56 protein-coding genes and 1 pseudogene (2 of these 57 running past the window's edge) are annotated in these 55,496 nt (G+C 63.5%); 35 read left to right on the top strand and 22 right to left on the bottom strand.

The annotated features are described in order from the left end of the window. The 3 genes and pseudogenes from LB568_RS06420 to LB568_RS06410 form a co-directional block, all read left to right on the top strand. Positions 1 to 411 carry the 3' portion of a PadR family transcriptional regulator gene (locus LB568_RS06420; RefSeq protein ID WP_013893999.1) on the top strand. Its footprint begins 162 nt before the window's first position, so 411 of the gene's 573 nt are visible here — the last part of the coding sequence; its start codon lies off the left edge, out of view; the stop codon is at positions 409 to 411. A 546-nt stretch (positions 412 to 957) separates the two neighbouring features. Next, positions 958 to 1,686, top strand: coding sequence for a class I SAM-dependent methyltransferase (locus LB568_RS06415; protein ID WP_140572082.1), 729 nt, complete (start codon positions 958 to 960; stop codon positions 1,684 to 1,686). A gap of 42 nt (positions 1,687 to 1,728) precedes the next feature. After that, a pseudogene (locus tag LB568_RS06410) lies at positions 1,729 to 1,851 on the top strand (SDR family oxidoreductase); the annotation flags it as partial. 284 nt (positions 1,852 to 2,135) lie between these two features. On the opposite strand, the gene LB568_RS06405 reads toward LB568_RS06410, so the two are convergent. Together LB568_RS06405 and LB568_RS06400 are read right to left on the bottom strand one after the other, a co-directional pair. Continuing rightward, complete coding sequence (locus tag LB568_RS06405; RefSeq protein ID WP_224729625.1) at positions 2,136 to 3,497, bottom strand: sensor histidine kinase; 1,362 nt, start codon at positions 3,495 to 3,497, stop codon at positions 2,136 to 2,138. After that, a complete protein-coding gene (locus LB568_RS06400) occupies positions 3,494 to 4,162 on the bottom strand; it encodes a response regulator transcription factor (RefSeq protein ID WP_140572084.1) in 669 nt (222 codons plus the stop codon). Before LB568_RS06400 ends, LB568_RS06405 begins: the two co-directional genes overlap by 4 nt. A gap of 285 nt (positions 4,163 to 4,447) precedes the next feature. Here LB568_RS06400 and LB568_RS06395 point away from each other — a divergent pair, with 285 nt between their 5' ends. Together LB568_RS06395 and LB568_RS06390 are read left to right on the top strand one after the other, a co-directional pair. Beyond that, a complete protein-coding gene (locus LB568_RS06395) occupies positions 4,448 to 5,047 on the top strand; it encodes a class I SAM-dependent methyltransferase (RefSeq protein ID WP_041164125.1) in 600 nt (199 codons plus the stop codon). Beyond that, complete coding sequence (locus tag LB568_RS06390; protein WP_013894003.1) at positions 5,044 to 5,661, top strand: DedA family protein; 618 nt, start codon at positions 5,044 to 5,046, stop codon at positions 5,659 to 5,661. Before LB568_RS06395 ends, LB568_RS06390 begins: the two co-directional genes overlap by 4 nt. Before the next feature lie 404 nt (positions 5,662 to 6,065). On the opposite strand, the gene LB568_RS06385 is transcribed toward LB568_RS06390, so the two are convergent. Then, positions 6,066 to 6,965 carry an SMP-30/gluconolactonase/LRE family protein gene (locus LB568_RS06385; RefSeq protein ID WP_224729624.1) on the bottom strand — a complete coding sequence of 300 codons (900 nt, stop codon included), beginning with the start codon at positions 6,963 to 6,965 and terminating at the stop codon, positions 6,066 to 6,068. Positions 6,966 to 7,072: 107 nt separating this feature from the next. Between LB568_RS06385 and LB568_RS06380 the strand changes: the two genes are divergently transcribed. The 7 genes from LB568_RS06380 (at position 7,073) to LB568_RS06350 (ending at position 13,432) form a co-directional block, all read left to right on the top strand. Beyond that, entirely contained in the window at positions 7,073 to 7,792 is a 720-nt protein-coding gene (locus LB568_RS06380; protein ID WP_224729623.1) for a FadR/GntR family transcriptional regulator, read from the top strand. Between the two features lies 1 nt (position 7,793). After that, positions 7,794 to 8,996 carry a mandelate racemase/muconate lactonizing enzyme family protein gene (locus LB568_RS06375; RefSeq protein ID WP_224729622.1) on the top strand — a complete coding sequence of 401 codons (1,203 nt, stop codon included), beginning with the start codon at positions 7,794 to 7,796 and terminating at the stop codon, positions 8,994 to 8,996. A gap of 23 nt (positions 8,997 to 9,019) precedes the next feature. After that, a complete protein-coding gene (locus LB568_RS06370) occupies positions 9,020 to 9,997 on the top strand; it encodes a sugar ABC transporter substrate-binding protein (protein WP_140572089.1) in 978 nt (325 codons plus the stop codon). Between the two features lie 87 nt (positions 9,998 to 10,084). Further along, positions 10,085 to 11,062: an ABC transporter permease gene (locus LB568_RS06365; protein WP_140572090.1), complete on the top strand. Its 978-nt coding sequence runs from the start codon at positions 10,085 to 10,087 to the stop codon at positions 11,060 to 11,062. 3 nt (positions 11,063 to 11,065) lie between these two features. Beyond that, positions 11,066 to 11,797, top strand: coding sequence for an ATP-binding cassette domain-containing protein (locus LB568_RS06360; protein WP_140572091.1), 732 nt, complete (start codon positions 11,066 to 11,068; stop codon positions 11,795 to 11,797). 12 nt (positions 11,798 to 11,809) lie between these two features. After that, positions 11,810 to 12,565, top strand: a complete 756-nt coding sequence (locus LB568_RS06355) for an SDR family oxidoreductase (RefSeq protein ID WP_140572092.1) — start codon at positions 11,810 to 11,812, stop codon at positions 12,563 to 12,565. A gap of 3 nt (positions 12,566 to 12,568) precedes the next feature. After that, positions 12,569 to 13,432, top strand: coding sequence for an aldose 1-epimerase (locus tag LB568_RS06350; protein ID WP_013894011.1), 864 nt, complete (start codon positions 12,569 to 12,571; stop codon positions 13,430 to 13,432). Positions 13,433 to 13,606: 174 nt separating this feature from the next. Here the strand turns inward: LB568_RS06350 and LB568_RS06345 are convergent, their stop codons facing one another. Continuing rightward, entirely contained in the window at positions 13,607 to 14,605 is a 999-nt protein-coding gene (locus LB568_RS06345) for a LacI family DNA-binding transcriptional regulator (protein ID WP_013894012.1), read from the bottom strand. Positions 14,606 to 14,801: 196 nt separating this feature from the next. Between LB568_RS06345 and LB568_RS06340 the strand changes: the two genes are divergently transcribed. From LB568_RS06340 to LB568_RS06320, 5 genes are all read left to right on the top strand, one after another. Next, entirely contained in the window at positions 14,802 to 15,842 is a 1,041-nt protein-coding gene (locus LB568_RS06340) for an ABC transporter substrate-binding protein (protein WP_140780254.1), read from the top strand. A 37-nt stretch (positions 15,843 to 15,879) separates the two neighbouring features. Beyond that, entirely contained in the window at positions 15,880 to 16,917 is a 1,038-nt protein-coding gene (locus tag LB568_RS06335) for an ABC transporter ATP-binding protein (protein ID WP_224729621.1), read from the top strand. Beyond that, complete coding sequence (locus LB568_RS06330) at positions 16,914 to 17,801, top strand: ABC transporter permease (protein ID WP_224729620.1); 888 nt, start codon at positions 16,914 to 16,916, stop codon at positions 17,799 to 17,801. Before LB568_RS06335 ends, LB568_RS06330 begins: the two co-directional genes overlap by 4 nt. Further along, positions 17,794 to 18,585 (top strand): ABC transporter permease, encoded by a 792-nt coding sequence (locus tag LB568_RS06325; protein ID WP_013894016.1) that lies wholly within the window; start codon positions 17,794 to 17,796, stop codon positions 18,583 to 18,585. The genes LB568_RS06330 and LB568_RS06325 overlap by 8 nt, the downstream gene beginning before the upstream one ends. 74 nt (positions 18,586 to 18,659) lie before the next feature. Beyond that, complete coding sequence (locus LB568_RS06320; RefSeq protein ID WP_224729718.1) at positions 18,660 to 19,520, top strand: 5'-methylthioadenosine phosphorylase; 861 nt, start codon at positions 18,660 to 18,662, stop codon at positions 19,518 to 19,520. Between the two features lie 298 nt (positions 19,521 to 19,818). Here LB568_RS06320 and LB568_RS06315 read toward each other — a convergent pair whose 3' ends face one another. The 7 genes from LB568_RS06315 to LB568_RS06285 all read right to left on the bottom strand — a co-directional run bounded on the left by LB568_RS06315 (position 19,819) and on the right by LB568_RS06285 (position 24,187). Further along, on the bottom strand, positions 19,819 to 20,571 hold the full coding sequence (locus LB568_RS06315) for an ATP-binding cassette domain-containing protein (protein ID WP_224729619.1): 753 nt from the start codon (positions 20,569 to 20,571) through the stop codon (positions 19,819 to 19,821). After that, complete coding sequence (locus LB568_RS06310) at positions 20,564 to 21,724, bottom strand: hypothetical protein (protein WP_224729618.1); 1,161 nt, start codon at positions 21,722 to 21,724, stop codon at positions 20,564 to 20,566. Before LB568_RS06310 ends, LB568_RS06315 begins: the two co-directional genes overlap by 8 nt. 80 nt (positions 21,725 to 21,804) lie before the next feature. After that, positions 21,805 to 22,206 carry a periplasmic heavy metal sensor gene (locus LB568_RS06305; protein ID WP_140780250.1) on the bottom strand — a complete coding sequence of 134 codons (402 nt, stop codon included), beginning with the start codon at positions 22,204 to 22,206 and terminating at the stop codon, positions 21,805 to 21,807. Further along, positions 22,203 to 22,637 (bottom strand): hypothetical protein, encoded by a 435-nt coding sequence (locus LB568_RS06300; protein ID WP_224729617.1) that lies wholly within the window; start codon positions 22,635 to 22,637, stop codon positions 22,203 to 22,205. Before LB568_RS06300 ends, LB568_RS06305 begins: the two co-directional genes overlap by 4 nt. Then, on the bottom strand, positions 22,634 to 23,230 hold the full coding sequence (locus LB568_RS06295) for an RNA polymerase sigma factor (RefSeq protein WP_224729616.1): 597 nt from the start codon (positions 23,228 to 23,230) through the stop codon (positions 22,634 to 22,636). Before LB568_RS06295 ends, LB568_RS06300 begins: the two co-directional genes overlap by 4 nt. Before the next feature lie 96 nt (positions 23,231 to 23,326). Further along, on the bottom strand, positions 23,327 to 23,710 hold the full coding sequence (locus tag LB568_RS06290) for a hypothetical protein (RefSeq protein ID WP_224729615.1): 384 nt from the start codon (positions 23,708 to 23,710) through the stop codon (positions 23,327 to 23,329). Positions 23,711 to 23,752: 42 nt separating this feature from the next. Beyond that, positions 23,753 to 24,187 carry an EF-hand domain-containing protein gene (locus tag LB568_RS06285; protein WP_013894024.1) on the bottom strand — a complete coding sequence of 145 codons (435 nt, stop codon included), beginning with the start codon at positions 24,185 to 24,187 and terminating at the stop codon, positions 23,753 to 23,755. A 250-nt stretch (positions 24,188 to 24,437) separates the two neighbouring features. Between LB568_RS06285 and LB568_RS06280 the strand changes: the two genes are divergently transcribed. Genes LB568_RS06280 through LB568_RS06270 form a run of 3 tightly spaced genes read left to right on the top strand, consistent with a single transcriptional unit; the run spans position 24,438 to position 25,821 of the window. Continuing rightward, positions 24,438 to 24,860 carry an EF-hand domain-containing protein gene (locus tag LB568_RS06280; RefSeq protein ID WP_013894025.1) on the top strand — a complete coding sequence of 141 codons (423 nt, stop codon included), beginning with the start codon at positions 24,438 to 24,440 and terminating at the stop codon, positions 24,858 to 24,860. Positions 24,861 to 24,899: 39 nt separating this feature from the next. Next, complete coding sequence (locus LB568_RS06275; RefSeq protein ID WP_224729614.1) at positions 24,900 to 25,325, top strand: BA14K family protein; 426 nt, start codon at positions 24,900 to 24,902, stop codon at positions 25,323 to 25,325. 52 nt (positions 25,326 to 25,377) lie between these two features. Further along, positions 25,378 to 25,821, top strand: a complete 444-nt coding sequence (locus LB568_RS06270) for a VOC family protein (RefSeq protein WP_224729613.1) — start codon at positions 25,378 to 25,380, stop codon at positions 25,819 to 25,821. Between the two features lie 640 nt (positions 25,822 to 26,461). Here LB568_RS06270 and LB568_RS06265 read toward each other — a convergent pair. Next, positions 26,462 to 27,385: an SMP-30/gluconolactonase/LRE family protein gene (locus LB568_RS06265; RefSeq protein ID WP_224729612.1), complete on the bottom strand. Its 924-nt coding sequence runs from the start codon at positions 27,383 to 27,385 to the stop codon at positions 26,462 to 26,464. Between the two features lie 130 nt (positions 27,386 to 27,515). On the opposite strand from LB568_RS06265, the gene LB568_RS06260 reads away from it, so the two are divergent. The 3 genes from LB568_RS06260 to LB568_RS06250 are packed head-to-tail and all read left to right on the top strand — an operon-like array spanning position 27,516 to position 31,197. Then, positions 27,516 to 29,009 carry a sugar ABC transporter ATP-binding protein gene (locus tag LB568_RS06260; protein WP_224729611.1) on the top strand — a complete coding sequence of 498 codons (1,494 nt, stop codon included), beginning with the start codon at positions 27,516 to 27,518 and terminating at the stop codon, positions 29,007 to 29,009. Between the two features lie 9 nt (positions 29,010 to 29,018). Beyond that, positions 29,019 to 30,086: an ABC transporter permease gene (locus LB568_RS06255; RefSeq protein ID WP_140572095.1), complete on the top strand. Its 1,068-nt coding sequence runs from the start codon at positions 29,019 to 29,021 to the stop codon at positions 30,084 to 30,086. A gap of 13 nt (positions 30,087 to 30,099) precedes the next feature. After that, on the top strand, positions 30,100 to 31,197 hold the full coding sequence (locus tag LB568_RS06250; RefSeq protein ID WP_013894031.1) for a substrate-binding domain-containing protein: 1,098 nt from the start codon (positions 30,100 to 30,102) through the stop codon (positions 31,195 to 31,197). Between the two features lie 81 nt (positions 31,198 to 31,278). On the opposite strand, the gene LB568_RS06245 is transcribed toward LB568_RS06250, so the two are convergent. From LB568_RS06245 to LB568_RS06235, 3 genes are all read right to left on the bottom strand, one after another. Then, positions 31,279 to 32,298: a LacI family DNA-binding transcriptional regulator gene (locus LB568_RS06245; protein WP_224729610.1), complete on the bottom strand. Its 1,020-nt coding sequence runs from the start codon at positions 32,296 to 32,298 to the stop codon at positions 31,279 to 31,281. 48 nt (positions 32,299 to 32,346) lie between these two features. Further along, a complete protein-coding gene (locus LB568_RS06240) occupies positions 32,347 to 33,381 on the bottom strand; it encodes an L-idonate 5-dehydrogenase (protein WP_023769175.1) in 1,035 nt (344 codons plus the stop codon). Between the two features lie 73 nt (positions 33,382 to 33,454). Next, positions 33,455 to 34,402, bottom strand: coding sequence for a 2-hydroxyacid dehydrogenase (locus tag LB568_RS06235; protein WP_140572096.1), 948 nt, complete (start codon positions 34,400 to 34,402; stop codon positions 33,455 to 33,457). A gap of 78 nt (positions 34,403 to 34,480) precedes the next feature. On the opposite strand from LB568_RS06235, the gene LB568_RS06230 reads away from it, so the two are divergent. Genes LB568_RS06230 through LB568_RS06215 form a run of 4 tightly spaced genes read left to right on the top strand, consistent with a single transcriptional unit; the run spans position 34,481 to position 36,960 of the window. Further along, entirely contained in the window at positions 34,481 to 35,236 is a 756-nt protein-coding gene (locus LB568_RS06230; RefSeq protein ID WP_140780239.1) for an SDR family oxidoreductase, read from the top strand. A 13-nt stretch (positions 35,237 to 35,249) separates the two neighbouring features. Beyond that, the gene (locus LB568_RS06225; protein ID WP_041164127.1) at positions 35,250 to 35,741 is read left to right on the top strand and encodes a gluconokinase; all 492 of its coding nucleotides are present in this window, start codon (positions 35,250 to 35,252) and stop codon (positions 35,739 to 35,741) included. Beyond that, positions 35,738 to 36,622: an NAD(P)-dependent oxidoreductase gene (locus tag LB568_RS06220; protein WP_224729609.1), complete on the top strand. Its 885-nt coding sequence runs from the start codon at positions 35,738 to 35,740 to the stop codon at positions 36,620 to 36,622. The genes LB568_RS06225 and LB568_RS06220 overlap by 4 nt, the downstream gene beginning before the upstream one ends. Beyond that, positions 36,619 to 36,960 (top strand): hypothetical protein, encoded by a 342-nt coding sequence (locus LB568_RS06215; protein WP_224729608.1) that lies wholly within the window; start codon positions 36,619 to 36,621, stop codon positions 36,958 to 36,960. The genes LB568_RS06220 and LB568_RS06215 overlap by 4 nt, the downstream gene beginning before the upstream one ends. A gap of 89 nt (positions 36,961 to 37,049) precedes the next feature. On the opposite strand, the gene LB568_RS06210 is transcribed toward LB568_RS06215, so the two are convergent. Continuing rightward, positions 37,050 to 38,168 (bottom strand): NAD(P)/FAD-dependent oxidoreductase, encoded by a 1,119-nt coding sequence (locus LB568_RS06210; RefSeq protein WP_224729607.1) that lies wholly within the window; start codon positions 38,166 to 38,168, stop codon positions 37,050 to 37,052. A gap of 114 nt (positions 38,169 to 38,282) precedes the next feature. Between LB568_RS06210 and LB568_RS06205 the strand changes: the two genes are divergently transcribed. From LB568_RS06205 to LB568_RS06185, 5 genes are all read left to right on the top strand, one after another. Beyond that, a complete protein-coding gene (locus LB568_RS06205; RefSeq protein WP_224729606.1) occupies positions 38,283 to 39,188 on the top strand; it encodes a LysR family transcriptional regulator in 906 nt (301 codons plus the stop codon). 89 nt (positions 39,189 to 39,277) lie between these two features. Beyond that, positions 39,278 to 41,368: a hydantoinase/oxoprolinase family protein gene (locus tag LB568_RS06200; protein WP_224729605.1), complete on the top strand. Its 2,091-nt coding sequence runs from the start codon at positions 39,278 to 39,280 to the stop codon at positions 41,366 to 41,368. Further along, complete coding sequence (locus LB568_RS06195) at positions 41,361 to 43,346, top strand: hydantoinase B/oxoprolinase family protein (protein ID WP_224729604.1); 1,986 nt, start codon at positions 41,361 to 41,363, stop codon at positions 43,344 to 43,346. The genes LB568_RS06200 and LB568_RS06195 overlap by 8 nt, the downstream gene beginning before the upstream one ends. Further along, entirely contained in the window at positions 43,343 to 43,645 is a 303-nt protein-coding gene (locus LB568_RS06190) for a (2Fe-2S)-binding protein (protein ID WP_013894043.1), read from the top strand. Before LB568_RS06195 ends, LB568_RS06190 begins: the two co-directional genes overlap by 4 nt. After that, positions 43,642 to 45,033, top strand: a complete 1,392-nt coding sequence (locus tag LB568_RS06185; protein ID WP_224729603.1) for an NAD(P)/FAD-dependent oxidoreductase — start codon at positions 43,642 to 43,644, stop codon at positions 45,031 to 45,033. Before LB568_RS06190 ends, LB568_RS06185 begins: the two co-directional genes overlap by 4 nt. Before the next feature lie 20 nt (positions 45,034 to 45,053). Here LB568_RS06185 and LB568_RS06180 read toward each other — a convergent pair whose 3' ends face one another. Then, complete coding sequence (locus LB568_RS06180) at positions 45,054 to 46,379, bottom strand: NAD(P)/FAD-dependent oxidoreductase (RefSeq protein WP_224729602.1); 1,326 nt, start codon at positions 46,377 to 46,379, stop codon at positions 45,054 to 45,056. 222 nt (positions 46,380 to 46,601) lie between these two features. On the opposite strand from LB568_RS06180, the gene LB568_RS06175 reads away from it, so the two are divergent. Beyond that, the gene (locus LB568_RS06175; RefSeq protein WP_031250456.1) at positions 46,602 to 47,078 is read left to right on the top strand and encodes an Lrp/AsnC family transcriptional regulator; all 477 of its coding nucleotides are present in this window, start codon (positions 46,602 to 46,604) and stop codon (positions 47,076 to 47,078) included. 44 nt (positions 47,079 to 47,122) lie between these two features. Here LB568_RS06175 and LB568_RS06170 read toward each other — a convergent pair whose 3' ends face one another. Beyond that, entirely contained in the window at positions 47,123 to 48,064 is a 942-nt protein-coding gene (locus LB568_RS06170) for a LysR substrate-binding domain-containing protein (RefSeq protein WP_013894047.1), read from the bottom strand. A 53-nt stretch (positions 48,065 to 48,117) separates the two neighbouring features. Here LB568_RS06170 and LB568_RS06165 point away from each other — a divergent pair, with 53 nt between their 5' ends. Continuing rightward, positions 48,118 to 50,211, top strand: coding sequence for an NADH:flavin oxidoreductase (locus LB568_RS06165; protein ID WP_224729601.1), 2,094 nt, complete (start codon positions 48,118 to 48,120; stop codon positions 50,209 to 50,211). Between the two features lie 7 nt (positions 50,212 to 50,218). Beyond that, positions 50,219 to 50,695, top strand: a complete 477-nt coding sequence (locus LB568_RS06160; RefSeq protein ID WP_224729600.1) for an Lrp/AsnC family transcriptional regulator — start codon at positions 50,219 to 50,221, stop codon at positions 50,693 to 50,695. 39 nt (positions 50,696 to 50,734) lie between these two features. Here the strand turns inward: LB568_RS06160 and LB568_RS06155 are convergent, their stop codons facing one another. The 4 genes from LB568_RS06155 to LB568_RS06140 form a co-directional block, all read right to left on the bottom strand. After that, a complete protein-coding gene (locus LB568_RS06155; RefSeq protein WP_224729599.1) occupies positions 50,735 to 52,390 on the bottom strand; it encodes an ABC transporter ATP-binding protein in 1,656 nt (551 codons plus the stop codon). Next, entirely contained in the window at positions 52,387 to 53,232 is an 846-nt protein-coding gene (locus LB568_RS06150) for an ABC transporter permease (protein ID WP_013894051.1), read from the bottom strand. The genes LB568_RS06155 and LB568_RS06150 overlap by 4 nt, the downstream gene beginning before the upstream one ends. A gap of 2 nt (positions 53,233 to 53,234) precedes the next feature. Further along, positions 53,235 to 54,185, bottom strand: coding sequence for an ABC transporter permease (locus LB568_RS06145; protein ID WP_224729598.1), 951 nt, complete (start codon positions 54,183 to 54,185; stop codon positions 53,235 to 53,237). Between the two features lie 87 nt (positions 54,186 to 54,272). Further along, positions 54,273 to 55,496: the 3' portion of an ABC transporter substrate-binding protein gene (locus LB568_RS06140; protein ID WP_013894053.1), read on the bottom strand. The gene runs 387 nt beyond the window's last position; only the last 1,224 of its 1,611 coding nucleotides appear in the window; its start codon lies beyond the right edge, outside the window; it ends in the stop codon at positions 54,273 to 54,275.

Below are 55,496 nucleotides of genomic sequence, written 5' to 3'. Positions count from 1 at the left end.
AAGCTTGTCGAGCGCGGGCGGGAGGACGGCGAGCGCGGCGCGGACCGGACTGCCTTCGCGTTGACGCACGATGGCGAGGCGGAGTTTTTTGGCCTCCTCGAGGAAGCCTTGGGCAGCTTTGAGTTGACCCACTTGAGCGCCGGGATTGCGTTTCTGGACCTGCTGGCACCTGAAAGGGCCCGCATGCTGCTGGTGGCTCTTCATGATAGGCTGACGGCCAATCGCGACCACCTGACGCGTCTCGCGGCAGCAACAACGCGACAAAAAACGGCGCCTCGCACCTCCGACCTGCTCGAACTTTGGATCGGCTACCTGGAAGTCACGGCGCGCGCGGTGGATCAACTCAGTGCGGATTTCGCATCAGACGGGACAGCCGAAACCAAGGCTCATGCCGGAGGGCAGGCGAAATAGACGTTCAGGAAACCGTAGAGTTCCTGGATGCTCAGGACCGGCTTCGCGCGCTCCTTCTCCTCGTCGAAATCGTCACGGTGCTCGTGCGTGGATTCAGTCGATCCCGGAAGCCGATGAATCTTTCGACCAAGAATGGCGAAGAGATGTTCCTCAGCGCCTTTTTCCCATGGCCGTCCCTGTAGGCCTTCAGCCCAAAACCGAGTTCGCGCGCCGCTCCCTGTGAGGTTTGCCACCGCGTTCGAGAATGCGAGTTTCCCTTGGTGGATCGCAAGCGGCTACGTGACCGACTTTTCGTCGGAAAACAACTTCGACGGCCCTAAGGGCCAAATGCGGCGTTGACGCCAACGGTACCGGATAATATCATTTCTGCATGGTCGAGAAGGATACCAATATTGTCTCCCGGTTCGCCGGCATCCCAGAAGGCGGGATGCCGGGACATCGGCCGTTTTAATATCGACAGCGGAACGATACCTAGGCCTCGCCGTTCGTGGACGAGGCTTTCCGCATGACCTGTGCCTCGTCCCATCACGTTTTGATGGAGTTATCATGGCACAAAATATCTACGACGATCCGAACTTCTTTTCTGGCTATAGCCAGCTTCCCAGGCAAGTTCAGGGCCTCTCCGGCGCTCCCGAATGGCCCGCGATACGCGCTCTACTTCCTGACTTGGCCGACAAACGGATCGTCGACCTTGGTTGTGGTTTCGGCTGGGCTTCTCGCTGGATGCGCGAACAGGGCGCGACATCCGTTCTCGGGATCGATTTGTCCGAGAACATGATCTCGCGTGCACAAGCGAACACGAGTGACAATGCGATCACTTACCGCACCGCAGATCTCGAAACGCTTGAGTTGCCCGAAGCAGCGTTTGATCTCGCTTATAGCGCCTTAACATTTCACTATATCCGCGATTTCGAGCGCCTCGCTCGCATGGTTCATCAGTCGCTCGTGCCTGGAGCGGATTTCGTCTTTATCATCGAGCATCCGATTTTCATGGCGGCCGCCCACCCGCGATGGATCAAAGATGAGAACGGTCGGAAGACCTGGCCTGTGAACCGCTACGCTGTTGAAGGCGAGCGCCGGACCGACTGGTTTGTAAAAGGAGTGGTCAAGTATCATCGGACCGTTGGTACGACACTCAACGCATTGATTCACGCCGGATTTACAATCAAAGCCGTGGAAGAGTTCGCGCCATCGCTGGAGCAAATCAGAGAAAATCCAGCTTTGGAGGAAGAATTAGAGAGGCCTATGATGCTTCTCATATCCGCAAGGCGGTAGCACATCGGAGTTCTTGTCTGATGTGCTGATCACGAGGAGGTTCCAATGGGGCGGGCCGGCGAACCGGAGGAGATTGGACCCCTCGCCGTCTATCTGGCATCGCCGGCATCGAGTTATGTGACGGGTGCGAGTTTCGTTATCGACGGCGGCTACACCGTTTGGTGATTGTTTGTAAATGAAGGTGGCAAGCTGCTCGGAGGTCAGCCGTCTGTTGGGGCCTCTCGGCCATGTGGACGAGAATGTGCAGGGTCGAGGAAAGCCGGCCGTTGCGTTTCATGTAACTTAGTCAGTTACGATTCGCGCCGATGTCAAACACGCACCTGCGCTCATGCGGACCAGCGGGAATGCCTAGAGCAATTCCAGGAAAAGCGTGAAAGGTTTTCCGTCAGGAATTGCCTCAAAACAAAGAGTTAGAGCGGTTTGCCGCTTCCGTCAAACGGTGAACGGCGCTAGGCGGGCAAAGCGCGGAAACTCATCCGAAAGCAGGCGCCGTTCGGCCTGCCGTCGAGGATCTCGATACGCCCGCCATGCACTTGCATTATCTCCTGCACCAGGTTGAGGCCGAGCCCGGCGCCGTGATCCTGCGGGCGCAGCCGGTAGAAGGGCTCGAAGACGCGTTCCCGCTCGCTCAGTGGAACGCCGCCGCCTTCGTCCCGCACCTCGATGACGGCGGGAGCTGCAATGCTGACGGTGATCTTGCCCGAGCGGCCGCCATGTTCGATGGCGTTCTGGACGAGATTAGTCACGACGCGTTCGATCGCGGTGCGGTCGCCGGAGGCGAAAACTGTTTCTCTTTCGGGTTCGAACGACATTTCGTATCCGGCCGAAAACGCCATCGGCGCGAGGTCGACAATGACGCTGCGCGCAATCGCCACAAGGTCGACCTTTTCAAAAGAAGTGACCTGTCGGTCGAGACGCTGCAGGTCGAGCAGCTGGTCGGTCAGCGTCGAAAGCCGCGCGGCGTCCTGCAGCAGCCGCGCCCGTTCCGGTGTCGCCGGCAGCGCGGCGAGGCGCGTGTTGAGGATGGCGACCGGTGTTCGCAGTTCATGCGCCGCGTCGGTCAGGAAACGCTTGTGGCGCTCATAGCCCTTGTCGAGGCGCGACAACGCCGCATTCACCGCCTTCACCAGCGGTGCCACCTCCAAGGGCACGTCCTTCAGCGGCAACTGCGCGCCGCGCTGGTCGACGTCGATGCGCCCCGCCTCGGCCGCCGCATGGCCAAGGCCCGAAAGCGCACCGCGCACCACCCAGGGTGTGGCGAACAGCGTTGCCAGTGCCATCAGCCCGGCAAGCGGCAGTATCCCCTGCAGGAAAAATTGCGGCGCCTGTTGGAGCAGCCGCATGAGCGAAAGCCCGCCCTTGGTGCCGGTGAAGATCTGGACATTGCCTGCCGCCGTATCGGTCCAGCGGATCTTTCCTCCGGGCGGCGCGGCTTGCCCGATCGCCTGGTCGATACGGGCATCGCTGATGGTGTCCAGCAGTCCGGCGAAGGGCCGGAAGATGGTCGGCACCGTTCCTTCCTGCAGCCGCTGCCCTTGCCTGTCGCGAATGATGAACCAGAGGTCCGGAACCCCAGATCGCAGCTTTGCCATATCCGGCGTCTCGTTGAGAACCAGCTTGCCGCTGGCATCGCGTGCCACCGCATCCGCCAGCACGTCCATTGTGCCGTCCTCATAGTCGTGCGGAATGAGACCCGTGGCCAGCATGGCTCCAAGAATGCCGACGATGATCAGTGTCAGCATCGCGCATTGCAGCAACGCGATGCGCAGCACCAGGCTCCATTTCAACGAACGCGGGCGCTTGATTGTCATGTCGTCTCGCGCAGGAGGTAGCCGACGCCGCGAATGCCGTTGATTGTCACGCCGCCGTCGGCGAGTTTTCGGCGCAGGCGCGAGACATGAGTGTCGAGCGCGTTGGACTGGATCTCGTCGTCGAGGCCGAACACCGCTTCCATCAGCGCCTCGCGCTGCACCATGCGGCCGGTGCGCCGCATCAGGGTTTCCAGCACCAGGAGTTCGCGGCGCGGAAGGCTGAGCGGCTCGCCACGGATCGACACCTCGCGATGCCCGACATCGAGCACCAGATGGCCGGTGCGGATGAATTGCGACTGCATCGGTACCGGACGCCTGAGCAGCGCGCGCAACCGAGCCAGCAATTCCTCGAAGGCGAAAGGCTTTGCCAGATAGTCGTCCGCGCCCATGTTCAGCCCGTCGACCTTGTCCGACGTGTCGCCCTTTGCCGTCAGCACCAGCACGGGCGTGGTGTTCTTTGCTGCGCGCAGTCTGGGCACCAGCGACAGCCCGTCGCCATCCGGCAATTGGCGGTCGAGCAGGATGGCGTCGTAGCTGTCGGCGGCAACGAAGCCCTCCGCCTCCAGCAATGTGCCGGCGTGATCGACCACCATGTCGTGACGCTCAAGCGCGGCGCGCAGCGCCGAGACCATCTCGGGTTCGTCTTCGACCATCAAGATACGCATGCACCATCCTTGATAACGACATAGCCATGGCGCTACCGCGCCAACATTGCGCAAACATGGCAAAGCCGAATGATCGAACCCGGCAAGAGTTTTCTTTGCATCCGCGATATTGCGCAATGCCCATGCAATCCAGTCGCGCCAAACAGCGCCAGTCGGCAGGAACCGCCCATGCCGGCATCAAGGCGTCGGACCCGACTGCGCAACAGGTTCGGGTCCGACGCTGAAACGAAATCAAATGGCCGCACCAAACTGATTGTCGCGCTGCTGTCCGGATTGAGGTTAGCTATGTCTGCAAATGATGCTCTGTCTTTTCTCATGGCGTGGATGGTGGCGCCGTTCAGGATAGGCTCCGTCACACCGTCCAGTTCCAGCCTGGCGGCATTGATGACGCGCGATATCGGTCCCGACACCGGCCCCGTGCTGGAGCTTGGTCCGGGAACCGGCCCGTTCACCCGGGCGCTGCTGGCGCGCGGGGTGAGGGAAGAGGATTTGACGCTGATCGAGTCCGATTCGGATTTTGCCGCATTGCTCAAGCGGCGCTTTCCCGCCGCCCGGGTCTTCGAAATGGATGCCGTCGGTCTGCGCCATCTGTCGCTATTCCAGGGGCCGGCGGTCGGCGCCGCCGTCAGCGGGTTGCCCTTCCGCCTGATCTCGCCGCGCAAGACGCTCGCCATTCTCGAAGGGGTTTTCGCAAATCTTCGCCCGGGCGGCGCGCTCTATCAGTTCACGCTCGGCCGGCGATGTCCGTTCGACCAGTCGTTGCTCGATCGGCTCGATCTAGAAGTCACGCGGGTTGGCCACACCTTCCGCAACTTCCCGCCGGCGACAGTCTATCGCATCGCCAGGATCAAGACGCTCAGCATCTATGACTGGCGCTTCGCATGACGGGGGCGCTGGCGGCAATCCTCGGCTTCGGTCTGTTGGGCGTCTTCTGCCTCGCCTTCACCGAAAAGCTCCTGCCAATCCCGCCCTCGCACGTGCTGCTGCTGTTCCTCGGCATGACCGCGGCGCCGCATGGTTCGACGCTGGCGATCCTGCTGCTGGTGACGACGCTTGCCTCCACCAGCGGCTGCCTTGTCTGGTATGCGGTCGGGCGCCGGATTGGACCTGACCGTGCCGACAGGCTGATCGAGCGCTTCGGCAGATACGTCTTCCTGCGCCATGCGACCTACCGCAAGCTCGGCCAAGCCTACCGCCGCAATCACGTCCGGGTCTCCCTGTTGGCGCAGTTCACCCCGACGGTGCGCAATTACCTGCCGATCGCAGCCGGCGCGCTCTGTCTGCCGGCCTTACCCTTTGCGGCCGCGACGCTGCTCGGCGCCACGCTCTGGAACGCCGGCTTTCTCACCACCGGCTATCTGCTGCGCGGCAGCGGCCAGGACCCGTTCACGGTGGGCCTGCGCATCATTGTCATTGTCGTGGCCCTGGAGACGGCCTTCATGCTTGCGCTGCGCTATGGCCCCGCATGCCGGCAGCGCATCAGGCAGGTGCTCGGCTGAGCGCCAGCTCTCCGGTCATGGGATAAGCTCTGCCGTCGGCTTTCCTTCGCTTCCGCGCCGGTGTTTGGTCCGGCCATGGCCTTCACCATCCGTCAGCTGCAGTTCTTCATCGCCATGACCGAGCAAGGCCATAGAGAGAATACGAAGGAAACGGCGAACCATCCGCTAACATGCTGATTTCCAAGGAAACGTTGACCCTCAGCGAATAGCATAATCGTTATTCGTCAACGGCTTACGAAGCGGTTCGCCTAAATTGATTCAAGAAGCTGACCCAGCCGCTCGTTGACCGCATGTTCTACCGAATGGCAGCAATGCGCCGCATGTCGTTTATTCCAGCTATCCGGTTCGGTCCCCACGCAGACACGGCTTGCGCCAAGGCAAATCGCGGCCGCACTGCAGAGGCTCTAACCGAAACGGTTGATCGATTGGCCTCGCTCCCCGGGCCGGAGCGCAAAGAGGCCGCCCTCATGCCGGCGCGATTCAAGATCCTCGGCGGTCATGGTAAAGCGCGCCGAGGTGATGAACAGAATATCGAGATCGGCACCGCCGAAGGCGCAGCTCGTTGGCCAAGAGCAGGGCAGTTCGACAATCCGATCCAGTCGGCCGTCCGGCGCGATGCGGGCAATGCAGCTGCCGCCCGCGACCCGGCAGTTCCAGATGTGACCTTCGGCATCCATGCAGGAGCCGTCCGGCAAACCGCGCTGGAAGTCGCCGAAAAGCAGTCGCCGATTGGTGAGCCGCGAAGAGCCGCTGTCCCAGGCATAGCTGTAGAGTTCGTTCTTCATTGTGTCGGCGGTGATGAAGCGACCGTCCGGTGTCCATGCCATGGTGTTGGTGATGCCGAACCGGTCGTCGGACAGGCGCGTTACGACGCCATCCGGAGCAACCCGAAAAAGCTGTCCGGCCTCCTGCGTGATGGCGACGGGAGCATCATCGGGTCCGATGTTGTTGGCCATCGTGCCGATCCAGAACGAGCCATCGGGCGCGACGACGCCCTCGTTCAGCCGAATGTCGGGCCTGTTCGGCTCGATGGTCGCAATCGTTCGGAACGTCCCGCCGAAATCCCACAAGGCAATCTCGTTCCTGAGGCCGACAATTGCGCCTCCATCGGCGCGCAGGCCGATCGAGGTGACCAGATCGTGCGTCTCCCAAGACTCGTGAGCCAGGGTCAGCGGATCCAGCCGGTGGATCCTGCGGCCGATAATGTCGATCCAGACCAGCCGGTTGCGGCGGTCGTCCCAGACCAGGCTCTCGCCGACGACGTCGCGCGCATCGAAGAGCAGGCCAGCATTCATGTCGTGCATGCGGTTCCTCCAGGCGAGCGCATCCAGAAACGCACTTGACACATATCTTTCCCATGAACTAACGACAATTAAATAATAACCTGTCATACAGGTTTCGAGGGGACAACATGCAGGCTCCGACGGAAACGACGGGTGAACCGAATCCCGGCCTAGTGAGCACGGCGATCCAGGCGATCACTCAGCACATCCGCACCGCGGGCCTTGCGGCGGGCGATTCGCTGCCGAGCGAAGCGGCCATGACACGCCAGCTCAATGTCTCGCGAACCGTCGTGCGCGAAGCGTTCCGATCGCTTTCGGCAATGCGCCTGATCGACATGAGCGCCGGGCGCCGCGCCACCGTGGCCAAGCTCGATACCGGCGCCATGTCGATGGTGATCGAGCACGGCATCACCACGCAGCAGATCAGCGTCCATCAGGTCTATGATGTCAGGCGCACGATCGAGATGCGCACGGTGGCGCTCGCGGCGCTCCGCCGCACCGATGCGGAAGCCGCTGCAATCGCGCAATCCGCCAGGTTGATGCGAGAGAATTTCCAGGACCCCGAGATCGTCATGGAGCACGACATCGCCTTTCACGAGGCGATCGCGGCGGCTTCGCACAACCCGGTCTTCTCGCTGATCGTCACCGCCTTCAGCGGGGTGACGCGCCGCACCTGGGTGATCGGCTGGCGAACACGCTCTTCCAGCGAAGACCAGCTCAAAATGATCAAGGGGCACGAGGACATAGCCGAGGCGATCCTCAAGGGCGATCCGCGCCTCGCCGCCGAGCACATGGCGCAACATTTCGACAAGAGCGTCAAGGCGCTCCTCGATGCGGGAATCGCCTGACATGAAGATCACCGCGATCGAGACCATTCGCATCGAGGAGCGGCCCAACCTTCTCTGGGTCGAGGTCCATACCGACGAGGGCATCACCGGGCTCGGCGAGACATTCTTCCTGTCGCGCACCGTCGAGGCGTATCTGCACGAATATGTCGCGCCCCGGGTGATCGGCCGCGATCCTCTAGAAATCGACCTTTTGTCCGCCGACCTGGTTGGTTATCTCGGGTTCCGCTCCAGCGGCGCCGAGGTGCGCGGCAATTCGGCGTTCGACATCGCGCTGTGGGACATTTTCGGCAAGGTCACCGGCCAGCCGATTGCGCAGCTTCTGGGCGGCTTCAGCCGGCGCTCCATCCGCACCTACAACACGTGTGCCGGCACCGAATACATCAAGGACGCCAAGGGCCAGACGACCGCCAATTACGGCATCGGCGCCGGGCGCGACTACGACGATCTCAACGGCTTCCTCAACCGCGCCGGCGAGCTGGCCGAGGAACTGCTCGAGGACGGCATCACGGCCATGAAGATCTGGCCGTTCGATCACGCCGCCGAAAAGACGCGTGGCAACGACATCTCGGCGGCAGATTTGAAATCCGCGCTGCAGCCATTCGAGAAGATCCGCCGCGCCGTCGGCGACAAGATGGACATCATGGTCGAGTTCCATTCCATGTGGCAGCTGCTGCCGGCCATGAAGATCGCCCGCGCGCTGAAGCCTTATGCCACCTTCTGGCACGAGGACCCGATCCGCATGGACAGCCTCGGCGACCTGAAACGCTATGAGGCGGTCAGCCAGGCGCCGATCTCGGCCTCCGAGACGCTGGGCAGCCGCTGGGCGTTCCGCGACCTGCTCGAAACCGGGGCTGCCGGCATCGTCATGCTCGACATCTCCTGGTGCGGCGGCTTGTCGGAGGCGCGCAAGATCGCCGCGATGGCGGAGGCCTGGCGACTGCCCGTCGCGCCGCATGACTGCACCGGTCCGGTTGTGCTCGCCGCCTCGACGCATCTGTCGCTCAATGCGCCCAACGCGCTGGTCCAGGAGAGCGTGCGCGCCTTCTACCGTACCTGGTACCGAGACCTCGTGACGGCGCTGCCTGAAGTGAAGAATGGCATGATCACCATACCGCCGGGACCGGGCCTGGGGCTGGCGCTCAACCCTGACCTTGGCAAGGCCTACACCGTCCAGCGCCGCGTCTCGAACAAGACCGACATCTAGAAAATCCAAAGGGAGGAATTGAAATGAAAAAACTGACTGCAACACTTCTGCTTGGCGTCGCTCTTTTCGGCGCCCAGACCGCCGCGCGTGCCGAGGGGCTGAACATCGTTTTCACGCACCATTCATCGGCATCGAACACTTTCTGGCAGGCGGTGAAGAAAGGCTTTGACGACGGCTGCGCCAAGGTCGAGGCCAATTGCAACATGGTCTTCACCCAGACCGAGGGCTCGATCGAACAGCAGGTCGCCAACATGCGCGCAGCCCTTGCCGCCAAGCCCGACGCGCTGCTGACCTCGATCGTCGACGACCATGCCTTCGATGACGTCATCAAGGAGGCGCGCGATGCCGGCGTGCTGGTGATCGCCGTCAATGTCGACGACACCGAAGGCGCCAAGGGCAACGCGCGGCAGGCTTTCGTCGGGCAGGGCTTCAAGCCGGCGGGCTATTCGCTCGCCAAGGCCATTTCGGAAAGCTTCCCGAAGGACGGCCCGGTCAAGGTGCTGGTCGGCATCTCGGCGCCCGGCCAGAACTGGTCCGAGAGCCGCGGTGCCGGCGTGATGCAGTTCCTCGAAGAATACAAGGCCGCGCACGCCGACCGTGACGTGTCGTGGGAGCGCATCGACAGCGGCACCGACCTTGCCATCACCTCCGACCGCGTCGGCGCCTATCTCAACGCCCATCCCGACACCACCGCCTATTTCGACACCGGGTTCTGGTGCGCCGGCGTCGCCCGTGTGCTGGCCGATCGCGGCGTAGCGCCAGGCAAAGTCCTGCTCGGTGGCTTCGACCTGGTGCCGGAAGTGCTGCAGCAGATGCAGAAGGGCTACGTGCAGGCACTGGTCGACCAGCAGCCCTACATGCAAGGCTTCATGCCGGTGATGGAGGCCTATCTCAACAAGAAGATCGGCCTGGCGCCTTCCGATATCGACACCGGCCAGGGCATCGTGCGGCCCAACGCGGCTGATGCGATCATGGCGCTCTCGGCCCAGGGGATGCGCTGACTGCGCGGTGCCAATGAGCGACTTTCCATCGGCGGCGGCCGCGCGCCGCCGATGCGTCAACAGAAGTTCGAATTCCTGGAGCCTGACGTGAAGCGTCTGTTCAAGACCTATCTCGAGAAGCCGGAGCTGGCCGGTCTGATCCTGCTCTTGCTGCTGATCGTCGTGTTCCAGATCCGCTCGCATGGCGTGTTCCTCAACCAGGACAACCTGCGCGGCATTCTCGGCATCCTGCCGGAGGCGGGGCTTGTTGCCATCGGCGTCACCATCCTGATGATCAGCGGCGAGTTCGACCTCTCCGTCGGCTCGGTGTTCGCGCTGATGCCGATGACGATGGCGGTGCTGATGGTGCATGGCGCCCCGTTCCCGCTGGCGCTGCTCGCCGGACTGCTTGTCGCCGCGGCCATCGGCTTCGTCAACGGCTACATCACCATCCGCTTCGCCATACCGAGCTTCATCACCACGCTCGGCATGCTGTTTATGGCGCGCTCGCTCACCGTCGTCGTCTCGGGCGGCTTTCCGCCGCTGCTCCCGGCCGATCTGCCGAACTGGCTGTTCACCTCCTTCGTCGGCCCCGGCAACATGTTCCGCATGTCCTTCCTGTGGTTTGCCGGCATTGCGGTGCTGACCTCGCTGATGCTTTCGCGCACGAATTTCGGCAACTGGATCAAGGCCACCGGGGGCTTCCCGCCGGCCGCCGCCGCGATGGGCATCCCGACCGCCAGGGTAAAGATCATCTGCTTCATGCTCTGTTCGATGCTCTCCGGCTTCGCCGGCATGCTGCAGGTGCTGCGGCTCGGCTCGCCCTTGCCTTCGATCGGCGAGGGCATGGAATTGCAGGCGGTGGCCTCCGCCGTTATCGGCGGCGCTTCGCTCGCTGGCGGAATCGGCACCGTCATGGGCGGCATCATCGGCACGACGCTTATCCGCGTCATCGACAACGGCCTCGTGCTCAGCCATGTCGACGCCAATTGGTTCAAGTTCGCCATCGGCTTCCTGACCATATTCGCCGTCGTCGCCAATGCCTGGATGCGCAAGCGCGCCAAGGCCATCAAGATGGAGGCTTGAGCGATGGCCGACGCGATCATCTCCGTCCACAACCTTCACAAATGGTATTCCGGCGTCCATGCGCTGAAGGGGGTGACACTCGACTTCACCCGCGGCGAGGCGCTTGGACTGGTCGGCGACAATGGCGCCGGCAAATCGACCCTCATCAATATCCTCTCCGGCGTCCACACGGCGGACAAGGGCGAGATCAAAGTCGAGGGCAGGACAGTCCGCATCGCCAAGCCGCGCGACGCGATGGATCTGGGCATCGAGACGATCTACCAGTACAATTCCATGGTGCCGACCATGTCGATCGCCAGGAACCTGTTCATTGGCCGCGAGCCGACCCGGTTTTCGGTCCTCGGGGTCGGCTTGCTCGATCAGAAGAAGATGGCCAGCGAAAGCATCAGAGCAATTGCCAATGTTGACCTGCACCTGCGTTCGCCAGATGCTCTTGTCGGCGAGCTTTCGGGCGGCCAGCGGCAGGGCGTCGCCATCGCCCGGGCGATGCATTTCAAGTCGAAGGTGATGATCCTCGACGAGCCGACCAACCATCTCTCGGTCAAGGAGACGAGGAAGGTGATCGGCTTCGTGCGTGGCCTGAAAGAGCAGGGCATCACCGGCGTCTTCATCAGCCACAACATGCATCACATCTTCGAATGCTGCGACCGCGTCGTGGCGATGGCGCGCGGCGAAATCGTGCTGGACAAGCGGGTCGCGGAGACGTCGATCGATGAAGTCCACAGCGTTCTGTAAAAGGTGGCGGCAATGACAGTCCTTGCCGATCGGGTCGTGCTCCTGACCGGGGGCCTTGGCTCACTCGGCCGGGCCCAGGCGGTGACGCTGGCGCGGGCCGGCGCGCGCGTGCTGGTGCTCGACCGCCCCGACAGTGAGGATGGGGCAGGAATTGCTTCGGCGCTGACAGCTGAGGCAGACGGCGACATCACTTTTGTCGGCTGCGACCTCAATCGGCTTGCGGAGGCGGAGGCAATGGTGGCGGCGCTCGCGGCGAGGCAAGGCGGCATCGACGTTTTGATCAACAACGCCGCCCTTATCATCAACCGGCCGTTCGAGGAATTCTCGCTGACCGAGTATGAGGACCAGATCCGGGTCAACTCCTCGGCCGCCTTCGCACTGGCGCGGGCCTGCGCGCCGGGGATGAAGGCGAAGGCCTATGGCAAGATCGTCAATTTCTGCTCGATCACGCTCAACGGCCGCTGGGACGGCTACGTGCCCTATGTCGCTTCCAAGGGCGCAATGCTCGGCCTCACCAAATCACTGGCGCGGGAGCTCGGGCCGCATGGCGTCAGGGTCAATGCCGTATCGCCGGGCGCCGTGGTTTCGGAGGCCGAGGCGCGGGTGTTCGGCGACCGGCTGGCGCGATACAACGACTGGATCCTGGAGAACCAGGGTCTCAAGACGCGCATCGAGCCGCATCACGTTGCCGATCTCGTACTGTTCCTCGCATCTCCCGCCTCGGACATGATCAGCGGGCAGAACATCGCCATCGACGGCGGCTGGTAAGGGATGGCCGGCCTGCTGGAGCTGCGCGACGGCCGCGCCCGTCTTGTGCTGGCGCCAGAGAAGGGTGCCGCCATTGCGCGCTTCGACGCGCTGGTCGGCGATGTGCCGGTGCCGTTGCTTAGGCCCGGTGATGGCACCGGCACCTCGGGCTGCCAGCTTCTGGTTCCCTGGTCGAACCGCATTTCAGGCGGCGGCTTCGAGTGCGACGGCCGTTTCCATGCCGTCGAGCCGAATGTGCCGGGAGAGGCCTTTCCGATCCATGGCGACGGGTTTCAGAGGGAGTGGCGGATTGCCGGCTGCAGCGCCACCGAGGCGGAATTGGTCCTCGACGCCGGTGGGATCGGCCCCTACCGATACGAGGCACAGGTTGTCTATGCGCTACATGACGGGGTGCTGGATGCCAGCCTCACCGTGCAGAATCGTGCCGGCATTCGCCTACCTTATGGCCTCGGCTTTCATCCATGGTTCCCACGCCGAGCTGGAACGACGCTTGAGGCGAAGGCGGCACGCGTCTGGCTGGAGGACGAACGTCATCTGCCGGTCGGCATAGCGCCTGTGGCCGATTACCCGGAGTGGGATTTCTCGCGACCCTCTTTGCTGCCACCAAGCTGGGTGAATAACGCATTCGGTGGCTGGGACCGTCACGCCGCGATCATGCAGCCAGAGGACGGTATCACCCTCTCGCTCACGGCTTCGTCGCTACTCGATGTTTTCATCCTCTATTCGCCTTCGACGGATGCCGGATACTTCTGCTTCGAACCGGTTTCGCATCTGGTCGACGCGCACCACAGCGGGGGCATGATGCGGCTCGAAGAGGGCGCCACCATGAGCGCCAACATTAGGATGGGCTGGAGTCATATCGGTTGATGTTGGCTGAAACACAATCATCAATCGAGCACGGACCCTATCTCTGCTGTCGTGTACAATGCCTGCTTCGGGCTGCGTGTCCGAGTTGAGCCGGATGGCGGGAAAAATCCTGTCCAAGAGCGTATTGGTTGGGTCGAAAGCGGACATCGCGGTCACCGACTTCTTCCGGTCCGACTATTCGCCAGGATCGAACTCACCTTTGAATAGTACTGTCGCGACCGGTCCAAGCGGATTGGCAATCCGGCTCTCCAGGATTTCGACGAGTTTGCGTCCGACCCCCGCTATGTCCACGAAATGAACGCCGATCTTCGCCGGCAGGAAGCGTGCCAGTCGCGTGCTGTCCCGAGTGACAATGTGGATGTCGCTGCCTGGCACAAAGCCTCTTCTGCCAACAGCGTGTAACGCCCCTAAAAGGCCCAGTTCGTTGGCGCATGCCAAGCCTCTCGGCGGATCTGACGACGCCAGCAGGCGATCGAACCAGGCTGCGCTCGATTCCACCGTGAACATGCCGTGCCCGATCAGCGACTGGTCTATCGGAATACCGGCCTCTGCCATCGCCCTTCCATAGCCGGCGAGACGCATGGTGCTCGCCTGATCCTCCGGAACGAGGAGCTGCAGCGCAATACGTTGGCAGCCCTTGTCCATGAGCCGTCGGGTTGCCTCGTAGGCAATCTGTTCATTGTCGATATCGACATAAGGATACGCGGTATCCAGGTCGGTTCTTCCAAACGCGACGAATGGGATGCGTTCATCCAGCAGCAGCTTGACGCGCGGATCACCCGACACCAGGCGTGTGATGATGAGGCCGTCCGCGCTATGCGCCTGAAGCAGGCGCTGCACGCTTTCGACCGGGTCATCGTCGGGCGTGGTGGAATAGATGGATAGACTATAACCCGCTCTCCTCGCGGCCAGCGTCATGCCCTCGACCAGAGGGAGCTTCGCCAGATCGGAAAGGTAGTCGCGCGTTTCCATCGGTAGCACTGCCGTCAAGGTCAGGGTTCGTCCGGTTTTCAGCGCGCGACCATGATGGTTCGGGACATAGCCGACCCGCTTCGCCACCTCCTTGACGCGCGCCGTGGTCGAGGGATGCACTTCCGGCCCGTCCTTGAGAGCCCGCGATACCGTGGTCACTGAAAGGGAAAGTTCCGCCGCGATCTGTTTTAGATTGGACATGGTCGCCTGAATTCATTTGCGAAAGCGCCGGCTGATTTTGCAGAGCGTCGCAACGTTACCGGATTCCAACTCACGGTCAATCCAAGCTCTTGCTAAAGCAACTTGACTCCATTGTCTTTGGATGCAATCGTAACGTTACGATTAACAAAATAGCTCATTTGAGCGACGTTTCGATGAGTCCTAGGGAGGAGAACCTATGTCTTGGCTGCGCATTTCCTTGGCCGCAATCGCGGTCACCGTTGCCTTGCCCGTTTCGGCCCAGACGGTCACCATCACGACCGCAGGCGGTGATTATGGCAACGCTATAAAGGAGGCCATGTGGGCCCCCGCTGCAAAAGAGCTTGGCTATGATGTCCGCGAGGAGACGCAGAGCGACGGCCTGGCAGCTCTCAAGATGCAGGTCACCTCGGGCGCGGTCTCGACAGACATCATCCACCTGGGCTCGCCGGAAGGCGCGCAGGCGGCCGCACAGTCGCTGCTGGAGCCGCTCGACTACAAGATCATCGATCCAAAGTCCGTGCCGGACGGCGCAAAGTCCGACTACTGCTATCCGTTCGACTCTTATGGCACCGTCATGTCGTGGAACACCAAGACCTATGGCGAGAACCCGCCGAAGACCTGGGCGGAGTTCTGGGATGTCGCCAAGTTCCCGGGCCGTCGCGCTCTCCGCGCCAATGCGCAGGATCTGATAGAGATCGCGCTGCTCTCCGACGGCGTGGCGCCGGCCGACGTCTATCCCGTGCTCAGCACGCCGGAGGGTCTGGATCGCGCCATCAAGCGGCTTGAAGCGATCAAACCGAATGTCTCGGTCTGGTGGACCTCGGGAGCGCAGTCCGCGCAGTTGCTGAAAGACGGCGAGGCGGATTTGCTGGTTACTTGGAATGGACGAGCCCAGACCGTGAAAGCCGATGGCGGCGCGGCCGACTACACGTTCAAGGGTTCCGTCATCGGCACGGACTGCCTGGCGGTGCCGAAGGGGGCGCCGAACAAGGAAGCGGCCATGAAGCTCATCGCGGCGATGACACAGCCCGCCCGCGTGGCGAAGCTGACCGACTTCATCGCCTATGGACCGGTCAATCCTGCCGGCTATGAGGGCGGCCTTATCCCCAAAGACCGTCTTAAGACCCTGGCGACCGCGCCTGAAAACGCAGGCACTTCGGTGTTCTCAAATGCCAGCTGGTGGGTCAAGAACGGCGAGGTCGCCCAAAAGGCCTTTGATGAAATGATGAACCGCTGAGTCTTGAATTCGTCAGCTTCCAAAGCTGGAGCCCGTCATGAAGTCGCTCCCGATCACCATCGACGGCGTGCGCAAGACCTATGGGTCTTATGTCGCGCTGGATGATGTTTCGCTCGACATTCAGGCTGGCGAATTCCTTACGCTGCTAGGGCCGTCCGGATCGGGCAAGACCACGTTGCTCATGGCCCTGGCCGGTTTTGTCCGGCTGGATCGCGGTAAACTCTTGTTGGGTGATCGCGACATCACCCGCCTGGCCCCCAACAAGCGAGACATCGGCATAGTCTTCCAGAACTATGCCCTGTTTCCACACATGAGCGTCCTGGCAAATGTCGAGTATCCGTTGGTGCTGCGCAAGACGCCGAAAGCTGAGGCCCGCCAGAGGGCGCTCGACACTTTGGCCCGCGTGAAGCTCGAAAGTTTGGCGGAGCGCAACATCGCCGCATTGTCCGGCGGCCAGCGCCAGCGGGTGGCGTTGGCGCGGGCGATCGTCTTCGAGCCACGCGTGATGCTGATGGATGAGCCGTTGTCGGCACTCGACAAGAATCTGCGCGAAACCATGCAGTACGAGATCCGGCGTCTGCACGATGATCTGGGGATCACCACGATCTATGTGACGCATGACCAGCGCGAAGCACTGATCATGTCAGATCGGATTGCGGTGATGAATTCCGGCCGCATCCAGCAGATCGACACCCCACAGCGGATTTATGATCGTCCATCGACACGCTTTGTCGCGGAGTTCATGGGTGAGGCCAACATCGTGGCCCCGGGATTTGTGCGCAGAATCGACGGCGCCGACGTGTCGCGCGAAGCATTGATGATCCGCGCGGAAAGCTTTCATCTTGATGCGACCCTCGTCGGGCGAGACGGAGTGGCGCTTGAGGGAATGCTGCGCGCCAAGGCGTTTCGCGGTGAGAACTGGCTTTTGACGCTGACGCTTGACGGCGGGCAAGAAGTCCTCGTCTGCATTCCGGCGGCGCTGGCCAGTGACTGCGCCGAACTTGCCGCCGGTCAGCGGGTGACCGCCTATGCACCAGCAGCGAAAGTTCACGCGATACCGGGAGCGGTGCCGTGACCTTCCTTGCCGATCCTGCTCTCGCAGCAGACGCTCGACGCGAGCGGCGGTTCTTCCTCTCGCTTTCACTGCCTGCGCTGTTCATCGTAGGACTGGCGGCGATACTGCCCATCGCCTGGATCATCCGGCAATCCTTCCTCACCACGGCGGGCGAGTACACCGTCGGCAACTACGAGAAGGTGCTTTCGAGCGGTCTGACATGGTCGGCGCTGGTCACAACCCTTGAACTGTCCCTGGGCACGCTGGCGATCTGCATTCTTCTCGGCACCCCTCTGGCGCTCGCCCTGGCCAGCACCAGACCAAGGGTGGCCAATTTGCTGATGGCCTTCGTCGTGCTGCCCTTGTGGACCTCCATTCTGGTGCGCACCTATGGCTGGCTCGTCCTGTTGCGGCGCGATGGCCTGATCAACGCGGCTTTGACGGGTTCAGGCCTGACGGCCGAGCCATTGCCGCTGGTCTACAACTTCACCGGAACGCTCATCGGCATGGTTCACTACATGCTGCCGCTCTTTCTGCTGCCCGTTTATGCCGCGATGCGCGATATCGACGCCAACCTTGTTCGCGCCTCGGCGAGCATGGGAGCCACACTTGGGCAAACCATCCGCACCGTCATCCTGCCGCTTTCGACCGGCGGCATCTTTTCGGGCTCATTGATCGTCTTCATCTACACCATAGGCTTTTTCATCACGCCGGCGGTGCTTGGCGGCGGCAAGGTAAATCCACTGTCCACCCGGATCGAGCGCACGCTATCGACGTTCCAGGATTGGGGCTCGGCGAGCGTCCTGGGCATTCTGCTGCTCATCTTGATGGCCTTGGTGGGGGTGATGTTCCTGGCTGCGGGGCGGCTGATTGCCGGGCGCAAAGTCGGTACAGCCCATGCTTGAAGCCTATCCAGACAACAGGCTGGCCCGTATCCTCCTGTGGAGCTTTTGCGCGCTCATATTGGCGTTCCTGATGCTGCCGACGCTGGTGGTCGTGCCGCTCTCTTTTTCAGCGTCCGATCTCCTTGAGTTTCCGCCGCGCGCATACTCGTTGCGCTGGTACGAGAATTTCTTCGGTTCGGCGACATGGATGGCCGGGCTGAGGACGAGCCTGATCCTTGGGACATTGACGGCGACGCTCGCAGTGCCCCTGGGGCTGCTGGCCTGCATCTCGACCAACCGGCTCGGCGGAAGGACCGCCTTGGCCATTCAGGGCGCTCTGCTCACCCCGTCCATCGTGCCGGGCATCCTGCTTGCGATCGGTCTCTTCTTTGTGCTCGCGGCGCAACGTCTGGTCGGAACGCTGTTCGGCGTGCTGGTCGGGCATGTGGTGCTGGCCATTCCTGTCGCCTGCATTGTGTTGTTGCCGGCCCTGGCCCGCTTTGACTGGAACCAGGTGCAGGCGGCGCGAAGCCTCGGCGCAAACTGGGCGAGAGCCATTGGCGGAATAATCGTCCCGCAGCTTCAGATCAGTCTCTTGTCGGCCACGTTGATGGCCTTCCTGACTTCACTGGACGAGTCCGTTATTTCGATCTTCGTCGCCAGCGGTCAAAACAGCACGTTGCCGAAGCTTATGTTCCTGTCGCTGCGCGATCAGATCGACCCGACCATTGCGGCGATCTCGACATTGTGGACCGTCATCGTCTTGGTCGCCGTCCTGATCGTGAGCCTTCGCCAAAAATCATGACCGAGACTGGAAACATGCCGACAAATCATCACGCAGCCGTTGCTCCGGCGTATCATTCAACGGACATACCCCAGGTGGGGTTGGCGATCATCACCGGCTCGGCCAACTGGGGGCTTGCCTTCCCGGAAGATGTTAAATTCGAGAGTGTGCGCACCTTGCGGCGCGACATGAGTTTTGAAACGCCTTTCGGTCGCAGCGACAACTGGAAGCTGCTCGAGTTCGATGCGTCGATTACCGTCGAGGGCAAAATGAAACGTGCGTTGTGCATGTATTCGCACGGCAATCCCCGCGACCATATAGACCATTCCTGTCATCGCCGCGCGTTCTGGGTCTTGATGGAAGCGGGTGTGAGGCAAGTGCTGTCCTGCTCGACCATCGGCGCCGTCAACAAGGCGATCAAGCCCGGCGACATGGTCGTGAACGCCGATATCATCGAACTGACCCAGACCCCGTTTTCACTGCTTCCCGGCCGCCAGAGCTTCGATTGCTCGGGCAAGCAGATCGTCTGCCCAAGATGTGCGGCGGTTCTGGTCGAAACCGCCCGCCGTCATTGGCCAGCCGAATGCCGCGTTCATGGCATCGAGCAGCAGTTGGTCGCTGGCCACTGTTACGGTCCGCGGCTGACCACCCCAGCCGAAGCCTTGGCGTTTCGAAACCTGGGGGCGGATGTGCTCAACCATTCGATCGCCCCTGAGGCCACCTTGTCGCGCGAGATAGGCGCGTGTTTCGTGCCTCTTGCGTTCGTGACCGCAGGTTTCAACGACTATATGGACCGCAATCGCCAGGCATTGCTGCAGGAAGACGTGTTGCCGAGCCTCTCTATGACAGCCTCGCGGGTTGCGCTGGAGACCGCGGCACGTCTTCCGGCTAATCCTGAATGCTCTTGCCACGGCTTGAAGTCGCCCCAACCGGCGGAGCGGTCTACCCGGTTCTGAAAAACAGCGACAGAGTCTGCATCGTTCACTCGCGACGATGCTCGCGCCGAACTGAGAGTCCGCTTTTGAAGGTCCCATGCCCGAAACGTCCGGGCTGCTTCAGCCCCATTTCTTGGCGAACCATCCGCTAGCGTATTTACTGTAGAAAACACTGACCCTCGGCGACCAACATATCTTTGTTTGTCGAGGGGTTGCGAAGCGGTTCGCCCAAATTGATTCAAGAAGCTGAGCCAGCCATTTACTTACACCCCGTTGGCAGCTTTGCGCCTCATTCCGGTAGTTCGGGATGCCTTTGCCACTACCTCCTTCGCCAGCTCATGGGTTCCGACAGCGCCTGCATAACGTGGAGCTCAAAGGCGCCGGGCGCGTGGCTGGCCTCGGCCAACTGCCATGCATTCCACTCTCGGGCAATGCTGCCCTCGGCCAGAAGCACCGCGCGGTTGCACAGGCCGGGAACTGCTTCGACTACCTGGGTGGAGATGATGACGGCTTGGTGGCCGCTCGCCGCCGACGCAAGGATGACGCGTTTGACCTCGAAGGCGGCAAGCGGATCAAGGCCGTTCAGGGACTCGTCGAGGATCAGCAGCGGTGGCGCACCGAGCAGAGCCGCGGCAATAGCGATCTTGGCCTGCGTGCCGAGCGAATATTCAGCGATTAGCCGGTCGATCCAGCGCTTGAGCCCGAGCCGTTCGGCGACATTGACGCCAGGCCAGTCGTCTTCGGCGCAGCCGCGGATCGAGGCGACGAGTTGGAGATACTGCCGCCCGGTCAACGCCACCGGCAGATCGGATGGATCGATGGCGAGGCCGAAGCCGGACTTGGCGCGCTCCGGTGCATCGCCAAGGTCGACGCCGTTGATCACTACACTTCCCGCGAGCGGCCGGATCTGCCCGCTGATCGCTCTCAGCAAGGTGGACTTGCCTGAACCATTTGCGCCAAGCAGGCCAAGGATGTCGCCCCGGCCGAGCGAGAGACCGATGCCGCTGACGACCGCGTGGCCACCGTAGCCGGCGCTGAGCCCGCGAACCGCGAGTATCTCGCTGCTACCCATGGCGGTATCTCCGTTGCGCCCGATGCCACAGGAACAGGACAAGGGCGGCAAAGCCGATCAGCACCGTGCGCCCATATTCGAGCGATTCGTAGCTGGTGTAGGCGATGGCGCTGAGGAAGCTCAGCGCGGCGACGAATGGCGCCGTCATGAAATAGGCGGCGAACACCGCATAGGCGCCGTTCAGCGCCAGCAGCCACAAGCCACTGGCGAGCGGCATCGCCCAAGCCGATGGCTCCGCCGCCAGGGCAGCACCTGCCGGCATGAGAAAGAAGGCAAGCGACAATTGCAGGGGCAGCCGCGCCAGCCGCAGCCACGCCCTGACAAAGCCGATTGGAGCCGTGCGCAGTACCGGCGAGCCGAGCGGATGGAAGCGCGCGCTCAGCATGAAGACGAGAAGGCCGCCGGTCAGGCCCGCCATGGCCGCCGGCACGGCGTCGTGATGAACGAGGCTGATTGCTGCGGAAAGGGCCGCGACGAAACCGAAGAAGACGGCCGCCCCCACCAGTCGCCAGGACGCGCGCACATGGCCAGCCGGCAGGCCCAAGGCCCAGCTGGAGAGCCAGGCTGGTGCCGAACGGTCGAAAGCACCGAGCCATGGACGGCGCCTACGCCCATCGCCCAGCGGGCTGGCCTTGTCGTCGAGGCTGATCGTGTCCCGGCCGCGCAGCCGCCAGCCGGCTGCCGCCCACAGGCCGGCGGCAAACAGGATCGCGGCGCCCAGACCCCAGACCGGCGCCAGCGGTTTTGCGATGACGGCGCAGCCAAGACCGACCGCCGCCATGACGGCCGCGACAAGCGGAACACCCATCGCAAAAATCGCCACCGTCGCCATGCGCCGGCGCTCCCGAAGAGAGAGCGGCAACGCGTCCAGGAACGGCGCGAAGGCGCGCGACAAGCAAAGCCTGGCGAGCGCGTTGCCAGCGAAGCCGCCAAGAATGAGAAGCGCGCCCGGCAAACCAAGCAGCCACAGCGCCTGCTCCTGCCGCAGCGTCGCGGATGCCGCCTGCAAAGCGAGAACGATGTCAGCGATGGCATAGGCAAGCAGAGCCGCACCGCCGGCGACGATCCAGGCAAGGTCGCGGCAGCGCATCGAGCGCAAGCCAGCCGAGAGCTCGCGCCGAAGCAGAGTCAGGACAAGCCTGTCGTGCCGCATTGTTCCATCATCGTGATCGCAGACCGTTGGATATCGACATAGGTCGGCGACGATTGTGCCGCCAGTAGGGCCGTCGCGTCTCAACCTCCCACGGCGGCCTTGGCGTTGACATTCTTTAGCGCGGCCAGGAGATAGTCCTGCATGGTCGCCTGCAGGTTGGTCGTTGCGCTGCGCACCGCCGCCATCGCGTCCTTCACCGCCGCTTCGTCAAAGGGTTTGGCTGTTTGTGCCGCTGCCAGATTGGCGCGCGCGGCACGCAGTTCGCGCAGTGCCTGGAAGGTGCGCGCGCGGTTGTCGCGCAGCACGCCACGGAACTCCTTCCTCACCTCGGGCGGATAGCTGCTGGCAATCTCCGACAACAGCACGCGCGCCGCCGCGCCCTGGCGCAGGCCGTGCATGGCATAACCGACCAGGAAGAAGTTGACGGCGAGCGAAAGGGCGAGCAGCACCAGCGTCGCCGTCCATGTCCAGGAACGCTTCAAAGCGAGCCCTCCTCTGACGGATAATCCGCGACAACACCGCCATCGGCCAATGACGATCCCGACGCCAACGCCAGAAGCTCCGTATCCGACGGATCGTCCTGCAGCCGCGCCACCTGGTAGCCGGCCAGCGTCACCGCCACGACCACAGCAGCGGCGCATGCCGCGAACCCGGCTGGACTCAGAAGCAGGCGCGGCAGGAAGGACGGGCCAGCCGAGCCGGCTTCGATGCGAGCCAGCACCTTACGAGCCAGCTCCCGGTCGTCGCCACCGGTCAGCGCCGCCTTTAGCACGAGGCGGTCGAGCGCGGCATCGGGATCGTCAATCCGCTCCACCGCCATCAAGGCCAGCGCCTGCTGGCGGAAAGGCGCCGGCCATGCTTCGACGGTATCGCCGAAGCGGCGCCTGCATCGTTCAAATTCGTCCCGTGTCATGAGGACTTCCTTTCGCGGCCCACGGCCGCCATTGCCAAATGATCCCTGAGCGCGCGCCGTCCGCGGACAAGCAATTGCTCGGCCGAGCCGACGCTGCTGCCCATCACCTCGGCGATCGCCGCGATGTCGAGGTCGCCGACGGCCCTGAGCAGCACCGCCATGCGCTGCCGTTCCGGCAGGCGCGAGAGCCCGTCGCGCACGATCGCCAGTTCCTGCCGCGCCGCGGTCGTCGCTTCGGCATCCGCCTCCGGCGAAGCGACTTCGTCCCTTACGTCGTCCAGCCCGATGAAACTGCGTAGCGCCCTGCGTCGACGCTGGTCGATGCAACGGTTGGCAGTGATCCGGTAGAGCCAGGTCGAAGCCCGCCCTCTGACCGGATCGAATCGCGCGGCCTGTTTCCAGACGGTCACGAACACCTCCTGCACCACATCCTCGGCGTCGCCGGCATTGCCGAGATAGCGCGCGGCAAATATCCGCAGCCCACGGCCATGGCGGGCGATAAGCTCGGACAGCGCGCTTTGGCTGCCAGCGGCGATGCGCGCCAGAAGCTCATCGTCGCGACGGGGCTCATCATGTCGCACGGCGGCGGGCATCCACGGACGAGACTGCTGGTTCGGCGAATCCGAAATTCGCATCGATCAGGAGGAGCACAGAAACGAATTTCGGAATCAAATCCATCACACCAGATGTCAGCGCCGCCAGCGGCGGAAGCCGTGGACCGTGTTGCCGTTCGGGCCGGTGAAGCTGCCGGCCGAACGGCCGCGGAACGGCCCGCGCGCCGACACTCGTTTTCCCGAAAAGGACTGCCCATTCGGCCCGGTGCCAGAATAGCTGCGGGCACAGCGGTCAACAACGCCTCCTATGCATTTTGAGTTGGACGTGTAGGTGCCACCATTGGGACCGGTGCGGGTGGTCGAGCCGGTATAGACGTTGCCGTCCTTGCCAACGCTGCGGCTGATCTCGCCGCCATGCTCCGTCGGGCGCTGCCACTCCTCGGCCGAAGCCGGCGAAGCTGCCGACCAGGCAAGCATCGCACCGAGACAGAACATCGGAATTTTTACCGAAGACAACATTTCGTACTCCTTGTTTTGTAGAGGAATGAGAGCTGCCGATCATCAGTTGGCGTGGTCGGCGATCAGCTTGCGGACAGACGCGATCTCGTCGCCCGAGAGCTTGCCGTCACCGTCCCGGTCCGCGAGGTCGAACAAAGGCATGCTGCTGGCGAATTCCTGTTCAGAGACCTTGCCGTCGCCATTGGCGTCCATGCGCCGCCAGCGGCTGCCGAGCCGCGCCTGCGCGGCATCTGCCCGATCCATGATGGCATCGCGGGCGCTTTCGATCTCCTTCTCGTCGATGACGCCATCGCCATTGCGGTCGAGCCGCCTGAACAGGCGCTCTCGCACGGCTGTCATCTCATCCTTGGAGATGGCGTCGTCGCCATTGGTATCGATCCGTTGCAGGATGCGCTGGCCCGGCATGTCCTGTGCCTGCGCCGCGCAGAGCGGTGCAAGCCCGACGAGCAAGGCCGCAATCAGTACTGAGCGTTTCATGTTGATGTCCTTTCAGTGTCAGGCCGCGGGGGCGACTGCTGACCGATACGCAGCGAGAGCCGTGCTCCTACGCTCGACACTCAAGATTCTTTGCCGGCCTTGAATTTTCTGTCGCGGCGGGGATAGGCGGCTGTGCTGGCCGCACCTCGAAAAAATCATCTCGCTTTGCGTAGGACCACCACAGGCGCTGCGTAGAAGGCTCTGCAAGGACGGTCCGCGGCGGACCATCCGACCCAATGCGGAGATCAATATGAACAAGATCGTCATGGCCTTTGCCGGCCTGCTTCTTGGCGCGGGTAGCGCCTGTGCGGCGGACAGCGGTGCCAGGGAACTCTTCCGGCGCATGGACACCAACGGCGACCGCAAGCTCGAATTCAGCGAAATCCAGGCCGTGCGGGCGCAGATGTTCGACCGGATGGATGCCAACCACAATGGCTTGCTCGACGCGGGCGAAGTGCGCGGGGAAGTGGAACGGGTGAAGTCGAAGCGCGACTTCCAGGCCACGCAATTCGTCGGCTTCCAGGCCCAGGCCAGCCGCATTGACCGCAATGGAGACGGTAAGATTTCGCGCGACGAGTTTGCCGCCTTCATTCCCGGCCGGTTGCTGCAGGCGGACAAGAACGGCGATGGCGCGCTTTCGATTTCCGAACTGCGTGCGCTCCGACGTCAGTAATCCCCGAACCCTTCGACCCCATCCAACAGGAGTGAAAAGATGAAACGGACAATCACGGCATTTTGCGGTTTGATGATTGGCGCCACAGTGCTCGCCTCGCCGGCCGAGGCCTTGCCGGTCACGCAGGCCTCTGCCCCGGCGTCGATCATCACAGCGCCGACGCCGGTCTGGTTTCGGCGTGGCTTCTACGTCGTTGGCGGCGGATACTACTACAATGGCTATCGCGGCTATGTCCGCGTGCGGCCAGGCTATCGCTACTACAATGGCTACTGGTTCCCGGCAGCCGCCTTTGCCGCCGGTGTCGCGGCGGCGACCGTCGCACCGGTAGCGCCAAGTCCGGCGATCCGATTGGAAGCAGCGCATGTGCGCTGGTGTTACGAGCGCTACGTCTCTTACCGCGCCTGGGACAACAGCTATCAGCCCTATAACGGCCCTCGCCAACAATGTTGGTCGCCCTACAGTTGAAGGCTCTTAGCTGAGAGCCTTCAACCCTTTCAAGGCAGCATAGGAGATGACCATGATCGACAATCGCTCGATGCCCGCGAGCACGGTCATACCGGTGCTTTCGTATCCCGAGGTTGAGACGGCCAGCCGGTGGCTTTGCGAGGCATTCGGCTTCGAAATACGGCTGATGATCGGCAATCACCGTGCCCAGCTCTGCTTCGCAGACGGCGCTGTCATTCTCATAGAATTGAAGTCTGGCGGACTGGCGCGGACAGGTGGGCCATTCGCAGTGATGGTACGCGTCGAGGATGTCGACGCGCACCACAGGCGAGCCGCGCGGCATGGCGCAGCTATTCTCAGCAGGCCAACGAGCCATCCCTATGGCGAGCGTCAATATTCCTGCCGTGACCTCGCCGGCCACAATTGGACCTTTTCGCAGTCGGTCGCTGATGTAATGCCCGACGACTGGGGTCGCATCGTCGTGGAAAGCTCAAACGATCCTGATATGGAGAGCTGACACCGATCTGCAGCAGCGACAGTCCATAAGCTTTGGATTGCGATGCCGTTACGACGTGCGCAATGGCTAAGACCAAACTCATCGTGCAAGCGACTGCAGCTGATGACCGTCTCCGAGTTCTGCCACCAGGAAAAGCATTCACGAAAGCTAGCCTTCCTACGATGGCGTCATGTCGGTGCTCGCGTATTGCGATTAATGGGTAATCAGCGACGATCTCGACCTAGAAGGCTTACGCGACTGCGGTACTAGCGCCGGAGCACCACGCCCACGCTAAGCTGGATGCCGCATCGATGTTTCCCGGTCGGAAGCTGCTGGTCTGCTTCCGGCGCCATTGCGGCCGCGCTCGTAGCGCAAAATGTAGATTGACCCTTCTATAACTGACTCAGCGCTTGCATGGAAACTGGATGATGAGCCTCCGGGCCCACCAAAACTAACCTTTAGAGCTCTGATTTTATTGCGCTTTTTGTAAATGGCTCACAACGTGGACTCGAACCTCCTGTCGGAACAGTCCGCTTGGGACAAACTGCCGTCTCATAGGCACGAGAGTTCGACCGTTCCAGCAGCTGGGAGCACCGGGTCGGCAGAGATTTCTGAGCGAGTTCCCGATTTTCTTCAGCCAGTTTATGGGCCTTCCGAGGACTCAAGATCGCGCAGCCGCATTCGCCACGATGAAGACCGAATAGAGCGACTGCCTTGCCGTGATGAACAGGCGGTTGCGCTTCGGGCCGCCGAAGGTGAGGTTCGCAACCGTCTCCGGAATGCGGATCTTGCCGATCAACGTGCCGTCGGGGTCGAAGCAATGGACGCCATCGCCAGTGCCTGCCCAGACGCGGCCAAACGTATCCACCCGGAAGCCGTCGAACAGGCCAGCCGTGCAGGTCGCGAAAACGCCGAGTTCCTTGAGCGCGGCGTCCTCGACGGCGAACTTGCGGATGTGCCGCGGCCCGTCCTTCTGATGCGTGACGCCGGTGTCACCGACATAAAGGATCGTCTCATCCGGCGAGAAGGCGAGACCGTTGGGCTTCGCCATCGTCGAGACGACGCGTGCCACCGCGCCCCTTGCAGGGTCGGCACGGTAGACGTGGGAGCCCTCGATCTCCTGCTCGGCGCGGTCGCCCTCATAATCCGTCGTGAGGCCGTAGGGTGGATCGGAAAACCACACCGTGCCGTCCGATCGTACCACCACATCGTTGGGCGAATTCAGCCGCTTGCCCTCGAAACGATCAGCGATCACCGTGATCGACCCGTCATGCTCGGTGCGGGTGACGCGCCGCGCCCGGTGCTCGCAGGTCACCAGCCGCCCTTCGGTGTCGACTGTATTGCCGTTGGCGTTGCTGGACGGCGCCCGGAACACCGAGACGGCTCCATTGGTGTCGTCGTAGCGCATCATGCGGTCATTTGGGATGTCCGAAAACACCAGATATCGCCCAGCCGCGAACCAGGCCGGACCCTCCAGCCAGCGCCCTCCGGTCCACAGCCGCTCGACCGCCACGTGGCCGACGAAGCAACTCTCGAACCGCTCGTCGAAAACCTCGAAACCAGCGCCCTCGATATCTCCGAACATGCTTGTCCTCCATGAAACCGGCCTATCGTTAGCTTTCGCTGCCAGGCATTTTCAAGACTTGACCTGCAAAAATGTTAGCGATAACATCGATGCCAATTCAGTCCGTTTGTTTGGCTTGGGAGGGCCATGGATGCGGCCCAAACTCATAGAATTCATCGACATCTCCAAGCGCTTCGGCGGCACCCTGGCGTTGAAGTCGGTCTCGCTCGATATCCACGAGGGCGAGATCGTTGCGCTGCTGGGTGAGAACGGCGCCGGCAAGTCAACGCTGATCAAGACGCTGGCCGGCATCTACAAGCGCGACCAGGGAACAATCCGGTTTCGCGGCGAAGACTACCACCACCGCCCGCCGCGCCCGAACCAGCCGCAGAAGGTCGCCTTCATCCATCAGGATCTCGGCCTCATCGAATGGATGACAGTGGCCGAGAATGTCGGCATGACGCAAGGCTTCTCGCGCCGCTCTGGCCTGATCGACTGGCGCGACACAGAGCGTCGCGCCGAGAGCGCCCTGGCCCTGGTCGGCTGCGCCTTCGATCCGGCGACGCGCGTCCAGGATCTTTCCCGCACCGAGAAATCGCTGGTGGCCATCGCCCGCGCGCTCGCTACCGAAGCCGACGTGCTGGTGCTGGACGAGCCGACGGCAAGCTTGCCCGCGGACGAGGTCGAACGCCTGTTCCAGGCACTGCGACCGTTGCGTGAGCGCGGCGTCGGCATGATCTATGTCTCGCACCGCCTGGATGAAGTGTTCCGCATCGCCGACCGGGTCGCCGTGATGCGGGACGGCCGCATGGTGGCGGTCGAGCCGGTCGCCGAGACGACGCCGCAGGAACTGGTCGATCTCATCGTCGGCCGCCCGGCGCACCAGATGTTCGCCAAGTCGCGCTGGCAGGACGGACCCGAGCGGCTGAAAGTCGAGGACCTGCGCTGCGGCAGTATCGGACCGGTCCACTTCGAGGCGCGGTCCGGCGAACTTCTGGGATTGGTTGGCCTGCGTGGTGCTGGACAGGAGGCCGTCGGCCGCGCGCTGTTCGGCGCCGAGCCTTTCGACGGCACTATATCGCTCGACGGCAAACGCCTCGACCTGTCCTCGGTCGGTGCAGCCCTTGCCGCCGGTGTCGGCTTGATTGCGCGCGACCGCACCGAGGAGTCGGTGGCGCTGTCGCTGTCCGTGCGCGAAAACATGTATCTCAACCCGTCCGCCGCCGGCCGCGGGCTTTTCTCCTTCATGACGCCGGCGCGGGAAAGCGAACTGACGCAGGAACTTGGTACCCGGCTCGGGCTGCGGCCCAACGATCCGCATCTGCCGATAGAGGCGCTGTCAGGCGGCAACCAGCAGAAGGTGGTCGTCGGCCGCTGGCTGGCGACAGGACGCAAGCTGCTGATCGCCGAGGATCCGACGGCGGGTGTCGATGTCGGCGCCAAGGCCGAAATCTATCGGCTGATCGCGGCAGCCGTCGAAGCCGGGCTGGCGGTCGTCGTCGTTTCCACCGATTTCGAGGAAGTCGCCCATATCTGCCATCGCGCGCTGGTCTTCTCGCACAACCGCATCGTGCGAGAACTGGCCGGCGATGCCTTGACGACTGCGGCGCTTATCCATGCCGCCTCCGTGTCCGAAGCCGCCTGAGGAGTATCCATGAACTCGATCAAATCGACGGCGCTGGAGCCGACCCGCTCGGAACTCTCCGGGCTCAGCTTTGGCCAGAAGGCGGCACGCTATCTGCCGGTCTACGGCCTGCCGATCCTGACGCTGCTGCTCATCCTGCTATTCTCGCTGCTCCTGCCGCGCACCTTCCCGACGCTGCTGAATTTGCGTTCCATCGTCTCCGACAAGGCGATCATCGCCTTGCTGTCGCTGGCGGCGATGATCCCCATGGCTTCGGGCCGCATCGACCTGACGGTCGGCTACGGCATCGTGCTCTGGCATATCCTGGCCATTAGCCTGCAGACCGCCTTCGGCATCCCGTGGCCGATCGCGGTGCTGATCGTCCTGCTGCTCGGCGTCGTCACCGGCTTTATCAACGGCCTGCTGGTCGAGGTGGCGCGCATCGATTCCTTCATCGCCACGCTCGGCACCGGCACCGTGCTTTATGCTTTGGCCATGTGGTACACGGGCGGGCGCCAAGTCGTCGGCGTGCTTCCCGAAGGCTTTCTCGCCCTCAACGGCACGATGCTGTTCGGCCTGCCGATCACCGGCTACTACGTCATCGTCCTGGCGCTGGTGATGTGGCTTGTGCTCGAATACATGCCAATCGGGCGCTACCTCTACGCCATCGGCGCCAATCCCAAGGCCGCCGCGCTCAACGGCATACCGGTGCAGAAATTCGTCATGGGCGCCTTCGTCGCCTCCGGCGCGATGACGGCGCTTGGCGGCGTGCTGCTCGCCTCCAAGCTTCGCATCGGCCAAGCCAGCGTCGGCCTCGAATATTTGCTGCCGGCGCTCGTCGGTGCCTTCCTCGGATCGACCACCATCAAACCCGGCCGCGTCAATGTCTGGGGCACGATCATCGGCGTCGTCATCCTCGCCGCCGGCATTTCCGGTATCCAGCAATTCGGTGGCTCGTTCTGGGTGGAGCCGCTCTTCAACGGCGTCACCTTGCTCGTCGCGATCGGCATTGCCGGCTACGCGCAGCGGCGCCGGGGCGCTGTCGTGCCGCCTCCACCAGCCGCCAGCCAACCAACAAAGACAAATGACAATGCTTAATGGGAGAAGAAACATGCATCGCAGAACAGTCCTTCAGCTCGGCGTCGCCTGCCTGGCGCTTGGCATTGGCTCCAACGCGCTGGCCGACCCGATGGCCGACGCCAAGGCGGTGGTCGACAAATATGCCAGCAAGGTCGACAAATGGGATGGCCCGACGGCCGGACCGAAAGGTGCGGCCGGCAAGACGATCGTGGTGCTTGGCGCCGATATGAAGAACGGCGGCATCCTTGGCGTCACCAAGGGCGTCGAGGAAGCAGCCGCGGCCCTTGGCTGGACCGTCAAGACACTTGACGGCGCCGGTTCCATCGGCGGTCGCACCGCGGCCTTCGGCCAGGCGCTGGCACTCAACCCCGACGGCATCATCATCAACGGCTTCGATGCCGTGGAGCAGAAGCCGGCGCTGGAGCAGGCCAGGGCAGCCAAGATTCCGATGGCGGCATGGCATGCCGCTCCGACGGTCGGCCCGATCGACGATCTCGGCATCATCGCCAACGTCTCGACCGATCCGATGGAAGTGTCGAAGGCTGCCGCCGACTGGGCTTTCGTGAACGCCAAGGGCAAGCCCGGCGTCATCATCTTCACCGACTCGACCTACCAGATCGCCATCGCCAAGGCCGACCGCATGAAGAAGGAAATCGAGGATCTCGGCGGCAAGGTGCTCGAATATGTCGACACGCCCATCGCCGAGACCTCGCAGCGCATGCCGCAGCTCACCACCTCGCTGCTGCAGAAATACGGCGACCAATGGACTCACTCACTGGCGATCAACGATCTCTATTTCGACTTCATGGGACCGTCACTGGCGGCGGCCGGAAAGTCGGGCACCGACGCGCCGATAAACGTGGCGGCGGGCGACGGTTCCGAATCGGCCTACCAGCGCATCCGCTCCGGCCAATTCCAGAAGGTGACGGTTGCCGAACCGCTGAACCTGCAGGGCTGGCAGCTCGTCGACGAGCTCAACCGCGCCATGGCCGGCGAGAAATGGTCGGGCTACATCTCGCCGCTGCATGTTGTGACGTCGGACAATGTCGAATTCGACGGCGGGCCGGATAACCGCTTCGATCCGGGCAACGGCTACCGCGACCAGTACAAGAAGATCTGGGGCAAATAGGCGCCGATGAGTACCTCTGCAAACGGGCAGGACGGTCAACGGCCGGCGGTCAACCCGCCGGCCGTTGTGTTTCGCCTGGGTTCAGGCTGTATGACGCGCGATCACCTTCGGCGTCATGCCGACGACCACCCGGTCGTCAGGCGCCCGGCGCCCGTTGAGCAGGTCGAGCACGAGATCGGCGACACGGATGCCGATCTCGTGCGCCTCGACATCGATCGTGGTGATCGACGGCACCGACTGCTCGGCGAGGTCATAGGCGCCGAAGCCGGCGATCGCGACATCCTCGGGGACGCGGATGCCGCGCCGCAGGCATTCCATAAGCGCACCGAAAGCGGAAAGATCCGAAACGCACATCACCGCCTGCGTGTCCGGCCAGCGCGAAATCATCTCGACCATGGCGGTGGCGCCCTCGCGCATCGATATCGGCGGCACGCCGGAGGCAATGATGCGCGAGCCATCGAGACCGCGTTCCAGCAGTGCCGCGACGAAGCCGCGCCGGCGATCGAGGCCACGCGTGTCGCGCGATGTGTCACCGCCGATGAAGCCGAGCCTTGAATAGCCACGTGCGACAAAGTGGTCGACCATCAGCCGTCCGGCCTCGGCGTTGGAAAAGCCGACGACATGACCGATCGGATCGGCCGGCAGGTCCCAGGTCTCCACCACCGGGACGCCGGCATTCTCGAGCATCTTGCGGCAGCGTGGCGTGTGCCGTCCGCCGGTGACGATGATCGCCTCCGGCCGCCGCCGCAGCAACTGGCCGACCAGGCGCTCTTCCTCCTCGACATTGTAGTCGGTGAAGCCGAGCAGGATCTCCAGCCCGCTGTCGCGCAGGCCCTCGGTCATGCCGCGCACCGTGTCGGCGAAATTGGCGTTGTTGATCGAAGGTATCGTCACCGCGACAAAACCGGACCGGCGCGACGACAGGTTGGCGGCGATGCTGTCGAAGACATAGCCGAGTTCGTCCGCGGCCCGTATGATACGGTCGCGCGTGTCCGCGCTGATGGAGGTATCGCTCTTGAAGGCGCGCGACACGGTCATCGTCGAGACGTTGGCGCGACGCGCGACATCGGCCATGGTCGGACGTTTTGGCGAAGGCTGCATGGCCATACGTTATCGATATCACTGCTGAATGCAACGCACCGTCGCGGGTTACGAGAAGGCGATCTGAACCTTCATCGCCTGGCTGCGGTCGTTGGCGATTTCGAAGCCTGACAGCGCCTCGGCGAATGCCACGGTGTGGGTGATCAGAGGCTTCACGTCGATGAGCCCCTTGCGCATCAATTCGACGCCCACGGCGAATTCCGGATGGAAGCGGAACGACCCGTTGATGGACAGTTCCTTGGCGGTGACCACCGACATCGGCAGTGCCATCTCCGCACCACCAAGGCCGAGCTGAACGATCGTGCCGCGCGGCCGCAGCGCCGCGATGCCCAGCGCCAAAGCAGCGGCGGCTCCTGAACATTCATAGAGAATGTCGAACGTGCCCTTGTCGGCGAAATAAGGCGCTAGCCCATCCGGATCGGTTCGTGTGTTGATCGTGCTGTCGGCGCCGGCACGCGTGGCCATGGACAGGGTAAAATCAGTGATGTCGACGGCGACGATCTCGGCGGCGCCCGCGCGGCGCGCGCTGAGGATCGACAACAGGCCGATCGGCCCACAGCCAGTCACCAGCACACGCTTGCCCAGCATCTCACCGGCCCTGCGCGTCGCGTGGAGACAGACCGCCAGCGGCTCGGCCATCGCCGCTTCGGCAGCACTCAACCCATTGGCCGGCACGCATTGCGGTGCGTCCGCCACAAGCATTTCGCGGAACGCGCCCTGGATATGCGGGAACGGCATGGCGCTGCCATAGAAGCGCATGTTGAGACACTGGTTGTGCATCCCTTCCCGGCAGTACCGGCAGCTGTAGCAGGGCCGCGACGGCGAGACCGCGACCAGCTGGCCTGGCCGCAGTCCGTCGACGCCGGGGCCGAGCTTTTCGATGACGCCGGAGACCTCATGGCCGAGAATCATCGGCTCTTTGAGACGCACCGTTCCGAAGCCGCCATGATTGTAGTAGTGCAGGTCGCTGCCGCATATGCCGCCGGCGGCGAGACGCAGCAGCACCTGTCCCTGACCCGGCGCCTCGACCGGCCGGTCCTCGATGCGCAGGTCCTTCGCGGCGTGGATGACGATCGACTTCATGGTCAGTAGACTCCTCGGGCAATTCCAGGAAAAATGTGCAGCGGTTTTCCGTCCGAATCCGCGTAAAACAAGCCTAAAGCACCGGCGTGAGCAGCGGCTGGCCGGCGAAATGGGCGGCAAGATTGTCGCGCACCAGTTTGCCCATGGCCTTGCGCGTTTCGATGGTGCCCGACGCATGGTGCGGCTGCAGCAACACATTGTCGAGCGCCAGGAAGCGCGGATTGAGCTTCGGTTCGCCCTCGAACACATCGAGCGCGGCGGATCCGAGCACCTTTGCCTCGAGCGTGTCGAGCAGCGCATCCTCGTCGATGTTGGATGCGCGCGAAATGTTGATCAGCATGCCGTCCTCGCCGAGTGCCGCAAGCACATCCTTGTTGACGACGTGGCGCGTCGCGGCCGACGCGGCAAGCGTCACGAACAGGAAGTCCGAACGCCTCGCCAGCTCGACCGGATCGGCGACGAACGTCCAATCCGGGGCGAAATCCTTCGGCGCGACGTCGCTGTAGGCGATGTCCATGCCGAAGCCCGCGAGGCGCTTGGCCACCTCGTAGCCGATGCGCCCAAGACCGAGCACGCCGGCCCGCCGGCCCCAGACGCGGCGCTTGAGCGGGTAGAGGCCCTTCGCCGCCCAGCTGCCGTCGCGCACCCAGCGTTCGGCGCCGATCACGCCGCGCGACAGGCACAGCATCATGGCGATGCCGAGATCGGCGACGTCGTTGGTCAGCACGTCCGGCGTGTTGGTGACGCGCACGCCTCGCTCCCGGCATGCCGCGAGATCGACCGCATCGAAACCGACGCCGTAGACGGAAACAACCTCAAGCGAAGGGCAGGCCTCGATCATGGCGCGGTTCGCGCCGAGCTCGCCACGCGTGGCTATGCCGCGCACCTGCGGTCCGATCTCGGCGAGGAAAGCCTGCTTGTCATCAGCCGCGAAATAGCGGTGCACTGTAAAGGCTTCATTGAGCGGCTCCTCGTCCCATGCGGGGTAGGGTCCAACCTGAAGGATGTGAGGCCGCTGCATCGGTTTTCGCTCCAACTGACTTGACAACAATGTTATCGATAACATAACAACATTCAACGACGAGAGGCAATCGGGAAAATGTCGTCCACACTGTTCGATCTCATCGGGCGCGCGGCGCTCGTTACCGGCTCCTCCCAGGGCATCGGCTTTGCGTTGGCCAGGGGACTGGCCGAAGCCGGCGCCAAAGTGGTCCTCAATGGCCGCGACGGGGCAAAGCTCGCCGAGGCTGCGGCGCGGATAAAAGGGGCGGAGACACTCGCCTTCGACGCCACCGACCATGACGCGGTCCGCTCCGCTATCGACAGTTTCGAGCTGTCCGGCGGGCCGATCGACATACTGGTGAACAATGCCGGCATGCAATTCCGCACGCCGCTTGAGGACTTTCCCGCCGACGCGTTCGAACGCCTGCTGCAGACCAATGTCGCCAGCGTCTTCCATGTCGGCCAGGCCGTCGCCCGGCACATGATCCGTCGTGGGCGCGGCAAGATCATCAACATCGCCAGCGTCCAGACGGCGCTTGCCCGCCCCGGCATCGCGCCCTACACGGCGACCAAAGGCGCGGTCGGCAATTTGACCAAGGGCATGGCGACCGACTGGGCCAGGTTCGGCCTGCAATGCAACGCCATCGCGCCCGGCTATTTCGACACGCCGCTGAATGCCGCACTGGTCGCTGATCCGGCATTCAGCGCATGGCTTGAAAAGCGCACGCCGGCCGGTCGCTGGGGCAAGGTCGAGGAGCTGGTCGGGGCCTGTGTCTTCCTCGCCTCCGACGCGTCATCCTTTGTCAACGGACATGTCCTCTATGTCGATGGCGGCATCACAGCGTCGATCTGACCAGCCCCGCCGCATGGTCATCATGGGCGTTGCGGGGTCGGGCAAGACAACGATCGGCGAGGCACTCGCCCGCGCGATCTCGGCGACCTATCTGGATGGTGACCAGCTGCATCCGGAGGCCAACATCGCTAAGATGAGCGCCGGCATTCCGCTTGCCGACAGCGACCGGTGGCCGTGGTTGGCAAAGGTCGGCGAAACCCTGAGGCCAGGCACAATGCCCGTCATCGTCGGCTGCTCGGCGTTGAAGCGCGCCTATCGCGATTTCATCACCGAACGGGCCGGCGCGCCGGTGCTGTTCATCTATCTCGACGGTTCGCGCGAACTGATTTCCCGTCGAATGCGGGAACGCACCGGCCACTTCATGCCGACCAGCTTGCTCGACAGCCAGTTCGCGACACTGGAGATACCAGGCAAGGACGAGAACGCGATCAGGGTGGCGATCGACGCGCCGCTCAAGGAGATTGTCGCGGAGATAACAACGAAATTCGAGGAGTGGCCGTCATGACCAACAAAGTCGCACTGATCGGCGCCGGTGCCATGGGCGGGGCGATCGGTGAGCGCCTGCTTGCCACCGGCAATCGCCTCGCCGTGTTCGATCTCGACAAGGTCAAGGTCCAGGCGCTGGTCGCCAGAGGCGCGACCCCCATGACAAGTGCGGCCGAGGCCGCTGGCGCGTCCGACTATGTCATCCTCAGCCTCAATTCGGCGGCGATCGTGCGCCGCGCGGTGTTCGGCGACGGCGGCGTGGCGACTGGAGCCAAGCCTGGCACGCTGATCATCGACATGTCGTCCATCGAGCCCGATGCGACGCGCCAGCTCGCCGCGGACGCATGCGAGAAGGGTTTTCGCTGGGTCGACAGCCCGCTCTCGGGCGGTGCGCCGAAGGCGCTGACCGGCGAGTTGACACTGATGGCCGGCGGCGAAGAGGATGACGTCGAGGATGCCCACAATGTGCTGCGCGATGTTGCGGCCAACTACACCCATATGGGTCCGGCGGGCGCCGGCCAGACGACCAAGCTGATCAACCAGGTGCTGTGCGCGCTGAACTTCATGGCGGTGGCGGAGGCGACGCGGCTGGCGCTGGATGCCGGCGTCGACGTGCTGAAGATCCCGCAGGCGCTGAGAGGCGGCCGCGCCGACAGCGCCATCCTGCAGGAATACCTGCCGCGCTTCGCCAGCCGCGATTACCGCCGCACCGGCCGCATCGACAATATGGTGAAGGACCTCAATGCCGCGCAGGATCTGGCGCGGCGGACACACACGGCGATGCCGCTGACGGCCGTCTGCGCCGAGGTGCACAGGCTGCTGACAGCCGCCGGACTGGGCGGCGAGGATCAGGCCGCATTGATGGAATTTTTCCAACGCAAGGACGAGGACGGCAAATGATCACGCGCTACGCACTGTTTGAAGGCAAGGTGAAGGATGGCCAGACGGAGGCGTTCCGCCGGGACGTGATCGAGACTGTCCTGCCGAAATGGAAGGCCTTCCCCGGTGCGCTAGACGTGCGCGTCAGCTTTGCCGAGAAGCGCGACGACGGCGCGCCGGAATTTCCGATGATCCTGGCCATCAACTACCCCGACATGGCGGCCGTCGACGCGGCCCTTGCCAGCCCCGTCCGCGCCGAATCCCGCGCCGCGACCGAGGCGGTGCTGGGCAGATATTTCGAGGGCCGCATCCACCACCACGTCACCATCGCCAACGAGTTTCCGCTAGCCGGAGATTAGCCCCTATCATGGGGAATTTTCGACCCGGCAAACACCCGCTGCCGTATTGCTATCGAGGCGGCAGCGGCGCGGATCACCAGCTGCTTTCTTCAGGCTGCGCGGGCGAAGCGATCGACCCTGAAATCGTCGAGCGGCGTTTCGCAACGGTCGGTCATGATGAGCTCGGCCATGGCATCGCCCACGCCCGGACCGAGCTGGAAGCCATGTCCGCTGAAGCCGAAGGCGTGGAACAGGCGTGGCGTCGTCGCCGAGCGTCCCATGATCGGCAGCATGTCTCTGACATAACCCTCGCAGCCGGACCACGTGCGGATGACCGCGACCCGCGCGATTCCCGGCAGCAACCGTGCGACGGCGCGCAACTGCGTCGGCAGGCGTATGGGATCCGCGTTTGCATGGCCAGGATCCAGGTTAACTGCCACCCTTTCGGCCGCTCCGCCGAAGACGATGTTGCCTCGCTCGACCTGACGCAGATAGGCGCCATGGTCCTTGTTGCGCGTCCAGATGCCGACCACCGGCAAGATACGATGCGGCAGCGGCTCGGTCACGCCCATCTGCGGGCCACGGGCGTCGAGCGGAACCGCTTCGCCGAACTGCGCGGCGATGCGCGCGCCCCAAGCACCAGCGGTGTTGAGCAGACACTCGGCGGCGAATGCACCTTTTGAACTGGCTACAAGGAAGCTGGAGCCTGTGTGCCGGATCGTCTCGACCTCAGTCGCCTCGGCGATTTCCGCGCCCAGTTTGCGGGCGGCCTCGGCGAATGCCGGTGCGATCAGCCTCGGATTGCCGCTGCCGTCCTGCGGCGAGAACGACGCCGCGATCGCCTCGGCACCGAGGCCGGGAAAGCGGGCACGGATCTCGGGTGGGCCGAGCTCCTCGAGGTCCAGCCCCCAGGGCCGCGCCGCCTCGGCATAGGCCCGCATGTCGGCGAGGCTATCTTCATCGAAGATCAGCCGGATATGACCGGTAGCGCGGAATTCCACGTCGCGGCCAAGCATTTTTTCGGCCTCGCCCCACAGCCTGAGCGAGCGATGGGCCAGCGGAAGCTGGGACAGATCACGCCCCGTGCGCCGAATGTTGCCGAAGGAGGCAACCGTTGCTCCTGTGCCGATCCGATTGCGCTCGATCAAGGTAACGCGCGCGCCGCGCCGGGCCAGGAAATAGGCAGAAGCCGTTCCCATCAGTCCGCCGCCCAGCACGATCACATCCATGGCGCGGCCTCTTGCAAAACAGCACTCTATCCTATGACTGATCTTGTCCGCGCCGTGGCATTGCGTCAAAGATGGGTTTGGACAGGACCCATAAGCTTTACCTATGGAGTGGCAATGCGGGCCCGGCAGCTCGAAGTGTTCATCGCCGTCATGCGCGCGGGCACCGTGACCGCCGCGGCGCGGATGCTGAACATCTCCCAGCCCGCTTTGAGCCAGATCCTGCTCCACACCGAAGACGAACTCGGCTTCACGCTGTTCGAGCGGGTTAAGGGCCGGCTGCGGCCGACCCCGGAGGCGCTCGAGATCTTCCCTGATGCCGAGAGGTTGTCGGCGGGGCTTGAAGGCTTGCGCCGCAAAACCACCGATCTGCGTCTGGGCCGGGCAGGGCTGGTGCGGGTCGCCGCCTCACCGCCGCCGGCCATGGCGATCTTGCCGCGCGCGTTCACCAAATTCCGGGCCCAGCATCCCAACATAATGTTGCGCGCTCATAGCGCGCCGATCGCCGCCATCGTCGACATGCTGCGAGCGGGCGACGCCAGCCTCGGCGTGGCCATGGACGACCGGCTCCCTCCGGATATTGAGGCGGAAGTGATCGGCAGCGTCGGTTTTGCTTGCCTGCTGCCGACCGGGCATGTGTTGGCCGGGAAAACCGAGCTGACACTCGCCGATCTCGCAGGCGAGGAATTGATATCGTATCGGGGCAACACCCGTCCTGCCGACGAACTGGCCCACGCTGCACGCGCGCAAGGTGTGACGCTTTCGCCGTCGCTCGAGATCGACGTATCCATCTCCGCGGTCGGTTTTGTCCAGGCCGGTCTGGGCATCGCCCTGGTCGACGCGCTGCTGCCTTGGCATCAGTTTACCGGGCTTGCGGTCAGGCTGCTCGCAAATGGGCCGGAATTTCCGATTGCGCTGCTCACGTCTCGCACACGGGCACTTTCGCGGGCCGATGAGCTGATGCGCGACCAGATCCGCGCGGCCTGTGCCGCCGTGCTGGGTGAGCGTCGCTCGAAAGCATAAGCAAGGCTTATATCCTTGCTCATCATACGTCTTGGACCCTGGCCATCCTGTCGTGTCAGCTTTGGTTGGCAGACAGGAAGGGACGCATCATGGATGGTGCCATCGCGGCGGACGAGGCGCGGAACGAAGCCGACTGGAAGGTCGGCGTCGATATCGGCGGCACATTCATCGATTTCTGCGCGCTGGAAGCAAATTCTGGGCGCGTGGCCTCGCTGAAAGTTCTGACGACGCCAGAAGATCCGGGCGCCGAACTGATGACGGGCCTCACCCTTCTGGCCGAACGCGAAGGCTTTGATCCCAAACGCATGACGCGCTTCGTGCATGGGACAACGGTCGGCATCAACACCATCATCCAGCGCAAGGGCGCACCGCTGGCGCTGTTCACCAATGCCGGCTTCGAGGACGTCATCGAACTGGCGCGATTGCGAATGCCGGACATGTATTCGCTGTTTTGCTCGCGGCCGGACCCGCTGATCTCGCGCGACATGGTGTTCGGCATTCCGGCCCGCATGCGCGCCGACGGAAGTGAATCCCAGGCACCGGACATGGCGGTGGTGGCCAGCGCGGTGGCCGCGGCGAAAGCGGATGGGGCGCAGGGGATCATCGTCTCCTTCCTCCATTCCTGGCGCAACGCCGCGCAGGAGGCTGCCGTCAAGGCGACGATCGCGCGTCACGCTCCCGACCTCTTCGTCTTCTCTTCGGCCGAGGTGTGGCCGGTCATCCGCGAATACGAGCGCGGCTCGACCGCCATTCTCAATGGTTATGTCCATCCGCGCGTCTCGGGCTATTTGACGGCGCTGGAAGAGCGGCTGAAGGACCGCAGCGTGCCGGCCCGCCCGATGCTGACGAAGTCGAACGGCGGGCTGATGAACGCCGCCGAAGGCAAGCGCGCCTGCGTGAACATGCTTTTGTCGGGAACGGCCTCCGGCGTCATCGGTGCCTCGTGGCTGGCGCGTCAGGCCGGCGAAGACCAGGTTCTTACCCTCGACATCGGCGGGACCTCGGCCGACTTCGCGCTCATCATCGGTGGCGAGGCGCAGTTCGGCACCGGCGAACTGATCGGCGAGTTTCCGCTCCATATCCCCTCGGTATCGGTGAGCTCGATCGGCGTTGGCGGCGGCTCGATCGCCAGCGTCGACGCGCAAGGGGTGCTGCGGGTTGGGCCTGAGTCGGCCGGTTCGACGCCGGGACCGGCATGCTACGGCCGCGGCGGCGAGCGGGCGACGGTGACCGACGCCATGGTGGTGTGCGGATGGCTCGGTCACAGCGAGATGGCCTATGGCCAGCTCCGCATCGATACCGGACTGGCGCATCGCGCGGTCGGCGAGCTTGCCGCCCGGCTCGGCCGCCCGATCGAGCAGACGGCGCAGGCGATCCTCGACATCGCCGTGTCGGAGATGTTCGTCGAGGTCGAGAAGCTTGCCTCGCGCGCCGGCGTCGACTTGCGCGATTTCACGCTGATGCCCTTCGGCGGCGGTGGCCCGATGCTCGGCGCCTTCCTTGCCCGCGAACTCGGGATGAAACGCGTCATGGCGCCCCGCCGGCCCGGCGTGGTGTCGGCGCTGGGCGGGCTGGTTGCTGATCTGCGCGGAGACTTCATTCGCACCATCTTCAGCCCGCTGTCGGACATGTCGCTTGCCGGAATTGGCGAGGCCTTCGAGGCTCTGGCGCGTGAGGGGCGCGACTGGCTTGCGGCGCAAGGTCATGACGGGGAGGCGGAGCTCAACCTCTCCTGCGACATGCGCTATGTCGGACAAAGTTATGAGATCGAGGTCGTCCTTCAGCCGCAATGGCTGACGGACGGGAATGCGGTCGCCATCGCACAGGCCTTCCACCTCACCCATGAACAGCTCTACGATTTCCACGACCCGGACGGCGAGATAGAACTTGTGAATGTCCGGCTGTCCGCCATAGGCGCGGGGCCGAAACTCTCCCTCCCGGAGGCCGAAGAAGTGGAAGTTGCGGCCATCCCGGCGCGCCGGCTCCCGGTCTATACGGGCCTGAACGTCGAGACCGTCGACCTCTACGAGCGGCAGGCCCTTGTAGCCGGCAGCAAATTCCACGGTCCTGCCGTGGTCGTGCAGGAAGACACCACTTTTGCCATTCCCGCGGGAGCGCAGGCAAGGGTCGACCGTCACCTCAACCTTTTGCTGACGTTCCCGGAGCAAAGCCATGTTTGACCGCACGAACCTTCAGGTTCTGGCCAACCACGCCCGCGCGGCCGCCGAGAACATGGCCCATACGCTGCACCGCACCGCGCACTCCGCCTTCGTCAAGGAGACGCAGGATTTTACAGTGATGCTGATGGACCGTTCAGGCGCGACCTTCGCCGTGCCGATGGAACTTGGGGCCACCTGGTATCCGGGGCTTTCATATCACCGCGCGATCGCGATGGTCGACGACTACCGGCCGGGGGACGTTGCGTTCACCAACGATCCCTATTCCGGCCACGTCGCCACGCACGCGCCCGACACGCATCTGTGGAAGCCGGTCTTCGCCGACGGCGAGATCGTCGCCTGGACCGGAGGGCATATCCACAACACCGACATGGGCGGCGCGGTGCCGGCTTCGCTCAGCAGGGCGCTGACCGAAATCCATCAGGAAGGTATCCGCTTTCCACCCATGAAGCTGGTGAACGAAGGCGTCTTCGATGAGACAATCCTGCGGATCATGAGCACCAATGTGCGCAAGCCCGACCTCAACATCGGCGACATCAAGGCGCTGGTCGGCGCGCTCAACACCGGCGAGCGCAAGATCCAGGCGATGGTGAAGAAGTTCGGCAAGGCCGGCTTCATCGAGGGCGTTTCCGCGCTTCTCGACCATGCGGAGGCGCAGGCGCGCGACGTGCTGCGCGCCATGCCGGACGGCACATGGCAGTTCGCCGATTATGCCGACGAGGATTCGGTCGAAGCCAATCCTTGCAGGCTGAAGCTGACGCTGACGATCAAAGGCGACGAGGCGGTGCTCGACTTCACCGGCTCCGATCCGCAGCTCGGCTCCTCGCTCAACGTGCCTTCAGGCGGCGACCCGCGACACACCATGCTGCTGGTGGGCGTCTATTACGTGCTTTACACGCTCAACCCGAAGATACTGCTCAATACGGGCCTCACCAGGCCGTTTACCTGCATCACGCCCGAAGGTTCGGTGCTCAATCCGGTCCATCCCGCTGCTGTGGGCATGCGCTCGCTCACCTGCGCCCGGCTGCGGTCGGTCATCTTCGGCGCCTTCTCGCAAGCGGTGCCGGAGCGCCTGCCCGCAGCACCTGCCGGCAACAACTGCATCGTCAATGTCATGACGACGGACGAGCGGACCAGCAAGACTGTCATCACGGCGGTGAATCCCGTAGTGGGCGGCGGCGGCGCGATGCCGCATCGCGACGGGACCAATGGATCGGGCGCGGATGCCGCCTATCTCAAGAACACGCCGATCGAGATCACCGAGACCGAGACCCCGGTCGAATTCGTGAAATACGGGCTCGCGAGGGACAGTGGCGGTGCAGGGCGCTGGCGCGGCGGCCTGGCGACCGAGATGGCTTTCCGTGTCTTCGCCCCCGACTCCAGGATCACGGCGCGCAACCGCGACCGCAGCTTCTTTCGTCCGTGGGGCGTGCTGGGCGGCAAGGCAGCCGGCCTATCGGACATGATCGTCAACCCAGGGACCGAGCACGAGCGGCGGCTGGGCAACATCGACACTGCGGTGCTGCAGCCTGGTGACGTGCTCGATATCCGCTCCGCCGGAGGCGGCGGGCGCGGCGATCCGCGTGAGCGCGAGCCCTGGCGCGTCGCGCAGGATGTGCGGCGTGGCTATGTCACGCGAACGGCTGCCGAGCGCGACTATGGGGTCGTCATCCGTGACGGCGAGGTCGACGTGCAGGCGACGGAAAGACTGCGTGCGCGGCAGGGACCAGCCGTCGGCCATTTTCATTTCGGTCCGGAGCGCGATGGCTACGAAGCGCAGTGGACGCCCGCGGCCTATGACCTGCTGACCGCCATACTGCGGGACTTGCCGATCCACTGGCGGTTTTTCGCCAAGACGGAGATATTCCGTCGCATGAAAGGGCGCTCGGGACAGGAAGGCGTCCAGGCTGCGTTCGATGCGGTCTGCGAACGGTTCCCCGAACTGCCCAGTCCTCGCACCGTGCGAGAGGCAGCGGAATGATCACCGCCGGCCGCATCGTCCGGCTGGCCGAGCGCGACCGCGCAGTGGTGCATTTCTTTCTCGACGGTGAGATGCGAGGCGCCCTTGCGGGTGACACCGTGCTGACCGCCATGCTTGCATCAGGACATGCATTGCGAAAATCCGAGTTCGGACCCGAGCCGCGTGCCGGCTTCTGCCTGATGGGAGCCTGCCAGGATTGCTGGGTATGGCAGGACGAGGGACCGCGCATGCGGGCGTGCTCGTCACTTGTCAGTCAAGGCATGCGGTTGCGCACGACGCCACCGGAGAGCTGGCCGTGAGCGAGACCTCGTCGCCGCGGATCGTGATCGTGGGCGCCGGTCCGGCCGGCATAAGGGCGGCCGCGACGCTGGTCGAGGCGGGACTTCATCCGGTGGTGATCGACGAAGGCAATCGCGCCGGCGGCCAGATCTATCGCCGGCCACCTGATGGGTTCGTCCGCACGCCCGAGCAGCTCTATGGGTCGGAGGCGGCGAAGGCGCGCGCGCTGCATGCGCTTTTCGATCGGTTGGTGGCAGACGGGCGGCTTACCCATTGCGCGGACAGCTCGGTCATAGCAGTGCATGAAGGTCGGCTGCAGATGCTGGGGGAGGGCGGCGTGCAGCTAGTCAGCTATGATCGTCTGATCCTTGCCACCGGCGCATCCGATCGTGTCGCTCCGGTCCCCGGCTGGCAGAGCGCCGGCGTCTACAGCCTTGGCGCGGCGCAGATCGCGCTGAAGGCGCAGGGCGTCGCGCTCGGGCGGCGCATCGTGCTCGTCGGATCGGGGCCTTTGCTGACGCTGGTCGGCACTCAGCTCATCAAGGCTGGAGCGGATGTGGCGGCGGTGCTCGACACCTCCCCCTGGCGCCAGCAGATGCGGGGGCTCTGGGACCTTGCCGCCCGGCCGTTGGTCGCGCTGCGCGGTCTGGCCCTGCGGGCGAGGCTCGGCGGCCGCTACCATGCGGGCGTGAAGCTCGAACGGATCGTCGCCGACGGAAAGGGGGTCTCAGCGATGCGCTGGCGCGACGCCGGCGGAAGGCAACACCTCACGTCATGCGACACGATAGGCATGGGCTGGCATTTGCGGGCGGAGACGCATCTCGCAGACTTGGCGGGATGCGCCTTCATTTATGACGAGCAGTGGCGGCAATGGCTGCCAAAGATCGACCGGATGGGCCGCGCCGGCGGCGGAGTCTATCTTGCGGGCGATGGAGTTCGTCTTCTGGGAGCAGATGGCGCGGAGATCGCGGGACGCCTTGCCGCGGCGGCGTGCCTTGCCGATCTCGGATTGCCGGCGCCTTCCCTCGGTGCCGATCTGCGCAAGCTCGCGCGGCTCGAACGCTTTGCCCGTGGCCTGGTTCGCGCCTTTCCCTGGCCGGCGGCGATGGCGCGGGCACTCCCGGACGACGCGGTCGTCTGCCGCTGTGAAAACGTGACCGCCGCGGCCGTGCGCCAGAGCTCCGATTTCGGCGGCAGCGAAGCCAACAGGGTCAAAGCGCTGTCGCGCGTCGGCATGGGACGATGCCAGGGGCGCTATTGTCAGTTGGCCGCCGTCGAACTCATCGCGGCGCAGACCGGCTGCACGCCTGGCGCTGTCGGCCGGTTTCGCGGGCAGGCGCCTGTCCGCCCGGCGCCTGTCGGTGCCTTTCTGCAGGACGGCTCATGGCGTCGCGGAGACCATGTCTAGATGTCGCAATGTATCGTGCCTTAGAAGTCGGCAACTTTCCCCCAGGCTGAAGCGTCGAAGCGCCTGGGATCGTAGGATTGCGGATCGACGATCGGTTTGGAACCAGTCATCAGATCGGCGACGAGATGCCCGGCGCCGGGTCCGATGCCGAAGCCATGCCCCGAGAACCCGGCAGCCAGGAAGAAACCCGGAACAGTGTTGATCTCGCCGATGGCAGGCACGCCGTCGGGCGTGCTGTCGATGTAGCCGGCCCAGCTTGCGCTGATCCTGGTCTGGCGCAGTGCCGGCAGCAGTTCGAGCGCCCGGGCGTGGGCCAGGCGGATGGTCGCCTGGTCCGGAACCGGATCGAGGATGCGCATCCGCTCCATCGGCGTCGGCTGATCGAGCCGCCAGTGTCGGAGTGTTTCGTGGCCCGAGCGCATGCCTTGCAGGCCGCCCGGCGCGAGGCTGCGCCACCGCTTCAGGAACATGGCCAGGAACTGGGAGGAGAAGCGCAACTGCTGCGGCGTCACGTCCACACGGCCGCGTCCACTTATGGCGAGCGTGTAACCGCCGTCGCCGCGACGCGTGACCGAGACCCCTGCCGTATGCAGCGCATCAGGCAGACCCTCGGCGCCTGGCGAGACGGAGAGGATGGAGGAGCGGATCGACGCCTGCGGAAAACGGAAACCGAACTGCCGGCAAAAGGAAGAGGCCCAGGCGCCGCCGGCCAGCACCGCCACCTTGGTGCGGATCGTTCCGCTTTCGGTGACCACACCACTCAGTCGTCCGCCTTCGGTCTCGATACCGCGCGCGGCGCAATTCTGGTGCACGGAGCCCCCGAGCTTGAGGATGGCCCGGGCAACCGCGGGCGCGGCCCGCGACGGATCCGCGGTGCCGTCGGTCGGCGAGAACACGCCGCCCTTCCAGGTCCGGCCCGTGGCGCGGCCCCGCTCGCTGGCCTCGGCGCTGTCGAGCATGTGCGTGGTGACGCCGGCCGTCCTGGCGAAGTCACGCCAACGCACCCAGCCAGCCAGTTCCGCATCGTCATTGCTGAGATAGAGCAAGCCGCACCGCCGAAAGCCGGTGTCTTCATCTGTCTCTGGGGCAAAGCGCTGCCACAGATCGAGGCTGCGCGTCGCCATGGGCAACTCGCGCGCGTCACGGTTCTGCTGGCGGCACCACCCCCAGTTCCTTGAGGACTGCTCGGCGCCAACGCGTCCCTTTTCGACAAGCGCGACCTTGATGCCGCGCCTGGCCAGGTAATAGGCCGCGAAGATGCCGACGATGCCGCCGCCGATCACCACCGCGTCCGCGGTCCGTGGCAGTTCGCCGGATGTCTCGATTTGCTGCAGTGGTGCGCGCATGGTCTCTCTGCCTTGACGCGCCAATCTACCGTGTTGTGCAGGCAGCCGGTGCCGCAGTTGACGCTGAAGCAGAATTTTATTCCGGCAGCCTGGGCGAAATCGGGAGCCGCTGCGTTTCAAGCGCTGTCCGCTTGGATGGACAGGCCTACGGGCTGTGGTAGTGTCAATGCCAATGAGCAAGGCAGCATTTTGTGCTACGGCCTGCGTTCTGCGGAGACGACCGTGAAACTGGATCGGATCGATATCAAGATTCTGTACGAGTTGCAGAAGAACGGCCGCATCACGAATGTGGAACTGGCTGATCTGGTGCATCTGTCGCCAAGCCCATGCCTGATGCGGGTCAAGAAGCTCCAGTCGGAAGGCTACATCGAAGGCTATTCCGCGCAGGTCAATATCGGCAAGCTCGGCCAGACGCTGACCGTGTTCACCGAAATCACCTTGAAGAACCATCGCCAGGTGGACTTTGCCCGCTTTCTCGCCGTGGTGGAGAAGATCGACCAGGTCATCGAGTGCCACCTCGTGTCGGGCGGCTACGACTATTTGATGAAATTCGTGACCGCCGGCATAGCCGAGTACCAGACCATCATGGAGCGGTTGACCGACATGGATATCGGCATCGACAAGTATTTCAGCTTCGTGGTGCTGAAGTCGCCCATCATCAAGGCGCACATGCCGCTGCCCAGCCTGTTTCCGAGGTAGTCAGCGATGGCCTTGCGCGCGCTGCATTTGTCGCCTGCAGTCCGCTACAAGATGTCCGGCCCCAATATCGGGTGCAGTGCCTTCAATTCGATTTGCATCTCGGCGATCATCCAGGCGCAGATGTCGGACACGACAGGTCGTAGCGGCCTTGAGCGCGGGGCAATCAGCCGATGGATCCGGCCCGTCTTGATCTGCCTGTCCGAGGCCGGGACAAGGGTTCCCTGAAGCAATGCCCTTGAAACGTTGCTGAGCCAGCCGAGCGCCACGCCTTCCCCGTTCATCGCGGCTTGAAGCACGACCGCGTAGTCCGAGAATTCGAGCCACTTTGCCCTGCTGGTCTTGCGGTCCGCCACACTGCCCCAGGCGTCCAGCCATTGCTCCTTGGCGTCGGTCAGGTGAAGCAGGGCATGACCTTCCCCGGTTCCGGCATGGATCAGCCGACCGTGGGCCGACAAATAGGATGGGCTGCACACCGGAACGATGATCTCAGGCGAGAATGCCCAGTGGTGATAGTGGGGGTCGTCATCGGTCAGGATTCTCGTGGCCAGGTCGACATTCTCGGCGGGTCCTCGCAGAACGCCCGCGGTCAGTTCGAACCTCAGATCGACGTCGGGAAACCTCGTGTTGAAAGCCCCTAACCTGGGAACGAACCAATAGGTTGCCAGAGAACTCGAAAGGGAAAGGGTGACCACCGGCTTTGCAGCGCTGTTCTGCTTGATCCTGCGGATCACTTCCGCGATGCCGTCAAATCCCTCCCGCACGGCCGAATAGAGCACACGTCCGTCCGGGGTCGGGGTCAATCCCGTTGGGCCTCGTGTGAAAAGAGGCACACCAAAATCGGCCTCGAGTTGGGCAATGCTGCGGCTGATCGATGGTTGCGTGACGTTGAACTCGCGCGCCGCGGCCGTGAAGCTACCCGACCGGACGGCAGCTTCGAAGACAAGCAGTCCGCGCGCGGAGGGAACGAGTTTTGCAAAACCAGCCATGCGTCCAGCGTATAGGCACCCCAACAATTTTCAAGCTTTCTATGAGCTCGGAAATGGCGGACTATAACCCTGATGAATGGCCGGAGCAGAACATGAAGACAGCGGCATCGCAAGCGGGCAGCACATCCAGCGATCCTCTGCTTCAGCCGTTTCGGCTCAAGGGTCTGACGCTGCGCAACCGTGTCGTCAGCACCAGCCATGCCTCGATGCTGGACGATGGCGGCCTGCCGCTCGAGCGCTATCAGCGCTACCATGAGGAGAAAGCGCGCGGCGGCCTTGCGATGACCATGGTGGGCGGCTCGGCCATGACGTCGCCCGATTCGAGCTGGGGCGGCGGTCAGTTGGACCTTTCCACCGACCGCATCGTGCCTCATCTCCAATCGCTATCGCAGCGGGTGCATCGCCACGGCGCCGCCGTCATGTGCCAGGTCTCACACCTTGGCCGGCGTGCCACCGCCTATGCAGGAAACTGGTTGCCGCCGGTGGCGCCGTCACGCGTTCGCGAGACGAGAAACCGGAATTTTCCGAAGGAGATGGACGCCGCGGACGTCGACAGGATCATCAAGGATTACGCCAGTGCCGCAAGGCGCTGCCTGGACGGCGGTCTGGATGGCGTCGAAACCGTCACCGGCGGCCATCTGATCGGTCAATTCCTCTCGCTCAGAACCAACAGGCGCACGGATGGATTCGGCGGTTCGCTGGAAAACCGCGCGCGCTTCGGCCTGATGGTTCACGAGGCGATCCGCCGCGCGGTGGGCGACGATTTCGCCGTCGGCATCCGGTTCGTGATCGACGAGGCGGCCAAGGACGGATCCGATTTCGACGAATGCCTTGCCTTTGCCAGGCTCTTCGAACGGGAAGGTCATCTCGACTTCTTCAATTGCATTTTTGGCCGCATGGACACCGACCTGTCGCTGGCTGAGCAGAACATGCCCGGCATGTTTAGCCCGAGCGCTCCGTTTTTGCCGCTGGTCGGGCAGTTCAAACGGGAAACCAGACTGCCCGTGATCCATGCCGCAGCGATCCGGGATATAGCGACAGCGCGGCATGCCATCCGCGAAAACCTTGTCGACCTGGTCGGCATGACCCGGGCGCATATTGCCGACCCCGATATCGTCAACAAGATGATGCGCGGCGAAGAAGAACGCATTCGCCCGTGTGTCGGGGCGTCCTACTGCCTGTACAAGAAGGTGCAGTGCATTCACAACCCGGCCAGCGGCCATGAAACGATCATCAGCCATACCATCGTGCGGGCTGAAACGCCGAAACGGGTGGTCGTGGTCGGCGGTGGTCCGGGTGGGATGGAAGCGGCAAGGGTTGCTGCCGAGCGCGGCCACCGAGTGAGCCTGCTCGAAGCCGGAGCGCGCCTTGGCGGGCAGGTGCTCGTCGCGGCCTCGGCATCCGATCGCAAGGATCTCATCGGCATAGTCGACTGGCGCGTCGACGAACTCGCGCGCCTTGGCGTGGAAGTCCGTCTCAACACCTATGCGGACGCAGAAATCGTCCTTGCCGACCAACCGGATGCGGTCATCGTCGCCACCGGCGGCGTTCCCGATATGGAAAGGCTGGAGGGCGCCGAACATTGTGACAGCGTCTGGGACGTCCTGACCGGGGTCGTGCCGGCGAAAGACGATGTGCTCATCTACGACGAGACCGGACGCCAGGCCGCAGTTTCCTGCGGCCTGCATCTTGCCCGTCCGGGGCGCGTGATCAGCCTGGCCATAGCGGACGACACGTTGGCGATCGAGACGCCCTATCCGGACAGGGTGAGTTTTCGCAAACGCGCCGCGGAAAGCGGCATCCGCGTCGTCAGCGATGTGCGCCTGGTCAAGGCAGCGCGCCAAGGCAACGGCATCGCCGCCACGTTCCGGCACGAGCTCACCGGTGCGGAAACGGAAATGACCGCAGCCCAACTCATTGTCGAGCGCGGTACGGTGCCCATGGAGGATACCTATCAGGACTTGCGGGCGCGCTCAGCCAACAACGGCGTCACCGACATAGCCCTGATGACGGGCACGGAAACCAGGCGGGACAATGGTCCGCAAGCTGCCGGATCATTCGTCTTGCACCGCATTGGAGACGCGGTTGCCAGCCGGGACATCTACTCGTCGATCTATGAGGCCTACCGGCTCTGCTCGCAATTGTAGATGGGCCATGAAACTCGATCGAATCGACATCAAGATTCTCTACGAGCTGCAGAAGAACGGCCGCATCACAAATGTGGAGCTGGCGGAACGGGTCAATCTCTCCCCCAGCCCATGCCTGATGCGGGTGAAGAAGCTGCATGCTGAAGGCTATATCGTACGCTATTCGGCGCAGATCGACATCGCAAAGCTGGGGCGGACGCTCACCGTCTTCACGGAAATTACGCTCAAGAACCATCGCCAGATCGACTTCTCGCGTCTCCTTGCCGCCATTGACAAGGTCGATGCGGCCGTCGAATGCCACCGCGTTTCCGCCCGCTACGACTATTTGACGAAATTTGTCGCCGCCGGCATCGGCGAGTACCAGGAGATCATGGAGCGGCTGAGCGACATGGATATCGGCATCGACAAGTATTTCAGCTTCGTGGTGCTGAAGTCACCTATCGTCAAGGCCCACATGCCGCTGCCCAGCCTGTTTCCGATGTAGTCGAAGCGGCTCACCGTTCCCGTAAAATGCTGAGCCGCTCTAGCGATGGCCGTATTGGCTGACCAGCTCGGGGTCGCGGACGAGGCCATCGAGCCAGGTCGGATCGAGCTTCGGCACCGAGGAGAACAGAAGCTTGGAATAGGGGTGGGTGGGCGCCTGCAGCCTGTCGGGCGTGATCTGCTCCACCCGCTCGCCATTGTACATGACCATGATCTCGTCGCAGATCGCTTCGACGACGGAGAGGTCGTGGCTGATGAAAATGTAGGAAAGGCCCAACTCGCGCTGCAACTCCTTGAGCAGTTCGATCACCGCGGCCGCCACCACCGTGTCGAGCGCCGAAGTGATTTCGTCGCAGATGATGAGCTTGGGGCCGGCCGCCAGGGCGCGTGCGAAGTTCACGCGCTGCTTCTGGCCGCCCGAGAGTTCCGACGGGCGGCGGTAGCGCAGCGTTCTCGGCAGGCGAACCATGTCGAGCAGTTCGTCGACGCGCTTCGAGCGCGCCTGCCTGTCGAGCCCGTGATAGAAGGCCAGCGGCCGGGCAATGATGTCCTCCACGGCCTTCGCCGGATTGAGCGCGGTGTCGGCATACTGGAACACGATCTGCATCTCGCGCAGCTGGTCCTGGCTGCGTTTCCTGGCGGTGCGCTCCAGCTCCCTGCCGTCGAAGACGATGTCGCCGGCCGCTGCCGGATGGATGCCGGCGATGACGCGCGCCAGCGTCGATTTTCCGCAACCGGATTCGCCGATGACACCGAGATTGCGCCCCTTCTCGACGATCAGGCTGACGGTATTGACGGCGCGGATAAGCGGCAGTCCGTCAGCCCGTACCGCGCCATAGCCGGCTGTCACATTGTCGATGCGCAGCAACGGCTTCGCGCCGGCATCGGCGTCCGCATGCGCTTGCCGCGGTTTCGGCTCGAAGGCAGCCAGCAGTTCGCGTGTATAGGGATGCTGGGCAGCCGAAAGTATCTGAGCCGTGGTGCCGGCCTCCTGCACTTCGCCGCCCTTCAGCACCACAATGCGGTCGGCGATCTGGGCGACGACCGCGAGGTCGTGGGAAACGTAGACCCCCGCTATTCCGCCCGCCCGCATGACCGACTTGAATGCCTTCAGCACGTCGATCTGCGTCGTCACGTCGAGTGCCGTCGTCGGCTCGTCGAAGATCATCAGCTTGGGATCGCCGATGAGCGCCATGGCCGCCGAGAGCCGCTGCAATTGCCCACCCGAAACCTGGTGCGGGTAGCGCGCGCCGATCCCTTCCGGATCCGGCAGCGACAAGGCCCGGAACAGCTCGACCGCGCGCTTTCGCGCCTGCTCGGGGGACATCAGCGCGTGGATGCGCGTAACCTCGATCACCTGCTCGATGATGGTGGACGAGGGGTTGAAGGAGGCGGCAGCACTTTGCGGTACATAGGCAATGTCGGTGCCGCGCATCCTTGCGCGCTGCTTTTCGGAAAGTGCCGCCATGTTCTTGCCGTTGACATTGATCTGGCCGCCGGCGATCCGGCAGCCAGGCCGCGCATGGCCCATCAGCGAGAGTGCGATCGTCGTCTTGCCGGAACCGCTCTCGCCGATCAGAGCGACGATCTCGCCATCGGCGATGTCGAGGCTGACGCCCTTGATGATTTCGACGACACGACCCGAGTCCGTCGTCGCCTCGATCCTCAGGTTCCTGACTTCGACGAGATTGCTCATGCGTCCCTGTCCCTGATCTTCTGCGGCAGGTTGTCGATCAGCAGGTTGACGCTGATGGTGAGGCTGGCGATCGCCAGCGAGGGAACGATGACGGCGGGCGCGGCGAAGGGCAGGCCGCCTATGTTCTCGCGCACCAGCGCGCCCCAGTCGGCGAGCGGCGGTTGCAGACCGAGTCCGAGGAAGGACAGGCCGGAGAGCAAGAGCACGATGAAGACGAAGCGCAGGCCGAAATCGGCCAGCACCGGGCGGATGATGTTGGGCAGGATCTCGGATCCGATGAGATAGGCGGTGCTTTCGCCACGGACGCGAGCGACGGTCATGAAGTCCATGCTGTTGATGTTGACGGCGAGCGCCCGCGCGAAACGGTAGGCGCCGGGGATATAGATGACGGCGAGCGTCATGATCAGCGCCGGGATCGACGAGCCGACCGCGGCGACGACGACAAGGCCGAACAGCTTGCTGGGGATGGAGTTCATCGCATCGAGAAAACGGCTAAGGCAGGTGTCGAGCCAGCCGCCGGTGACGGCCGCGATCATCCCCAGCACCACGCCACAGAAGCAGGCGATGGCCACGGCGGCGAGCGATATGCCGACGGTGTAGCGCGCCCCCATCAGCACCCGCGAGAGCATGTCGCGGCCCAGATAATCCGAGCCGAGCCATAGGCCCTGTCGCATCGGGCCGAAATAATCATCGTCGACGATGTCGCCGATCGAATGGGGAATGATATAGGGCGCGAAGATGGCGATCAGCGTCCACGCCAGGATGACCAGCGCGGCCACCACGCCCACGAGATTGTAGCTGCGGCCCAGGAAGGACCGTCGGGAAGCTGCCACGCGCGCCATCGTCACCTGAGCCTCGGGTTGGACATGATGGCGATGATGTCGGCGACGGTGATGAGCAAGAGGTAGCCGAGGCAGAAGATCATCGCGCAGCTCTGGATCAGCGGCAGGTCGCGGGTCGCGACCGCATCGACCATCAGCTTGGCGATGCCGGGATAGTTGAAGATCGTCTCCACGATGATGACGCCGCCGACAAGATAGGACAGCGACAGCGCAACCGCGTTGACGATCGGCCCGAGCGCATTGGGAAGCGCGTGCTTGAGCACCATGCGGCCGCGTGAGGCGCCTTTGAGAAGCGCCATCTCGACATAAGGCGTGGACAGTGTCTCGATCACCGCGGCGCGGGTCATGCGGATCATCTGGGCGGAGATGACGAAGGTCAGCGTGATCACCGGCATTGCATAAATGCGTACGAGGTCGGTCAGCGTATGCGCCTCATTGACCGAGGACAGCGCCGGCAGCCATTTGAGATAGACGGCGAAAAGCAGGACCGCCAGAGTCGCCACCATGAACTCCGGCACCGAGATGACGCCGATCGCAAGAATGGTGATGGTGCGATCGTAGAGGGAGCCGCGCAGCATGGCGGCGGTGATGCCCAGCGTCAGGGCCAGGGGGACCGAGAGCAGCGTGGTGATGCCGGCGAGTTCCATGGTGTTGACGAAGCGCCCGCCGATCAGCGCCGCGACCGGCATCTCGTTGGCATAGGAAGTGCCGAGATCGCCGTGGAGCAGGCCGAGAAGCCAGCGCAGGAAGCGAAGGATTGCCGGATCGTTGAGATGCATGGCCTCGCGCAGGCCGGCGACCGCTTCGGGTGTCGCCGCCTGGCCGAGCAGGATCGACGCGGTGTCGCCGGGCAGCATGCTGGTGGCGAAAAAAACGGCGAACAGGACGATCAGAAGTGTGATCACCGCGATTGCCAGCCGCTTTAACACGAGGTTTAGAACCCCAGACGTCATGAAAGCGCTCCTGCGGTTGCGTTCGGCCAAGCGATGTTGCGCAATAAGGTGCCAGGGACCGGCTGTCCGATCCCTGGCAGGCGCCTCTCAGGCTTCGAGCCAGAGATATTCCGCCATTGCGTAGCCCATCATGCCACCGAGCGGGTTCGCCTCCAAACCCTTCACCTTGCTGGAGAGGGCATCGACGTTGGAAATGTAGGCCGGGATGATGGTGCCGGCCTCCTCGGAGACCATGGTCTGCATGTGGCCGTAGATTTCCTTGCGCTTGGCCTGGTCGAGCGAGCCGCGCGCCTCGATCATCAGCTTGTCGAACTTCTCCGACTTATACTGACTTTCGTTCCACGGCGCGTTGGAGGCGTAGAGCAGCGAGAACAGGATGTCCGGCGTCGGGCGTGGGTTGATGTTGCCGAAATGGACCGGCGCCTTGAGCCAGTAATTGTCCCAATAGCCGTCGGACGGGACGCGCTGGACGTCGAGCTTCATGCCGATGTCGGCGCCGGCGGCCTGGATGATCACCGCCATGTCGATCGACGAGGTCGCGGCGTCGGAGGCGATCACGGGAATGGACTGGCCAAGCAAGCCCGACTTCTGGAAGTGGAACTTGGCCTTGTCGGGGTCGAAGGCCTTCGGCTTGAGGTCGGCATTGTGGAAGATGTTCGCCGGCGAGACGGGCTGGTCGTTGCCGACTTCGCCGAGGCCGCGCAATGCCGATTTGACGATCTGCTCGCGGTTGACGAGGTATTTCATGCCGGCCACGAAGTCGGCCTTGTTGCCCGGATCCATGTCGAGCCGGATGTTGAGGTCGGTGTAGTTGCCCGAGGTGGTTTTCGACAGTTCGAAGCCTTGCTGCCCGCCGATGAGCTTCATCGCGCGCGGATTGATGGAGGCGGCGAAATTGATGTCACCGGACAGCAGGGCGTTCACGCGGGCGCTGTCATCGCTGATGGCGATGAATTCGAAAGAGTCGAGATAGGGCTGGCCCGACTTCCAGTAGTTCTTGTTCTTGGTGACGACCGACCGCACGCCCGGTTCGAACGTTTGCAGCACGAAGGCGCCGGTGCCGTTGCCCTTGGAGAAGTCGGTGGTGCCATCGGCGACGATCATGAAGTGATGCAGCGCCAGGATGGTCGGGAGGTCGGCATTCGGATCGGCCAGCGTGATTTCCACGGTCGACTTGTCGACCGCCTTGAAGCCGGTCATCTGCGCGGCGATCTTGGCGACTTTGGAACCGACCGCCGGATCGAGATGACGCTTCATCGAGAAGACGACGTCGTCGGCGGTGAGGGCCTTGCCGTCGTGGAAGGTGACGCC

Origin of the sequence: Mesorhizobium sp. B263B2A, from assembly GCF_020165775.1 — a bacterium.
Classification (GTDB): Bacteria; Pseudomonadota; Alphaproteobacteria; order Rhizobiales; family Rhizobiaceae; genus Mesorhizobium; species Mesorhizobium opportunistum.
Note: the sequence above shows the minus strand (reverse complement) of the source record. Positions and strands in the feature narration are given on the sequence as shown.

Excerpts from the sequence above, each read along its gene's own strand:
- LB568_RS06415 (WP_140572082.1), top strand. The coding sequence starts at position 958 with ATGGCACAAAATATCTACGACGATCCGAACTTCTTTTCTGGCTATAGC.
- LB568_RS06405 (WP_224729625.1), bottom strand. The coding sequence starts at position 3,497 with ATGACAATCAAGCGCCCGCGTTCGTTGAAATGGAGCCTGGTGCTGCGC.
- LB568_RS06400 (WP_140572084.1), bottom strand. The coding sequence starts at position 4,162 with ATGCGTATCTTGATGGTCGAAGACGAACCCGAGATGGTCTCGGCGCTG.
- LB568_RS06395 (WP_041164125.1), top strand. The coding sequence starts at position 4,448 with ATGTCTGCAAATGATGCTCTGTCTTTTCTCATGGCGTGGATGGTGGCG.
- LB568_RS06390 (WP_013894003.1), top strand. The coding sequence starts at position 5,044 with ATGACGGGGGCGCTGGCGGCAATCCTCGGCTTCGGTCTGTTGGGCGTC.
- LB568_RS06385 (WP_224729624.1), bottom strand. The coding sequence starts at position 6,965 with ATGCACGACATGAATGCTGGCCTGCTCTTCGATGCGCGCGACGTCGTC.
- LB568_RS06380 (WP_224729623.1), top strand. The coding sequence starts at position 7,073 with ATGCAGGCTCCGACGGAAACGACGGGTGAACCGAATCCCGGCCTAGTG.
- LB568_RS06375 (WP_224729622.1), top strand. The coding sequence starts at position 7,794 with ATGAAGATCACCGCGATCGAGACCATTCGCATCGAGGAGCGGCCCAAC.
- LB568_RS06370 (WP_140572089.1), top strand. The coding sequence starts at position 9,020 with ATGAAAAAACTGACTGCAACACTTCTGCTTGGCGTCGCTCTTTTCGGC.
- LB568_RS06360 (WP_140572091.1), top strand. The coding sequence starts at position 11,066 with ATGGCCGACGCGATCATCTCCGTCCACAACCTTCACAAATGGTATTCC.
- LB568_RS06355 (WP_140572092.1), top strand. The coding sequence starts at position 11,810 with ATGACAGTCCTTGCCGATCGGGTCGTGCTCCTGACCGGGGGCCTTGGC.
- LB568_RS06350 (WP_013894011.1), top strand. The coding sequence starts at position 12,569 with ATGGCCGGCCTGCTGGAGCTGCGCGACGGCCGCGCCCGTCTTGTGCTG.
- LB568_RS06345 (WP_013894012.1), bottom strand. The coding sequence starts at position 14,605 with ATGTCCAATCTAAAACAGATCGCGGCGGAACTTTCCCTTTCAGTGACC.
- LB568_RS06340 (WP_140780254.1), top strand. The coding sequence starts at position 14,802 with ATGTCTTGGCTGCGCATTTCCTTGGCCGCAATCGCGGTCACCGTTGCC.
- LB568_RS06335 (WP_224729621.1), top strand. The coding sequence starts at position 15,880 with ATGAAGTCGCTCCCGATCACCATCGACGGCGTGCGCAAGACCTATGGG.
- LB568_RS06325 (WP_013894016.1), top strand. The coding sequence starts at position 17,794 with ATGCTTGAAGCCTATCCAGACAACAGGCTGGCCCGTATCCTCCTGTGG.
- LB568_RS06315 (WP_224729619.1), bottom strand. The coding sequence starts at position 20,571 with ATGGGTAGCAGCGAGATACTCGCGGTTCGCGGGCTCAGCGCCGGCTAC.
- LB568_RS06310 (WP_224729618.1), bottom strand. The coding sequence starts at position 21,724 with ATGCGGCACGACAGGCTTGTCCTGACTCTGCTTCGGCGCGAGCTCTCG.
- LB568_RS06300 (WP_224729617.1), bottom strand. The coding sequence starts at position 22,637 with ATGACACGGGACGAATTTGAACGATGCAGGCGCCGCTTCGGCGATACC.
- LB568_RS06295 (WP_224729616.1), bottom strand. The coding sequence starts at position 23,230 with ATGCCCGCCGCCGTGCGACATGATGAGCCCCGTCGCGACGATGAGCTT.
- LB568_RS06290 (WP_224729615.1), bottom strand. The coding sequence starts at position 23,710 with ATGTTGTCTTCGGTAAAAATTCCGATGTTCTGTCTCGGTGCGATGCTT.
- LB568_RS06285 (WP_013894024.1), bottom strand. The coding sequence starts at position 24,187 with ATGAAACGCTCAGTACTGATTGCGGCCTTGCTCGTCGGGCTTGCACCG.
- LB568_RS06280 (WP_013894025.1), top strand. The coding sequence starts at position 24,438 with ATGAACAAGATCGTCATGGCCTTTGCCGGCCTGCTTCTTGGCGCGGGT.
- LB568_RS06275 (WP_224729614.1), top strand. The coding sequence starts at position 24,900 with ATGAAACGGACAATCACGGCATTTTGCGGTTTGATGATTGGCGCCACA.
- LB568_RS06270 (WP_224729613.1), top strand. The coding sequence starts at position 25,378 with ATGATCGACAATCGCTCGATGCCCGCGAGCACGGTCATACCGGTGCTT.
- LB568_RS06265 (WP_224729612.1), bottom strand. The coding sequence starts at position 27,385 with ATGTTCGGAGATATCGAGGGCGCTGGTTTCGAGGTTTTCGACGAGCGG.
- LB568_RS06260 (WP_224729611.1), top strand. The coding sequence starts at position 27,516 with ATGCGGCCCAAACTCATAGAATTCATCGACATCTCCAAGCGCTTCGGC.
- LB568_RS06255 (WP_140572095.1), top strand. The coding sequence starts at position 29,019 with ATGAACTCGATCAAATCGACGGCGCTGGAGCCGACCCGCTCGGAACTC.
- LB568_RS06250 (WP_013894031.1), top strand. The coding sequence starts at position 30,100 with ATGCATCGCAGAACAGTCCTTCAGCTCGGCGTCGCCTGCCTGGCGCTT.
- LB568_RS06245 (WP_224729610.1), bottom strand. The coding sequence starts at position 32,298 with ATGCAGCCTTCGCCAAAACGTCCGACCATGGCCGATGTCGCGCGTCGC.
- LB568_RS06240 (WP_023769175.1), bottom strand. The coding sequence starts at position 33,381 with ATGAAGTCGATCGTCATCCACGCCGCGAAGGACCTGCGCATCGAGGAC.
- LB568_RS06235 (WP_140572096.1), bottom strand. The coding sequence starts at position 34,402 with ATGCAGCGGCCTCACATCCTTCAGGTTGGACCCTACCCCGCATGGGAC.
- LB568_RS06230 (WP_140780239.1), top strand. The coding sequence starts at position 34,481 with ATGTCGTCCACACTGTTCGATCTCATCGGGCGCGCGGCGCTCGTTACC.
- LB568_RS06225 (WP_041164127.1), top strand. The coding sequence starts at position 35,250 with ATGGTCATCATGGGCGTTGCGGGGTCGGGCAAGACAACGATCGGCGAG.
- LB568_RS06220 (WP_224729609.1), top strand. The coding sequence starts at position 35,738 with ATGACCAACAAAGTCGCACTGATCGGCGCCGGTGCCATGGGCGGGGCG.
- LB568_RS06215 (WP_224729608.1), top strand. The coding sequence starts at position 36,619 with ATGATCACGCGCTACGCACTGTTTGAAGGCAAGGTGAAGGATGGCCAG.
- LB568_RS06210 (WP_224729607.1), bottom strand. The coding sequence starts at position 38,168 with ATGGATGTGATCGTGCTGGGCGGCGGACTGATGGGAACGGCTTCTGCC.
- LB568_RS06205 (WP_224729606.1), top strand. The coding sequence starts at position 38,283 with ATGCGGGCCCGGCAGCTCGAAGTGTTCATCGCCGTCATGCGCGCGGGC.
- LB568_RS06200 (WP_224729605.1), top strand. The coding sequence starts at position 39,278 with ATGGATGGTGCCATCGCGGCGGACGAGGCGCGGAACGAAGCCGACTGG.
- LB568_RS06195 (WP_224729604.1), top strand. The coding sequence starts at position 41,361 with ATGTTTGACCGCACGAACCTTCAGGTTCTGGCCAACCACGCCCGCGCG.
- LB568_RS06190 (WP_013894043.1), top strand. The coding sequence starts at position 43,343 with ATGATCACCGCCGGCCGCATCGTCCGGCTGGCCGAGCGCGACCGCGCA.
- LB568_RS06180 (WP_224729602.1), bottom strand. The coding sequence starts at position 46,379 with ATGCGCGCACCACTGCAGCAAATCGAGACATCCGGCGAACTGCCACGG.
- LB568_RS06170 (WP_013894047.1), bottom strand. The coding sequence starts at position 48,064 with ATGGCTGGTTTTGCAAAACTCGTTCCCTCCGCGCGCGGACTGCTTGTC.
- LB568_RS06165 (WP_224729601.1), top strand. The coding sequence starts at position 48,118 with ATGGCGGACTATAACCCTGATGAATGGCCGGAGCAGAACATGAAGACA.
- LB568_RS06160 (WP_224729600.1), top strand. The coding sequence starts at position 50,219 with ATGAAACTCGATCGAATCGACATCAAGATTCTCTACGAGCTGCAGAAG.
- LB568_RS06155 (WP_224729599.1), bottom strand. The coding sequence starts at position 52,390 with ATGAGCAATCTCGTCGAAGTCAGGAACCTGAGGATCGAGGCGACGACG.
- LB568_RS06150 (WP_013894051.1), bottom strand. The coding sequence starts at position 53,232 with ATGGCGCGCGTGGCAGCTTCCCGACGGTCCTTCCTGGGCCGCAGCTAC.
- LB568_RS06145 (WP_224729598.1), bottom strand. The coding sequence starts at position 54,185 with ATGACGTCTGGGGTTCTAAACCTCGTGTTAAAGCGGCTGGCAATCGCG.